The organism is Pseudomonas sp. YuFO20 (assembly GCF_035064975.1).
GTDB lineage: Bacteria > Pseudomonadota > Gammaproteobacteria > Pseudomonadales > Pseudomonadaceae > Aquipseudomonas > Aquipseudomonas putida_AE.
The window spans coordinates 57,672-115,342 of record NZ_JAXDEO010000004.1; the positions used below are offsets into that span (position 1 = coordinate 57,672).

A 57,671-nucleotide genomic window follows, 5' to 3' on the forward strand; every position below is an offset into this window, starting at 1 on the left:
CTGCGAGCCGGAACTGTTGATCGCCGATGAACCGACCACGGCGCTGGACGTGACGGTGCAGCGCAAGATCCTGCTGCTACTCAAGTCGCTGCAACAGCGACTGGGCATGTCGCTGCTGCTGATCAGCCACGACCTCAATCTGGTGCGCAGCATTGCCCAGCGTGTCTGCGTGATGAAGGCCGGCGAAATTGTCGAGCAGGCCACCTGCGAGACGATGTTCACCGCACCGAAACACCCTTACAGCTGCGTGCTGCTCAATGCCGAGCCGGAAGGCGTAGCGCTGCCCCGGGACGAACGCGAGACAGTCCTGGAGGTGCACGACCTGCGGGTGCAGTTTCCGGTCAGTGGCGGACTGTTCCGACGCAAGACCTACCTCAAGGCCGTGGACGGCATCAGCCTGAATATCCAACGGGGCAAGACCCTGGGCATCGTCGGCGAGTCGGGTTCCGGCAAGTCCACGCTCGGCCAGGCGATCCTGCGCCTGCTGGACTCCGAAGGCAGCATCCGCTTCCAGGGCCAGGCACTCGATGGCCTGACGCAGAAACAGTTGCGGCCGTGGCGCAAGAAAATGCAGGTGGTGTTCCAGGACCCGTTTGGCAGCCTCAGCCCGCGCATGTCCGTGGCGCAGATCATCAGCGAAGGCCTGGAAGTGCATAGCCAGTTGAGTACTGAGCAATGCAACGCCGAGGTGATCCGGGCGCTGCAGGAAGTCGGGCTCGACCCGCAAAGCCGGCATCGCTACCCCCACGAGTTCTCCGGTGGCCAGCGCCAGCGCATCGCCATCGCCCGGGCGCTGGTGTTGAAGCCGGCGCTGATCCTGCTGGACGAACCGACCTCGGCACTGGACCGTACCGTGCAAAAGCAGGTGGTCGCCCTGCTGCGCCAGCTTCAGGAAAAACACGGGCTGACCTACCTGTTCATCAGCCATGACCTGGCGGTGGTGCGTGCCCTGGCCCACGACATGATCGTGATCAAGGACGGCAAGGTGGTCGAAAGCGGCGCCAGCCACGACGTGTTCGATTCGCCGCAGCATCCGTACACCAAGGAGCTGTTGGCGGCGGCACATGTGGGGCAGGCATAATCCAGTCAGACCGCGTCGCGGCCTTCTGTAGGAGCGAGCTTGCTCGCGAAGAGGCCGCCACTGGCAACACATCATCAGGATCAGCCCCCATGAACACCACCGAAAGCCTCAAGGACTACCAGCGCGTACGCCTGCTGGCGATCCGCTCGCTGTTCGAGATCATCGAGCAGTCCAGTGAAGGCACGGTGATCGTCGACCGCGACGCCAACATCGTCTGGATGAACGAGCGCTATGCCAAGCGATTCGGCCTGCAATCGGCCGAAAGCGCGATTGGCAAGGCCTGCGAAAGCGTTATCCCCGGCAGCCTGTTGCGCGAAGTGGTGCGCACCGGCCGACCGATCCTGCTCGACATGCAGGACACCCCCAAGGAACCGCTGGTGGTGATGCGCCTGCCGATCCACGACGATGCCGGCGAGGTGATCGGCGCCATCGGTTTTGCCTTGTTCGACGAGTTGCGCAGCCTGTCACCGATGCTCAAGCGCTACATGAGCATGCAGCAAGAGCTGGCTTCCACGCGCTCGCTGCTGCGTGCGCGCCAGACCCGCTACAACTTCGCGCACTTCATCGGCACCAGCGCCGCCAGCCTGGAAGTCAAGCGCCGCGCCCGGCGCAGCGCGAGCACCGAGTCGCCGGTGTTGCTGCTCGGTGAAACCGGCACCGGCAAGGAACTGCTGGCACAGGCGATCCACAATGCATCGCCGCGCGCGCACAAGGCGTTTGTCAGCATCAACAGTGCCGCGATCCCCGAATCGCTGCTGGAAGCCGAATTCTTCGGCACGGCCCCTGGCGCCTTTACCGGCGCCGACCGCAAAGGCCGCGCTGGCAAGTTGCAGATCGCCCAGGGCGGGACGCTGTTTCTCGACGAGATCGGCGACATGCCGTTGCCGCTGCAAAGCAAATTGCTGCGGGTGCTGCAGGAGAAAGAATTCGAGCCGGTCGGCTCCAACGAGGTGATCCAGAGCGATGTGCGGGTCATCGCCGCGATCTCGACCGACCTGGAAGCGGCGATCAAACGCGGCGAGTTTCGCGCCGACCTGTACTACCGCCTCAACGTCCTGCCGATCCAGGTGCCACCCCTGCGTGACCGTCTCGACGACCTGCCCGCCCTCAGTGAAGCGATCCTTGAAGAGCTGCGCAGCCAGCACGAACTGAACGGCGAAGCGTTGGAGCTGCTGGGTCAACACGCCTGGCCGGGGAACATTCGCGAGCTGCGTAACGTGCTGGAGCGGGCGGCGTTGCTTAGTGATGATTTGCGGCTGACGGAGATGGATATCCGGGCTGCGATCGGCACGTTCATGCCGGTTGAGCGCGTGGCGCCGTTGAGTATCGAGCCGGTGGCGCATGAGACGTTCAGTGCGGCGCGGGAACGGTTTGATCGGCAATTGATTGAAAACGCCTTGGCGCAATGCGGGGGCAAGGTGGTTGAAGCGGCGGCACGATTGGGGTTGGGGCGGTCGACGTTGTACAAGAAGATGGTGGCGTTGGGGATTGCCGAGTCTCTATAAAGAGACATAAATCTCCATTGGTAGATATGCCCTCTTCGCGAGCAAGCCCGCTCCCACAGGGATCGTATTCTTCCTGCCATACGGTATCCCTGTGGGAGCGGGCTTGCTCGCGAAGAGGCCGGAAAGACCACCAAAAATCTCAAAACCGAGACAACTCAAACCATCGCAACCTGGCCTTCTTTACTATTTCTTTATATTTCAACAACTTAACCACTTGGCACAAATCTCGCTATAGCCCCTCCCCACAACGTACTACCTTAAAAAAATAACAATCCAGGAGACACACCATGAGTGTGATCATTGCCTTGGCAGCCCTCACGCTGCTGATGCTGGCTGCCTACCGTGGCTACAGCGTTATCCTCTTCGCCCCGATTGCCGCCCTCGGCGCCGTCCTGCTCACCGATCCTTCTGCCGTCGCCCCTGCCTTCACCGGGGTGTTCATGGAAAAAATGGTCGGCTTCATCAAGCTGTATTTCCCGGTGTTCCTGCTCGGCGCAGTGTTCGGCAAGCTCATCGAGCTGTCGGGTTTTTCGCGCTCGATCGTCGCGGCGGCCATTCGCCTGCTTGGCACCCGCCAGGCGATGCTGGTGATCGTGCTGGTCTGCGCCCTGCTGACCTACGGAGGCGTCTCGCTGTTCGTGGTGGTGTTCGCGGTCTATCCGTTCGCCGCAGAAATGTTCCGCCAGAGCAACATCCCCAAGCGCCTGATCCCGGCGACCATCGCCCTCGGCGCCTTTTCGTTCACCATGGACGCCCTGCCCGGCACCCCGCAGATCCAGAACATCATCCCCAGTACCTTCTTCAACACCACCGCCTGGGCTGCGCCATGGCTGGGCTTGATCGGCGCGATCTTCGTGGTCTGCGCCGGCATGCTGTTTCTGCAGCGCCAACGCAAAAAGGCTCAGCTGGCCGGTGAGGGTTACGGCACCGAACTGCGCAACGAGCCGGAAACCGCTGCCGACATCAAGCTGCCCAACCCCTGGATCGCCCTGTCGCCGCTGTTGGCCGTGGGCATCATGAACCTGCTGTTTACCCAATGGATCCCACAGTGGTACGGCAAGACCCACAGCCTCGCACTGCCAGGCATGGCCGCGCCGGTGACCACTGAAATCGCCAAGCTGACGGCAATCTGGGCCGTTCAAGCCGCGCTGCTGGTCGGCATCCTCATGGTGTTGGTGTTCGGCTTCCAGGCGATTCGCGGCAAACTCGCCGAGGGCAGTAGAAGTGCGGTCGGCGGTTCGTTGCTGGCGGCGATGAACACCGCGTCGGAGTATGGATTTGGCGCAGTGATCGCCTCCTTGCCGGGGTTCCTGGTCTTGGCCGACTGGCTCAAGAGCATTCCCAATCCGCTGGTCAATGAAGCGATTACCGTGACCCTGCTGGCCGGCATCACCGGTTCTGCGTCGGGCGGGATGAGCATTGCGCTGGCGGCCATGGCCAATGACTTCATCGCAGCCGCCCACGCCGCCGACATCCCGCTGGAAGTCCTGCACCGGGTGGCCGCCATGGCCAGTGGCGGCATGGACACCCTGCCGCACAACGGCGCGGTGATTACCTTGCTGGCGGTGACCGGCCTGACCCACCGCGAGGCCTACAAAGACATTTTCTGTATTACGCTGATCAAGACCCTCGCGGTTTTCGTAGTGATCGGCACTTTCTACGCCACTGGCATTGTGTGAGGTATTGATGACGACTCTTTCGGGCAAGACCGCACTGGTCACCGGCTCCACCAGCGGCATCGGCCTGGGCATTGCCCTGAGCCTGGCCAAGGCGGGCGCCAACCTGATTCTCAACGGATTTGGCGATGCATCCAAAGTGATCGCCGAGGTAGAGCAGTTCGGCGGCAAGGTCGGCCACCATCCGGCCGACGTCAGCGACGCGACGCAGATCGCCGACATGATCGCCTACGCCGAGCGTGAATTCGGCGGCGTCGACATTCTGGTCAACAACGCCGGCATCCAGTATGTGGCGCCGGTGGACGAGTTCCCGGTGGAGCGCTGGGACTCGATCATTGCCATCAACCTGTCGTCGGTGTTCCACAGCACCCGCCTGAGCCTGCCGGGCATGCGCGCCAAGGGCTGGGGCCGGGTGATCAACATTGCCTCGGTGCATGGCCTGGTGGGTTCGACCGGCAAAGCCGCCTATGTCGCCGCCAAACACGGGGTGATCGGGCTGACCAAGGTGGTCGCCCTGGAAACCGCCACCAGCAACATCACCTGCAACGCGATTTGCCCGGGCTGGGTGCTGACGCCGCTGGTGCAGAAGCAGATCGACGACCGCGCCGCCACCGGCATCGACCCGCAGCAGGCGCAGCATGATTTGCTGGCCGAGAAGCAGCCGTCGCTGGAATTCGTGACGCCACCGCAATTGGGTGAGCTGGTGTTGTTCCTGTGCAGCGAAGCCGGCACCCAGGTGCGTGGCGCGGCATGGAATGTCGATGGTGGGTGGTTGGCGCAGTAACCATCCACCCTGTGGGAGCGGGCTTGCTCGCGAATGTGGTCTATCAGCGACATTTATGGTGTCTGACTCACCGCATTCGCGAGCAAGCCCGCTCCCACAGATGAAATGTGTCTACCTCGGCTTGTGCGTGAATAATAAAGAAGAGGCAACTCATGTCCGACATCCTCTGGCAACCCAGCGCCGAACGCATCGGAAAGACCCGCATGGAGGCCTTTCGGCGCTTCATCAATCAACGCCACCACCTGCACATCGACGACTACCCCGCCCTGCACCAATGGTCGATCGATCAGCGTCCGGACTTCTGGCAGGCCATCGTCGACTTCTTCGACATCCGCTTCCATGAGCAACCCGACGCGGTGCTGCTCGAAGGCGCGCAGATGCCCAGCGCCCAGTGGTTTCCCGGCGCGACCCTGAACTTCGCCGAACACCTGCTGAGCCGTCGCGACGATGCCGTGGCCGTGGTGGCCGTGGCTGAAAACGGTCAGCGTGAACACCTGACCTGGGCCGAACTGGCCGAGCATGTCGCCGGCTTCCAGAATGGCTTGATCGCGGCCGGTGTCGGCCTCGGCGACCGGGTGGCGGCGTGCATGCCCAACACCTGGCAAACCCTGGTGGCCATGCTCGCCACCACCAGCCTCGGGGCCATCTGGTCCTGCTCGTCGCCAGACTTCGGCACCCAGGGGGTGATCGACCGCTTCGGCCAGATCGAACCGAAAGTGCTGGTGACCTGCGCCGGTTATCGCTACGCCGGCAAGGAGATCGACCAGACCGCCAAGGTCAACGAAATCCTCGAACGCCTGCCGACCTTGCAGCAGTTGGTCATCGTGCCATACGCACAGCCCGGAACTCACATCGAAGACTTCCGTACCCCGGCCAACGTCACGCTCTGGGACGACTTCTATGACCCTGGCGGCGAACCGGATTTCGTCCCGGTGCCCTTCGCCCATCCGCTGTACATCCTCTACTCCAGCGGCACCACCGGTGTGCCCAAATGCATCATCCACAGCACCGGCGGCGTGCTGCTGCAGCACGTCAAGGAACACGGCCTGCATTGCGATCTCGGCCCCGGTGACCGCTTGTTCTACTACACCACCTGCGGCTGGATGATGTGGAACTGGCTGGTCTCGGCCCTGGCGGTGGGCAGCGCCGTGGTGCTGTACGACGGCTCGCCGTTCCAGCCGGATGCCGATCGCTTGGTCGATCTGATCGACGACGAGGGCATCACGGTATTCGGCACCAGCCCCAAGTACCTCGCCACTCTGCAAAGCAGCGGCGTGAAGCCTGCGCAAAGCCATGACCTGGGCAGCCTCAAGACCCTGCTCTGCACAGGTTCGGCGCTGTCGCCGCAGAGCTACGACTACGTCTATCGCGATTTCAAGGCCGACCTGTGCCTGGCGTCGATGTCAGGCGGCACCGACATCGTCTCCTGTTTCGTCAACGGCAACCCCTGGCAGCCGGTGCGCCGTGGCGAGATCCAGGGCAAGAGCCTGGGCATGGCCGTGGAGGTATGGAACGACCAGGGTCAACCGGTGATTGGTGAAAAAGGCGAGCTGGTGTGTACCCGGCACTTTCCGGCGATGCCCATCGGCCTGTGGCACGACCCCGACGGCGAAAAGCTCAAGGCTTCCTACTTCAGCCAGTTTCCCGGGGTCTGGGCCCAGGGCGACTACGCCGAACAGCTGCCTCATGGCGCGATGATGATCCACGGCCGTTCGGACGCGGTGCTCAACCCCGGCGGCGTGCGCATCGGTACCGCGGAAATCTATCGCCAGGTGGAAAAGGTCCCGCAGGTGCTCGACAGCGTGGCCATCGGTCAGCAATGGCAGGATGACGTACGGGTGGTGCTGTTCGTGCGCCTGCGCGATGGCGTGGAACTCGACGAGGCGTTGCAGCAGCAGATTCGCCAGGTCATTCGCGCCAACACCACACCCCGGCATGTGCCGGCGAAGATTGTCGCGGTCACCGACATTCCCCGGACCATCAGCGGCAAAGTCGTCGAGTTGGCGGTGCGCAATGTGGTGCACGGGCAAAAGGTGAAAAACACCGATGCGCTGGCCAATCCCCAAGCGCTCGAGCAATTCCGCAACCGCCCTGAACTCCAGGACTGAAACACCTGCAGGGGTTCGATTTCCATGGCAAAAAATATCCGTGGAGCATTCAATGATAAAAAGAATGACCTGAAGCAGGCCATCCAGCGTCTACTGCCCTGCAGGAATAGTAGAGGCCGCCACACCGAATCATGTTCAGGACAACCAGATGAACGCATCACCCACCGGCAGCGATGCCCAGGCCCTGATTGCCAGACTCGACTGGGCGAGCAGCCCCCTGGGCGCCGCCGGCACCTGGCCGCAGAGCCTGCGTACCGCCGTGGACATCGTGATTCACTCGCCGATGCCGATGCTGCTGCTCTGGGGGCCGCAACTGACGCAGATCTACAACGATGGCTTCGCGCTGCTGGCCGGCAGCAAGCATCCGCACGCTTTCGGACAGCCAACCCACCTGATCTGGCCCGAATTGAAGGACTTTACCGACCCGATCTACAGCGCGGTCCTGCAAGGCCAGGTGCGAACCTACAGCGAACAGCGCTTCACCCTGCAGCGCGACGGCATCGATTCCGACTTCTGGCTGGACCTGACCTACAGCCCCATCCGCGACGAAAACGCCCAGGTCGCCGGCATCCTGGTCACCGCCATCGAAACCAACGAACGCCGGCGCATCGCCCTCGAACTGGAACAGCGCTCCGCCGCGAGCCTCAAGGCCCAGCAAGACACCGAGGAGCGCCTGCAACTGGCCCTCGCCGCCACCGACGCGGTCGGTACCTGGGACTGGGACATCAGTGAGGACCGCTTCATCGCCGACGCCCATTTCGCCCAGTTGCACGGCATTGAACCGGCGCTGTCCGGACAGTTGCCGATCAGCGAATACCTGCACGGCGTCCACCCGGAAGACCGCACCCTGATTGCCCGCAGCATCAAGCACTGCATTACCCACGGCACCGAATACGCCGAGGAATACCGTCTGCTGCTAGCCGATGGCCAGCTGCGCTGGGTGTTCGCCCGCGGCCGTTGCTACAAGGATCACCACGGCCGGCCGATCCGCTTCCTCGGCGCCGCCCTCGACCTGACCGATCGCAAGAACACCGAGCAGGCCTTGCGCCAGAGCCAGACCGAGCTGCAGTTGATCATCAACGCCATGCCGATCCTGATCAGCTACGTCGACCGCGAGGAACGCTTTCGCCTGAACAACGCCGCCTACCTGGACTGGTATGGCCTCACGCCCCAGGAACTCTTCGGCCGCACCGTCCGCGAAGTGCTGGGCGACGAGGCCTATGCCCTGCGCGCCGGGTACATCGCCCAGGCCCTGGCCGGCAAGGCCTGCAGCTTCAGCATCAGCACCCCGCACCGCGATGGCAGCATCCGCCAGGCGCTGATGAATTACCTGCCGCGTCACGGTGCGGATGGCGCGGTGAATGGTTTCTACATCTTCGTCATCGACGAAACCGAGCGCAAACAGACCGAAGAAGCCCTGCGCAACCTCAACGAAACCCTCGAAGAACGGGTGAGCGCCCGCACCCGCCAACTGGCCGAGGCCAACGAAAAACTGCTCAGCGAGATGTTCGAACGCGAGCGCGCCGAAGAAGCCCTGCGCCATGCGCAGAAAATGGAAGCGGTGGGCCAGCTCACCGGGGGCATTGCCCATGACTTCAACAACATGCTCACCGGCATCATCGGCAGCCTGGACCTGATGCAACGCTACATTGCCGACGGCCGCGCCGCCGAAATCGCCCGCTTCACCGAAGCCGCGGTGTCCTCGGCCAACCGCGCTGCCGCCCTCACCCATCGGCTGCTGGCGTTCTCCAGGCGCCAGTCGCTGGATCGCAAGACGCTGAACGCCAATGACCTGATCCACTCCCTGGAAGACCTGCTCAGCCGAACCAAGGGCGACCATATCGAACTCAAGCTGCAACTGACCGAAGACGTGTGGCCGGTCAGTACCGATGTCAGTCAACTGGAAAACGCCCTGCTCAACCTGGTGATCAACGCCCGGGACGCCATGCCCGATGGTGGCCGGTTGTGCATCGAAACTGCCAATGTCTATCTCGACGGCAGTGACATCACCACCCTGGAACCGGTCAAGGCCGGGGATTACCTGATGATCGCGGTCAGCGACAACGGCACCGGCATGACCCCCAAGGTATTGGCCAAGGCCTTCGACCCGTTCTTCACCACCAAACCCATCGGCCAGGGCACCGGATTAGGCCTGTCGATGATCTACGGTTTTGCCCAGCAGTCCGGTGGCCACGTGACCCTGTTCAGCATGCCCGGCCAGGGCACCAGCGTGCGCCTGTACTTGCCGCGACTGCTCGACGTTGAGCCGCAGGACGTGCTGTCGCCGGTGATCAGCGAAGCACCGTCGGCGATTGCCGGCGAAACGGTGGTGTTGGTGGAGGACGACCCGGCGGTGCGAATGCTGGTGTTCGATCTGCTCAAGGAGTTGGGTTATCACGCCTATGAAGCCGAAAATGCGAAGACGGCCCTGCCCTTGCTCGAATCCGACTTGCGAGTCGATCTGTTGGTCACCGATGTCGGGCTGCCCGGGATGAATGGCCGGCAACTGGCGGAGATTGCCCGTCAGCATCGCCCGGAACTGAAAGTGCTGTTCATGACCGGTTACGCGCAAATGGCCGCCGAACGCCAGGGCTTTCTCGAAGAAGGCATGGACATGGTGGCCAAACCGTTTTCCATCGATCTGCTGGCCAACAAGATTCGCACGATGATCGGTCAAGCGCAGTGAGTTAAGGCATAATCGCCCGCCCCGCTGTCACGACCGTTGCAAGGTACCTGCCCCATGAAAGCTCAAGCCCGCCATATCCTGGTGAAAACTTCGGAAGAAGCCGAACAACTCAAGCAACGCATCGCCAAGGGTGAAGCCTTCGATGTGCTGGCCAAGAAGTACTCCACCTGCCCGTCCGGCAAACGCGGCGGCGACCTGGGTGAAGTGCGGCCGGGGCAGATGGTCGGTGCGATCGATGCGGTGATCTTCAAAAAACCGCTGCGGGTGGTGCATGGGCCGATCAAGAGCAAGTTTGGGTATCACCTGGTGCAGGTGTTTTACCGGGACTGACTCGTTGGCTTTTGGGCCTCTTCGCGAGCAAGCCCGCTCCCACAGGTTTTCGGGTGTGGCTAAAATCTGTGGCAGCTCACAAATCCCTGTGGGAGCGGGCTTGCTCGCGAACCGATGGCGCAGCCAGCGGCCATCCAGCACTCACTTGGGGATGAGTGCTCCGGGCACCTGAATCACCCGACTCGCCAACCGATGTCCCGCCTCAGCCGCTTCAACCGGGCTCCCCCCCTTGAGCCGCGAAGCCAGGTACGCCGCGCTGAACGAATCCCCCGCCGCCGTGGTGTCCACCACCCGCTCGACCTTCTGTGCCGGCACTTCGAACGACTCGCCGTCACACCGAATCAAACACGCCTCGGCGCCGCGCTTGAGCACCACTTCAGGCGTGCCGATCTGTTCGTACGCGGCAAACACCGCCGCACAATCGGAGAAATGGAACAGCGCCTGCTCGTCATCGACAGTCAGCAGCGCCAGGTCGACATAGGGCAGGACCTTGCGATAAGCCGCCCGCGCCTCCTCCACCGAGGCCCACAAACGCGGGCGATAGTTGTTGTCGAAGACGATTCGGGCATCGCGCTGGCGGGCCTCGATCAGGGTTTCCAGCAATTTTTCCCGACCTTGTACGCCAAGCACCGCGAGGGTGATGCCGCTGAAATACAACACGTCGTAATCCGGCAGCGCCGCCAGGATCGGCGCGGCGGCCGGGGTGGTGAAGCAATCGCGCACCGCCGCTTCATTGCGCCAGTAGAGAAAACGTCGCTCGCCGGCGGCGTCGGTCTGGATGCAATACAGCCCCGGCAAGCGACCGGGCAAGCGCTGGACCATGCCCAGGCCAATGTTTTCGGCGGCCCAACTCTGGCACATGGCATCGCTGAAACTGTCATCGCCCAGGGCGGTGACGTAATCCACCGTGCCAGCGGCGCCCAGTTCCCGGGACAGGTAGACCGCGGTGTTCAGGGTATCGCCGCCGAAACTCTGTTGCAGGGTGCCGTCGGCGCGGTGCTGCAACTCGATCATGCATTCGCCGATCAGGGCGATGCGTGGGGTGTTGATGGTGTTCATTATTGTGGGGTCTCTGGTATTGCCGTGGTGTCTGACGGGGCCCCTTCGCGAGCAAGCCCGCTCCCACATTGGAATGCATTCCCCCTGTGGGAGCGGGCTTGCTCGCGAAGGCCGCACCTCGGTCTCAAGCCTTAGAAACAGGTTTCCATGTTCTCGATGACGTTCAACTGCTCATCCACCAGGCACCCCGTGCGCCACTTGTCGAACGTCAGGCAGGGGTGCGAGGTGCCGAACGAAATAATGTCGCCCACCCGCAGATCAACCCCCGGCGCCACGGCCATGAAGGCATGCTGGTCCATCACGGCGGTGACCTTGCAGGCACTCACGTCATCGCCCTTGGCCGGTACCACACCGGCCTGGTAACGCAGCAACGGCACCGGCAATCCGGCGTCGTAGGCCACGTCGCGCTTGCCCAGGGCAATCACCGCGAAGCCAGGTTCGGGCAACGACTGCACGTGCGCCCAGACTTCCAGCGCCGGGCGCAGGCCTTCCTGCAGATCGCTGCGACGGTCGAGCACGCAGCATTGCGCTTCCTTGTAGATGCCATGGTCGTGCGCCACGTAGCTGCCGGGACGCAAGACGCTGAGGAAGCGCCCGCTTGCGTTCTGTGCCTCGAACTCTTCGGCAATCAGGTCATACCAGGCCGAACCCGAAGCGGTGATGATCGGTTTGTTGATCGCGAAGGCACCGCTGTCCTGCAACTGCACCGCCAGTCGCACCAGGGAGCCTGCGAACGCGCGGATGCCGCTCACCGCGTGATCGCCGTGGATCACGCCTTCATACCCTTCGATCCCGGTCAGCGCCAAGGCCGGTTGCGCGGCTATCGCCTTGGCCAGGTCCAGCACTTCCTGTTCGCTGCGGCAACCGCAACGACCGCCAACCACGCCGTATTCGATCATCACGTTCAGGCGCACGCCACGGGAAGCGAAATAGGCGCCGAGATCGGCGACGTTGTCCGGGTGATCGACCATGCAATAGAAGTCGAACGCCGGGGCCGCCAGAAGATCGGCAATCAACGCCATGTTTGGTGTGCCGACCAGCTGGTTGGCCATCAGCACCCGGTGCACGCCGTGGGCGTAGGCCGCACGGGTTTGCGTGGCGCTGGCCAGGGTGATGCCCCAGGCGCCGGCGTCCAGTTGCCGGCGAAACAGCGCCGGGGTCATGCTGGTCTTGCCGTGGGGCGCCAGTTCAGCGCCGCTGTTGCTGACAAAGTCCTGCATCCAGCGGATGTTGTGTTCCAGCGCTTCGCGATGCAGCACCAGCGCCGGCAGGCTGACGTCGCGCACCAGGTTGGCGCCGGTGTGGGCAAAGCCCTTTTCCACGGCGGCAGTATTTTTCGCAGAAGACATGGTCGAACTCCTCACATTCGCGGCCGCGGGCAGCCGCTGTTATTCGTTGATGCGACGGGCCAGGCTGTTGGCGCTGTCGATCAGCACCCGGCGGTAGTCGTTGTAATTGTTCCTGGCATCGGCCCGGGGGGCGACGATGCACAGGGTTGCGATGGCCACGCCATTCGGGTCTTTGACCGGGGCGGCGAAACAATGGGTAAAGGTGTCGGCCACGCTATCGAAGGAGAAAAAACCGTCGATACCGGCCTGGCGGATTTCCTTGAGAAACTGCTCCAGCGGCAAGCGTTCACCGTTGGGCAGGATGAAGTCGTCGTGGTCGATCAGGTCGACGATTTCCTGGTCACTCAAATGCGCCAGCAACAGGCGCCCGGACGCGGTCCAGGGAATGGGCGCGTTTTCGCCGATGTCCGAGGAAATGCGGAAATGCCGCTCGCCCTCCTTCATCAGCGCCACGGTGTACTTGCGCCCGTTGAGCAGGCACATCTGCGCGGTTTCACGGGTCTGGCTGACGATGTCCTGCAGGGCGTGATCGGCCTCGCGGCTCAGGTCGAAATGGCGCAGGTGCGCCTGCCCGAGGAAGTACAGCTGGCGACCGAGGTAGACGTGACCGTCCTTGCCCACCGGCTCGAGGATCCGCCGTTCGAGCAACGAGGCCACCAGCTCGTAGACCGTGGATTTGGGGCTGCCGATGCCGCTGGCAATGTCGTTCGGGCGCAGGGGCTGGCCGATCTCCTTGAGGAAATCGAGGATATCGAACGCCCGGTCCAGACCGCGTGCCCGGCGCTTGATGGTGTCTTCGGTCATGTCAGTGGTTCCCCTTCAAATTCGCCGGGATTTTAACGGACTGCGGTGGCGACAGTCAGGCCGCCTTCGCGAGCAAGCCCGCTCCCACATTTGGAACGCGATCCCCTGTGGGAGCGGGCTTGCTCGCGAAGAGATCACCACAAAAATCAGGCCTTTTTCTTGTACGCGATGCAGTCGATCTCGACCTTGCAGTCAACCATCATGTTCGCCTGCACACAGGCCCGCGCCGGAGCATGTTCAGGCTTGAAGTACTCGCCGAAGACCTTGTTGAAACTGGTGAAATCCCGCGGATCCTCCAGCCACACGCCAACACGCACCACGTCTTCCAGGCCGTAACCGGCCTCCTGGAGAATCGCGACCAGGTTCTTCATGGTCTGGTGGGTCTGCTCGACAATGCCGCCAGTAATGATCTCGCCGTCCACCGCCGGCACCTGCCCGGAAACGTGCAGCCAGCCATCGGCTTCAACGGCGCGGGCGAAAGGGCGAGGCTGGCCGCCCGCGGCGGTGCTGCCGGTGCCGTAACGAGTAATGCTCATGGGTGTTTCTCCTGATTGAAAATCGAATATTAAAACCGCGTGCTTTTGAGAAATTCAGCCAGACGCGGCGACTGTGGGCGCTCGAACAGATCCTTGGGTGGCCCCTGCTCTTCGATGCGTCCCTGGTTCATGAAGACGATCTTGTCCGAGACCTCGAAGGCGAAGCGCATTTCGTGGGTCACCAGCAGCATGGTCATGCCGTCTTCGGCCAGGCCCTTGATCACGCTGAGCACTTCGCCCACCAGTTCCGGGTCCAGGGCCGAGGTTACTTCGTCGAACAGCATCAGGCTCGGGTTCATCGCAATCGCCCGGGCAATCGCCACGCGCTGCTGCTGACCGCCGGACAACTGCCCGGGAAAATGATCGCGGCGCTCCAGCAAGCCGACCCGCTCCAGCCATTTTTCCGCCAGGGCCACCGCTTCGTCCTTGTGCAACTTCTTGACCTTGAGCAAACCCAGGGTGACGTTCTGCAGCGCGGTCAGGTGCGGGAACAGGTTGAATTGCTGGAACGCCATGCCGGTCATGGCACGGTGGCGGGCGATGACCTTCTCCGGGTGGCGGATGCGCTTGCCATTGACTTCGTCATAGCCGATGGATTCGCCGTCGAGCAGGATCTGCCCGCCCTGGAATTCTTCGAGCATGTTCACGCAGCGCAACAGCGTGGTCTTGCCCGAACCGCTGGAACCGATCAGCGTCACCACGTTGCCGCGCTGCATGCTCAGGTCGACGCCCTTGAGCACTTCGAGCTGCTCGTAACGCTTGTGCAGGCCGCGGATGTCCAGCAGCGGCTGGCCGTGTTGTGCGTTGGTTTGAGTCTGAGTCATGGCAAGGCCACCCGCTTTTCAATGTGCCGGCCGAGTAACTCGATGCCGTAGTTGATGACGAAGAACAGGAATCCGGCGAACAGGTAGAACTCCAGGGTCATGAAATTCCGGGCGATGATCTGCTGGGTACTGAGCAGCAGCTCAGCCACGCCGATCACCGACAACAGCGTCGACGCCTTGACGATCTCGGTGGACGAGTTGACCCAGGTCGGCAGGATCTGCCGCATCGCCTGGGGCAACAGCACGTAGCCGAGGGCCTGGTAAAACGTCAGGCCGATGGCCTGGCTCGCTTCCATCTGCCCGCGCGGCAAGGCCTGCAACGCACCGCGCACGATCTCGGCGACGTGGGAGCCGCAAAACAGCGTCAGCCCCAACGCTCCGGCCTGGAACGCGCTGATCTGCCAGCCCAGTGCCGGCGCCATGTAGAAACAGGCCAGCACCAGCACGAACACCGGCGTACCGCGAATCACATCGACGTAAAAACGAAACGGTGCGCGCATCCAGAACTTGCCGTAGGTCAGCACCAGGCCAGCGAACACGCCGAGCAGCGTGCCCAGCAAAATTGCCAGCGCAGACACCTGCACGCTGGTCAGGAAGCCTTGCCAGAGCGGCTCGCGCGCGACCCATAACTCATGCAGCCAACTGGGGGATTCGTACATGGGGCCTCCTATCGGCGGATCGCCAGGCGCTGCTCGAGGTAACGCAGCATCATGGCAATGAGGTAACAGGCCGCCACATAAAGCGCCGTGGTCACCAGCCAGGTTTCAATCACCCGGTAGCTCTCGACATTGATCTTGCGCGCGTAATAAGTCAGCTCCGGCACGGCGATCGCGGCCGCCAGCGAGGTGTCCTTGAACAGCGAAATGAAGTTGTTCGACAGCGCCGGCAGCACATTGCGCAGCATCACCGGCACGGTGACGTAGGCCTTGACCTGCCATTCGCCCAGGCCGATGGCCAGGCCGGCTTCGCGCTGGCCCTTGGGGATGCTCAGCAGGCCGCCGCGGAACACTTCGGTCAGGTAGGCCCCGGCATACAGCGACAGGGTGATGATGAACGAAGGAATCTTGTCCAGGCGAATCCCCAGGCTCGGCAAGGCGAAGTAGATCAACAGGATCAACACCAGGATCGGCGTATTACGGATCACCGTGACATACACCGAAGCCAGCACCCGCAACGCGCGATGCCTGGACAACAAGGCAAACGCCATCAGCAGGCCGATCACGCAGCCGATGGCGATCGACACCAGCGCCAGTTCAAGGCCCAGGCCGAGCCCCGCCAGCAAGCTGTCGAAATCGCGCCACACGGCGGCAAAGTTCAACTGATAGTTCATGGTCGGCAGTACCTTGAGCGGGGCGCGAACGCCCCGCCCTCACGGGATCATTTGAATTCGGCGGGGAAACCGATGGCAGGCGTCGGCAGGTCGACACCGAACCACTGCTTGAACGACGCCGCGTAGGTCGGGAACTCAACGCCGGTCATGGCTTCATGCAGGGTGGTATTGACGAAGTTCAGCCAGTCCTGATCGCCTCGCTTGACCGCACAGGCATAGGTTTGCGGGCTCCAGGCATAAGCCGGGCTGCGATAGCGGCCAGCGTTCTGCACCATCAGGTACTTCACCGAAGACTGGTCGGTGGCCGCCGCATCGGCACGGCCGGAGTTCACCGCCTGGTACATCAGGTCGACGCTGTCGTACTGATCGACCTTGGCCTTGGGCAGTGCCTGGTGCACCAGCTCTTCGGCGTAGACGTTTTGCAGCACCGCCACGGTAACGCTGTCACCCGCGGCTTGCATGTCGTCGATTTCCTTGTACTTGCTGTTGGCCGGCAACAGCAGGCCGACGCCTTCGCGGTAGTACGGCAGGGTAAAGGCCACCTGTTGGGCACGGCTGGCGGTGACGGTGATGAACTGGCAGCTCATGTCGACCTTGTCGGTCAGCAGGTTGGGAATCCGCGCATCGGACGACTGCACCACGAACTCGACCTTGCTCGGGTCGTTGAACAGGCCTTTGGCGACCATGCGCGCAATATCGATATCAAAGCCCTGCAACTTGCCATCCGCCCCCTGGAAATGCCAAGGCGCGTTGGTACTGCCGGTGCCCACGATCAGCTTGCCGCGGGCAAGAACACTGTCGAGCTTGCCGTCCGCCGCCTGGGCCACGCCCACGGCAACGGCAGACGCTGCAAAAAGAAGAACACACGCTTTGAACAAGGAAGGTCGGCGATGCATGGCAAGCACTCCAGGGTGATGTTTATTCCGCTATACCGGAATACGGTATGTAACAACGGAATAGACAGCAGAAAGTGTGCCACAGGTTGTGGACGAGATGTAGGGGGAATGAAAAGTGTTTTGAATCAGGTGGATGCGTGAAAACCGGGAAACAACTCAGCGAAAGGGACGATTTTAGAAGCGCTACCGTTGGCTACGGGGGGCGGGTAGCAGGTTCACAACTAGTGCGCCCTTGCTTGTGAAACGAGCAGTCACGCAGCGATGACTTAGCGGGTGCCAGCGTCTTTATACACATCACCCCGCTCTCTTTTTCCGATCGCAATGACAGTCACCACCAGCACTTCATCCACGACCCGATAAACCAATCGATATCCGGCACTGCGTAGCTTGATCTTGTACGCGTTTCCTAGACCGCTCAGACGGTCCGCCGGTACGTGTGGATTGACCAGTCGCTCTTGAAGCTTCTTTTTGAACTGCTCTCGAAGATTTACCCCCAGCTTCCTCCACTCCTTCCAGGCCTTTTCGGAAAATTCCAACTCATAGGTCATCAATCGAAACCTTTATCGTCGGATCGTTTTCTCGCTCTCTACAAAGGGCAACCAACTCCAGATCTTCTAACCGGTTCATCATCGCCTCGTATTCTTTGGCCGGGACGCAATAGAACGCGGGCTCGTTGCGGTTGAGGATCGCGACGGACGACCCTCCACCGGCTGCGACTGTACCCATCGGGTTTTTCTTGAGCTCCGAGATACTCGCTACTACATGCGAAAGCACGATATGCGGCATGAAAGTGTTCCTTAGAGTGCTATTAGAAGTGCTAAAAATAGCACTCGCAAGCAAATCTGACCTCACTACTTTGCCATAAGACCCCTTAATATCGATTGTTGAGAACGTGCAAAAGTTAGCACTTTGTGCAGTTTCCGAGAGTCCTATGGGGCAAGTCCTTAAGTCAGGTGAGGGAGCGTCTGAACTTCTGTAGGAAAATTCTCCAGAACGCGGCACTCGATCCACACAAGGCCCGGCAATGAATCACCCGCCCAGGCGATCCAGAAACACCCGCGTCACCCGCCGCTCTTCAACCGACATGACGGTCAACCGCCAGCCTTCCCACTCGTGGCTGTCACCGATCATCGGCAGCCGATCCAGCAGGCTCACCACCAAACCGGCCAGGGTTTGATAGTCGTCGGTCGGTTGTGCCGCAAACCCGGTCCGCTGATGCACCCGCGCCAGGTTCAATGCGCCGCTGACCACGAAACCGCCCTTCTCCTCGACCACGTCCGGGCCTTCGATTTCGCTGGCGTCGGGCAGCTCACCGGCTATCGATTCAAGAATGTCGGTCATGGTCAACACGCCGACGAAGTCACCGAACTCATTGACCACGAACGCGATGTGGGTCGAGGCCTTGCGCATCTGTTCCAGGGCATTGAGGATCGAATAGCTGTCCAGCAGGTTGATGGTCTGGCGCGCCAGGTGTGCAAGATCGGGCTGGTTGCCGCCCAGGTATTCCTTCAGCAGCTCCTTCTTGTGTACGAAGCCCAGTGGCTCATCCACCGCGCCGTCGCGAATCAGCGGCAGCCGTGAGTAGGACGAATGCATCAGCCTTGTACGAATCGCCTCGGCGTCTTCAGCCAGGTCGATGTGATCGACGTCGGCGCGTACGGTCATCAAGCTGCGGATCGGCCGCTCGGCCAGTTGCAGGACACCACTGATCATCACCCGCTCACGACGATCGAACAGCTGTTCGCCCGGGGCCTCACCGTTATCCAGCATGTCGGCAATGTCTTCACCGACCTCCTCCACCGCCAACTTGCGCCCGCCGAGCAGGCGCATCACCGCATGGGCGGTACGCTCACGCATCGGTCGCAAGCCCTGCATCGAGCGCTTGCGGCGTGCCCGGGCGATCTGGTTGAACACTTCGATCAGGATCGAGAAACCGATGGCCGCGTACAGATAACCTTTTGGAATGTGGAAGCCCAGGCCTTCGGCGGTCAGCGCAAAGCCGATCATCATCAGGAAGCCCAGGCACAGCATGATCACTGTGGGATGCGCGTTGACGAAGCGGGTCAACGGCTTGCTGGCGACGATCATCAGGCCAATGGAAATGATCACCGCCATCATCATCACAGCGAGCTCGTCGACCATGCCCACGGCGGTAATCACCGCATCGAGGGAGAACACCGCATCGAGCACCACGATTTGCGCCACGATGGGCCAGAACAGCGCGTAAGTCGTATTGGACGTGCGCTCGCCGACATGGCCTTCGAGCCGTTCATGCAGCTCCATGGTCGCCTTGAACAACAGGAACACACCGCCGAACAGCATGATCAGGTCACGCCCCGAGAAGCTCTTGTCGAACACTTCGAACAGCGGCTGGGTCAGGGTCACCAGCCAGGAAATACTCGCCAGCAGGCCCAGGCGCATCAACAAGGCCAGGGACAGCCCGATGATTCGCGCGCGGTCGCGCTGTTCGGGTGGCAATTTATCCGCCAGGATCGCGATGAACACCAGGTTGTCGATGCCCAGCACCAGCTCCAACACAATCAACGTCAACAAGCCCAGCCACGCGGTGGGGTCAGCTAACCATTCCATTTAAACGTCTCGATCTCTTCAGTGAATTCAGAATGCCGGGCACGGCAAGGCACGGCGCAGAGGCCGGGGAAGTGCAATGACAGGGAGATCGGGACGCCAGAAGACCGGATGTTTCGCGTGCATCAAGACCGCGCGTTCGCGCGAGGGGAAAGGATAACTGGGGGGCTCCGTAGAGGTGTTCATGCAAGTCCTGAAAAGGAAAAAGGACTTGAATCGTACAGGTGATACCGAGAATTCCTACAGCTTGAAATTATTTCAAGATCTGTAGCAACCTTGGAGTTGTGTTGTTCTGGAGGCGATGCTTTTCAACCATTCTTCACTCGCTCGATGTACCGTACCACCGCCGGAGACTTTTCGAACCGCCGATGAATCAACGCCAGCCATGACGATGCCTTGCAGTCGTTGATCTGGCGATAAACCACATTCGGCAAACTGACGTGGCCGACCACCGACTCCGGCACCACCGCCACGCCCTGTTCCAGGGAAACCAAGGCAATCACCGCCACCAGCCCACCGGGCTGAGCACCGAGTTTCGGTACGAAATGACCTTGGGAAGCGACTTGCAAGGTACCCACGACCTGTTCCGGGAGAATGAAGTTTTCATTCTGTAAATGCGCCGAATTGATCACTGGCAAACGGTTCAGCCACGAGTCGACCGGCAACGCCAACACAAAGCCTTCGTCGCTCAACTGCACAGCCTCGATGCCCTCGGGCAGGGCCAGCGGGCAACGGATATAGCCCAGGTCGAAGCGCCCTTCAAGGATCATGTTCGCCAGGCTGGCCATGGGGCTTTCCCGCACATTGAGGCTGACATCCGGGTACTCGGCGGCAAATCCCTGCACCTGTTTTTGCAGCAGCCCCGAATACACCGCCGACGCGACATAACCCAGTTCGATGTGGCCGATATCGCCACGCCCGGCGCGCTGGGCGTTTTGCTGGGCGTATTCGAATTGCCGCACCGTCGCCTCGGCTTCGATCAACAGTGCGGCGCCGGCTTCGGTCAAGCTGACTTCACGGGTCTGGCGCACGAACAGGCGCGTGCCCAGTTCGTTTTCCATGTCCTGGATCTGCCGAGTCAAGGTCGGCGGTGCGATGCCGAGTTGCTCGGCGGCGCGAGTGAAGTTGCCTTGCCGGGCAACAGCGAGGAAATAGCGGAAATGACGGATATCCATCGATGCATTAGCTCAAAGGTAATGAAGTGACGGTGCGCGCCTAACAAAGGCCGCGTCAGCCAGCGATAAGCTGCACTCAACCTCACAGTAGAGAACCCTGGCCATGTCCGTCAAACCCAAGGTGAGCCCGCGCCTGACCTTGCTCACTGCCTCTGCGGTGTGCTCGCTGATCGTGCTCGACACCAACATCGTCGCCGTTACCTTGCCCAGCATCGCCCGGGACCTGGGAGCGAATTTCGCCGACATCGAATGGGTGGTCAGCGCCTACATGCTGGCCTTCGCCGCGCTGTTGCTGCCCGCTGGCAGCCTGGCCGATCGCTTTGGCCGGCAGAAAATGCTGATGTGGGGGCTGGGCATTTTCATCCTTGCGTCGATTGGCTGTGGGGCGGCGCCGAATGCACTGTTTCTCGACATTGCCCGCGCCATCAAGGGCGTCGGTGCGGCGCTGCTGTTGACCTCAGCGCTCGCCTCCATCGGCCACACCTTCCACGATGAAGTCGAACGGGCCAAGGCCTGGGCATTCTGGGGCGGTTGCATGGGCGTGGCGATGACGGCGGCGCCGACCCTGGGCGGCTTGATCACCGAATACATTGGTTGGCGCTGGATCTTCTATCTCAACCTGCCTGTGGGGCTGGTGCTGATGGTTATGGTCTGGCGCGCGGTGCCGGAATCCCGCGACGCCCAGGCTGCGCGCCTCGATCCGTGGGGCAGCCTGGCCTTCAGCGCCAGCCTGTTGTGCCTGATCTGGGGCTTGATCGAAGCCAACCGGATCGGCTGGGACAACCCCGTCACCTACACCCGCCTCGTGGGCGGCGCCCTGTTGCTGGGGTTGTTCGTGGTGATCGAGCGCCTGCAACAGCGGCCGATGATCGACCTGCAACTGTTCCGTCACCCGCGTTTCATCGGTGCGTTGCTCGGCATGTTTTCCTACGCCGCGTGTGCCCAGGTGATGATGACCATGTTGCCGTTCTACCTGCAGAACGGGCTGGGTTTTACCGCCATTTCCGCCGGGCTGGGGATGCTGCCGTTTGCCGTGACCATGCTGATCTTTCCGCGCATTGGTGCACGCCTGGCGGGACGTGTGACGCCGGCAAACATGATGGCCATCGGGCTGACGCTGGTCGGTAGCGGTAACTTGCTCAGCGCCTGGGCGGTCAATAGTGGCGGTTACCTGCCCTTCGCCCTGGCGATTGCCGTGACCGGTGCCGGCGCGGGACTGCTCAATGGCGATACGCAGAAAAACATCATGGCCTGCGTGCCTAGGGAACGCACCGGCATGGCCTCGGGCATGAGTACGACGATGCGCTTCAGCGCGGTGATGCTGGCCATCGGCGTGTATGGCGCGTTGCTTTCGGGGCATAGCGAACGGTTGCTGCACGACAGTCTGGCGGCACAGGGCGGGCAATGGCTCGAACAGACCCAAGGCGTCGCTTCGCGGGTGGTGGCCGGTGACATGGCGGCGGCGCTGAGTCTGGTGCCGGAGGCCGCGCGGTCGTTGGTCGAGCCGCTGGCGAGAGAAGCGTTTGTGGGTGGTTTCAGTCTCTTGCTTTGGGTCGCGGGGTTGGCGGGATTGTTTGGTGCGTTGGTGGTGGGCTTGCTGATGCGTAACCCGATTCCAGTGCCCCGGACTGCACTGGTGCTTGAGTGACGCGTACCTGGCGATTTCAGCTTTGAACCTGAGGCCCTCATCGCCAGCAGGCTGGCTCCCACAGGGGAATCCGGCGTTTATGATTTCTGTGTCTCACCCGCATCACTGTGGGAGCCAGCCTGCTGGCGATTGGGCCAGCACAGGCAACACAGAACTCAGCCGGGAAGCAGCTCGTCGATATGCCGATATTCAGATTGCAATTGCGCCGCCAATACCTTGCTGCGTTCGAGACGAATCGGCCCGCGTTCGATGTCGATCACCAATGCAGGACAATCGAGCGTGGGCAACGACGGCCATTCTTTCAGACGGCCATCGGTCACCAGCAACAAGCGCTGCTGCTCCGCCGGAAAACGCTTTTGCCGCACGGCCAGCCAGCGCCCCGCTTCACCCAGCGCCGCCAGCAACGGCGTACCGCCACCGGCGCCCAGGCCATCGAGCCATTGGCGCAACCCCGTCGACGCTTTCAGCCCCTGCACCTGCCACTTCGGCTGTGCACCGCTGGCCGTCAGCAAGGCCACGCGCGCGCGCTGTCGGTAGGCGTCGTCGAACAATTGCGCCAGCAAACCCTTGGCATCACTCAAGGCTTGATGACGCCGGGTGGACGCCGAGGCATCGACAATCACCAGCCACAGTTCATGAGCCGAACGCGTGCGTTGCTGGAACAACACGTCCTGGCGCTGGCGCGGTCGACCGTTGAGCAGCGTGCCTGGCCAATTGATCGAGCCACCATCGGCCGCGTGACGTTTACCCTGTTTGCCGGAATCGAGTCGTCCGGCACGGGGTCTGGCATTCGCCCCCGCGTCAGATCGAGGGCGAATGCCTAGGGCTTTTTTGGCCAGCTCGGCACTTCACGCCGCGCGCCGACCGGCAGCGCTTGAGCGGGCATTTCGCCCCACTGGCCCTGGCCTTCGCTGGGGTTGGAATTCTGCCCGGACTGGGCCTGGTTCTGTTGTGGTGCAGGTGGCGTATGCTCTCGACGACGATGGCGCAGGGCAAACTCGGCGACCGCGTCGATATCCTCTACATCAATCGATGCAGCCCCGCACCACGCCGCATGCGCACGCGCCGCGCGCAACCAGACCAGATCGGCACGCAAGCCATCGACACCGGCGGCAAAGCAGCGCTCGGTAATCTGCGCCAGCGCTTCGTCGTCGAGGGGAATGCCCGCCAATGTGCTGCGGGCTTTTTCGCAGCGCTCACGCAACGACTGCTGCTGGCTCTCCCATTCGGCGCAGAATCGTTGCGGATCACTGTCGAAATCCAGGCGTCGACGGATGATCTGCCCGCGCTCGGTCGGGGCGGTGTGACCACCGAGGACGACGTTCAAGCCAAAGCGATCGAGCAATTGCGGGCGTAACTCGCCCTCTTCCGGGTTCATGGTGCCGATCAGCACGAACTTCGCCGAATGCCGATGGGAAATACCGTCGCGCTCAACCAGATTGGTGCCGCTGGCGGCCACGTCGAGCAGCAGGTCAACCAGGTGATCGGGCAGCAGATTGACCTCGTCGACATACAACACGCCGCCGTCAGCCTTGGCCAGCACACCCGGGGAAAATTGTGCGCGACCCTCACTCAGGGCCGCGTCGAGGTCGAGGGTGCCAACCAGGCGTTCTTCGGTGGCCCCCAGGGGCAAGGTGACGAACTGGCCGCTGGCCAACAGGTCCGCCAGGCCGCGGGCCAGGGTCGACTTGGCCATGCCGCGCGGGCCTTCGATCAATACGCCGCCGATCTTCGGGTCGATGGCGGTCAGGTACAGCGCGAGCTTCAGATCGTCGGCGCCGACCACGGCGGAAAGCGGGAAATGGGGGGTGTCGGTCATTGTTCAATCTCGGTCATGGTCGGTGGTGTTTATCAGCTCTCTTCTTCTATATCCAGCAACAGGTTTTCCAGTGCCTCGCGGTAATCCCCCGGCTCTTTCCACATCCCCCGCTGCTGCGCTTCGAGCATGCGCTCGGTCATGTCGCGCAGGGCATGAGGGTTATGCTCACGCACGAAATCCCGCGTACCCGGATCGAGCAAATAGGCATCCGCCAGCAGCGCGTACTGGTGATCGTCGATCAACTGCGTGGTGGCGTCGAAGGCGAACAGGTTGTCCACCGTCGCCGCCATTTCGAAGGCGCCTTTGTAGCCATGGCGCTTGACCCCGTCGATCCACTTCGGATTGGCCGCCCGGGAGCGGATGACCCGGTTCAGCTCTTCCTTCAGTGTGCGGATCTTCGGCAAGTCCGGCTGGCTGTGATCGCCGTGATAACTGGCCGCTGCCTCGCCACGCAGGCTTTCCACGGCGGCCAGCATGCCGCCCTGGAACTGGTAGTAGTCATTGGAGTCGAGCAGGTCGTGCTCGCGGTTGTCCTGGTTTTGCAGCACGGCTTGCATCTGGCCCAGGCGCTGGGAGAACTGCTCACGGGCTGCGGTGCCTTCGTCGGAACCGCCGTAGGCGTAGCCGCCCCAGTTCAGGTAGACCTCGGCCAGGTCCTCGCGGCTTTGCCACAGTCGACCGTCGATGGCGCCCTGCACGCCCGCGCCATAGGCGCCGGGTTTGGCGCCGAAAATGCGCCATCCGGCCTGTCGCCGGGCAGCGTCTTCATCCATCCCCGATTGCAGCAGCGCCTGACGTTCGGCGCGCACCTTGGCGGCCAGGGGATTGAGGTCGTCTGGCTCGTCCAGCTCGGCCACCGCTTGCACGGCGGCATCGAACAGCCGGATCAAGTTGGCAAAGGCATCGCGGAAGAAACCCGATACACGCAGGGTAACGTCCACCCGCGGTCGATCAAGCAAGCTCAACGGCAGGATTTCAAAGTCGTCTACCCGCTGACTGCCGGTGGCCCAGACCGGGCGCACGCCCATCAACGCCATGGCCTGGGCGATGTCGTCGCCGCCGGTGCGCATGGTCGCGGTGCCCCAGACCGACAGGCCGAGTTGACGCAAATGATCGCCATGGTCTTGCAGATGGCGTTCAAGAATCAGGTTGGCCGACTGGAAACCGATGCGCCACGCGGTGGTGGTTGGCAGGTTGCGCACGTCCACCGAATAGAAGTTGCGCCCGGTCGGCAGCACGTCGAGGCGACCGCGACTGGGTGCGCCGCTTGGGCCGGCAGGGATGAAACGGCCACTGAGGGCGTCGAGCAGGCCGCGCATTTCTGCGGGGCCGCAGGCGTCCAGTCGGGGGGCGACGACTTCGCGCAGATGGTCGAGGATGGCGTTCACGTCAGACCAACTCGCCTCCTGTGGGAGCGGGCTTGCTCGCGAAAGCGGTGTGTCAGATGAAATTGATGTGGCTGACACGCTGCTTTCGCGAGCAAGCCCGCTCCCACAGGAGATCAGCTGTGTGGCGAAAAGTTCGAGACGTTCGCGGGTGTCGCCGGTGGTGCGCCAGGGTTCCTCGCTTAGCGATAATAATGCGTTCGGGCGCGGTCCGCTCCATGGGTCGGCCAGCGCACAATCCAGCGGATCGAAGCCCAATTCGAACGCCTTGGCCAACGCCCGCAGCAGGCTCGACTGCGCACCACGACCATCGCCCCGTGGAATGCGCAGCAGCGCGAGCAAGGTATCGATGCGCAGCCGTCCCACCGGGGATTCGCCAAACACGTGCAAACCATCGCGGATCTGCGACTCTTTCAAGTCGCACAGGTAGGTGTCCAGGCGTGGCAGCCAGATCGCCGCATCGGCATCGCTGTCGAGTTTTTCGTCCAGCTGCAATTCGCGATCGATGTGCGTGTCGCGCACCAGTTGCAGGATATCGCGCTGCAATTCCCGGGCACGGCGCGGGTCGAGCAATTGCGCCTCGTAATACTCGTCGGCCAACAGTTCGAGGTTGCGCAGCGGACCGTAGGTTTCGGCGCGGGTCAGCGGTGGCATCAAGTGATCGATGATCACCGCTTGCGTGCGGCGCTTGGCCTGGGCGCCCTCGCCCGGATCGTTGACGATGAACGGATAGATGTTCGGCAGCGGCCCGAGCAGTGCATCCGGCCAGCAGTGTTCCGACAGCCCGACGCCCTTGCCCGGCAACCATTCCAGGTTGCCGTGCTTGCCGACGTGGATCACGCCGTGGGCGCCGTAGGTGTTGCGCAACCAGAAATAGAACGCCAGGTAGCCGTGGGGCGGCACCAGGTCCGGGTCGTGGTACACCGCACTCGGGTCGACCTGATAACCCCGCGCGGGCTGGATGCCGACGAATGTCAGGCCAAAACGCAACCCGGCGATCATCATTCGCCCGCCACGGCACATCGGATCGCTGTCCGGCGCACCCCAGCGGTCCAGCACGGCCTGGCGGTTGGCTTCGGGCAAGGCATTGAACATGCGCCAATAGTCGTCCATCGCCAGGCTTTGCTGGCACGGACGCTGGTCGAGGGTATCGAGGTCGTTGCTGACACCGCCGAGCAATTGCTGGATCAACGCGGTGCCGCTGCCTGGCAACTGCGCCGGTAGCGGATACCCTTCCCTGTGAAGCGCACGCAAGATGTTCAGCGCTGCGGCCGGGGTATCGAGGCCAACGCCATTGCCGATACGACCATCGCGGGTCGGGTAATTGGCCAGGATCAGCGCAATGCGTTTTTGCCCGTTGGGTACCCGCGCCAACTCGATCCAGCGCCGCGCCAGTTGCGCGACAAAGTCCATGCGTTCCGGCTGCGCGCGGTAGCAGACCACGTCGGACTGACTGCGCTCGCTGCGCCAGGCCAGGTCCTTGAAGCTGATCGGCCGGCTGATGATGCGCCCGTCCAGTTCGGGCAACGCAATGTGCATCGCCAGGTCTCGCGGGCCGAGGCCCTGTTCGCTGGCGCGCCAGCCCGGCTCGTTGTCCTGGGCACAAATGGCCTGGATCACCGGGATATTGCGGCGAAACGGTCGCAAGTGCGGTGCTTCAGGGCTCGATTGGGCGAAACCGGTAGTGTTCAAGATCACTGAGGCTGAAGTTTCATCCAGCCAGTCCTCGACCACGCAAAGGCAGCCAGGCTCTTTCAAACTGGCCAGCGCAATCGGCAACGGGTTCAACCCCGCCGCCTGCAGGCGCTGGCAGAAAACATCGATGAACGCGGTGTTCGCCGCCTGCAAATGCGAGCGGTAGAACAGCACCGCCGCCACCGGTTGACCGGCCTGCCAGTCGGCTTGCCAATCGCTCGGTTGCGCGGGGCTTTTTCGCGGGTGGTAAATCGCCGTTCGCGGCAGGGTTTGCGGTTCGGCCCAGGCGTAGCCGCGATCCAGCCAGCGATTGGCCAGACAGCGGAAAAAGTCGAGGGCATTGCCCATGCCGCCCTGGCGCAGAAATTGCCAAAGCCGGTCACGATCCTCAGAACCTACGGTGCTGAGGTCGCTGAGCTCCGGGTCCGGGCGGTCATCCCCTGGTACCAGAATCAGCTGCACGCCGCGCTGCGACAGCTCCACCAGCCGCTCGACGCCATAACGCCAATAGGCAATGCCGCCGTGCAGCGAAATCAGAATGACTTTGGCGTGGCGCAACACTTGGTCGACATACAGGTCGACCGACGCATGATTCTGCACCTGCATCGGATTGGCCAGGCGCACGCTCGGGTAGTCGTCGGGCAACTGCTGAGCCGCTTCGGCGAGCAGCGCCAGGCTGGAGTCGCCGCTGCACAGGATCACCAGCTCGGCGGGGGTTTGTCCAAGGTCGGCAATGTTGTCATCCGACACGAATCCGCCGGGCTGGGTCCTGAGCAGGTGCATGGGTTACACGCTGAGCGCGGCGCGCAATTGCGCTTCGAGCAAGGTGGCGTCCAGTGCCTGGCCGATCAATACCAGGCGCGTGGTACGTGCCTCTACAGCGCCCCACTGGCGGTCGAAATGCTTGTCGAACCGGGTGCCCACGCCCTGGATCAGCAGGCGCATAGGCTTGTTCGGGATCGCCGCGAAACCCTTGACGCGCAGGATGCTGTGCTCGACCACCAGTTGGGTCAACGCATCCATCAGCAGGCTTTCGTCGGCTTGCGGCAGTTCGATGGAGATGGAATCGAAGGCGTCGTGATCGTGGTCGTCATGATCATCGCCATCGTGGTGATGATCATGGTGGCTGTGACGGCTGTCGATGTGCTCTTCGGAGCCGGCGCCAAGGCCGATCAGCACGTCCAGCGGCAAGCGACCGCTGCTGGCTTCGATAACTTTCACCGCCGGCGGCAATTCCTCGGCGACTTCCAGGCGCACGCGAGCCAGGTCTTCCGGGCTGATCAGGTCGGCCTTGTTGAGGATCACCAGGTCAGCGCTGGACAGTTGGTCGGCGAACAGTTCGTGCAGCGGCGATTCGTGGTCCAGGTTCGGGTCGAGTTTGCGCTGGGCGTCGACCTGGTCCGGGAAGGCGGCGAAGGTGCCCGCCGCCACGGCCGGGCTGTCGACCACGGTGATCACCGCATCGACGGTGCAGGCACTGCGAATTTCCGGCCACTGGAAGGCTTGCACCAGCGGTTTTGGCAGGGCCAGGCCCGAGGTTTCGATCAGGATGTGGTCGAGATCGCCGCGACGGGCCACCAGTTCGCGCATTACCGGGAAGAACTCTTCCTGCACGGTGCAGCACAGGCAGCCGTTGGCCAGCTCATAGACCCGGCCGTTGGCTTCTTCTTCAGTGCAACCGATGGAGCACTGCTTGAGGATTTCGCCGTCGATGCCCAGTTCGCCGAACTCGTTGACGATCACCGCGATGCGGCGGCCCTGGGCGTTGTCGAGCATGTGCCGCAGCAAGGTGGTCTTGCCCGAGCCGAGGAAACCGGTGACGATGGTGACGGGGAGTTTGGCCAGTGTTTTCATCGGATGCCCTTTGGCAAGGTGGCGGGCATACGGGACGAGGACCGGCCACGCACAAGCGCGCCAGAAGCGTTCGCCACCGGATCACCCCGCCCGGTTGTAGTGAGAATCTGTATCGAGGCAGGTCTCCTGGCTGACGGTGTGCTGGCCTTCAAGCCTGGCATTCGCTGCGCCTTCCCGCGGGCTCGGACTTGAGCGTGCAGTGGCGTGGCAGCGAACATCACCGTTCACAGTTGCGGGGGCAGCCGCGGCATTGACCGCGTTCCCTTCTTAGCTTCGACAAATGCCGAAGAACCTCGAATGCGCAAGGCTACGCATGGTATTGGGGCGGGTCAATGTTCACATGAGATTGGCGGCGCCCCCTTCGCGAGCAAGCCCGCTCCCACATGGGAATGCGATCGCCTGTGGGAGAGAGCTTGCTCGCGATGGGGTCGACTCGGTCCCGAGTTGAGAACCCTTGCCAATTGACGCCCGCCCCTCGCCCATGCTCTCCTACGCACCTTGTTACGGGTGCCCTTCACAGGGTGAAACGGGAAACCGGTGAATCATGTGCTTTACTCAAGCCCATGTCAGTCCGGTGCTGCCCCCGCAACGGTAAGCGAGCGAAGCGTCAGATCCACTGTGCCAACGTGGCATGGGAAGGTGACGCTTGCAGGTCAAGGCTAACGCCTGCGCCCCTCGTGAGCCCGGAGACCGGCCCGCAACACAAAGTGACCAACACGATCACTGACTCAACAAACCCGCGGTGGGCGGGCGCTGTTCGGACTTCTGCGCGCTCGGTCGTGCGCCGTCCTGCCTGCGCTCTTATTCCCCGCTGACAGAACAGAGGGAAGCGCCATGTCGATCATCAGCAGCACCGGCCACAGCACCACCGCCAGCAGCACCACTACCCTGACTCAACGCCTGACCGCCGCCGTTTGCGCGTCGATCCTTGGCGCGTGCCTGGTGTATTTCGCCGGTTTCTCGCACATCGAAGCGGTGCACAACGCCGCTCACGATACCCGCCACAGCGCTGCGTTCCCGTGCCATTGAGACCTGCCGACATGATCAAGCGTATTGCGCAAACCGCAGGTTTCAGCGGGCTGCTGGCTGCCCTGCTGCTGACCCTGCTGCAGAGTTTCTGGGTTTCTCCGCTGATCTTGCAGGCCGAAACCTACGAGAAATCGGAACCTGCCGCCGTTGAAGTCCACGAACACGCCGCGGGCGTCGCTGCCCACAGCCACGACACCGAAGCCTGGGAGCCGGAGGACGGCTGGCAGCGCGTGCTGTCGACCACCGGCGGTAACCTGGTGGTGGCAGTCGGTTTCGCCCTGATGCTCGCCGGCCTCTATACCCTGCGCGCGCCGACCAAGACCTCCCAAGGCCTGCTCTGGGGCCTGGCCGGTTACGTTACCTTCGTGTTGGCGCCGACGCTCGGCCTGCCGCCCGAGTTGCCGGGCACCGCGGCGGCGGATCTGGCGCAACGGCAGATCTGGTGGATCGGCACGGCCGCCTCCACGGCTGTCGGCATCGCGCTGATCGTATTCAGCCGAAACTGGCTGATGAAGATCCTCGGCGTGGCGATCCTCGCCGTTCCGCACGTGATTGGCGCACCGCAACCGGAAGTGCATTCGATGCTCGCCCCAGAGGCCCTGGAAGCTCAGTTCAAGATCGCTTCGCAGTTGACCAACGTGGCGTTCTGGCTGGCCCTGGGCCTGATCAGTGCGTGGTTGTTCCGCCGCAAAAGCGACGGTCAATACCAAGCATGACTGAACTTGGCACAGCGCCGACCCTGGTGGTCGGCCTGGGCTGCCAGCGTGGCTGCCCCGTCAGCACGCTGCGGGCATTGCTCGACCAGGCATTGCAGGCGCACCAGATCGAACTGCATCAGATCAAGGCCCTGGCCAGCATCGACCAGAAGCGCGGCGAACCGGCCCTGAGCGAACTGGCCGAGCAGCTTGGGCTGCAGATGATGTATTTCAGCAGTGAACAACTGGCGGGCTATCACCCCCGACTCAGTCACCATTCGGACATCGCCTTTGAACGGACCGGGTGCTATGGCGTGGCAGAAAGCGCCGCCCTGGCGCTGGCCGAACAACTGGCCAACGCCCCGGCCAAATTGCTGATCCCGCGACAAAAATATGCCCAGGCCACCCTGGCATTGGCCGGCGCCGCGTAAAATCCCCGATAATCCACGCATTCGATCATGAGCAATCTTCATCTGAAGCCTTGCCCACCCCCTTTTTTCACAGGAACCGACGATGACCGTCTACTTCATTGGCGCAGGTCCCGGCGACCCCGAACTGATCACCGTCAAGGGCCAGCGGCTGATCCGCAGTTGCCCGGTGATCATCTACGCCGGCTCGCTGGTGCCCGCCGCAGTGTTGGAAGGACACCGCGCCGAACAGGTGGTCAACAGCGCCGAATTGCACCTGGAGCAGATCATCGAACTGATCAGCGCGGCCCATGCCAAGGGTCAGGACGTGGCTCGCGTGCATTCCGGTGATCCGAGCCTGTATGGTGCCATCGGCGAGCAGATTCGCCATTTGCGTGAACGGGATATTCCTTTCGAAATCATTCCCGGTGTCACCGCAACGGCAGCCTGCGCGGCGCTTCTGGGCGCAGAACTGACCTTGCCGGACGTGTCACAGAGCGTGATCCTGACACGCTATGCCGACAAGACCGTGATGCCCGCCGGAGAAGAACTGGCCAGCTTGGCGCAGCACGGGGCGACCATGGCGATTCATCTGGGGGTCAATCACCTGGCAAAAATCGTCGAGGAGCTGCTGCCGTTTTACGGCGCCGACTGCCCGATTGCGGTGATTCACCGGGCGACCTGGCCGGATCAGGATTGGGTGGTGGGGACGCTTGAAGATATTAACGGGAAGGTTGAAGCCAAGGGGTTTCGGCGTACGGCGTTGATTCTCGTGGGTCGGGTGTTGGGCAGTGAGCATTTCAGTGAGTCGTCGCTGTATCGTGCTGGACATGCGCATTTGTATCGGCCATAGGGCCTCTTCGCTGGCAAGCCAGCTCCTACAGATCTGGTGTTGACCGCGATAGGGCCAGTGGATTTCACCCATAAAAAAACGGCGCTCACGGGGCGCCGTTTTTTTATGCCGCAGCGAACACCTTAGTAGTAGGCGTTTTCTTTCTGCGTGTGGTCGGTCACGTCACGCACACCCTTGAGCTCGGGAATACGCTCGAGCAAGGTGCGCTCGATGCCTTCCTTCAAGGTCACGTCGGCCTGGCCGCAGCCCTGGCAACCGCCACCGAATTGCAGCACGGCGATGCCGTCTTCGACCACGTCGATCAGGCTGACCTGGCCGCCGTGGCTGGCCAACCCAGGGTTGATCTCGGTTTGCAGGTAGTAGTTGATGCGCTCGTTGACCGGGCTGTCGGCGTTGACCATCGGCACTTTGGCGTTCGGCGCCTTGATGGTCAGCTGGCCGCCCATGCGGTCGGTGGCGTAGTCGACTACTGCATCGTCCAGGAAAGCTTCGCTGAAATGGTCGATGTAGGCGGTGAAGCTTTTCAGCCCCAGCGCGGTGTCTTCGGGTTTTTCTTCGCCCGGCTTGCAGTAGGCAATGCAGGTTTCGGCGTACTGGGTGCCAGGCTGGGTGATGAAGACGCGAATGCAAATGCCCGGGGTGTTCTGCTTGGAGAGCAGATCAGCCAGGTAATCGTGGGCGGCGTCGGTGATGGTAATAGCGGTCATGGAAACTCCTCGCAGGCTTGGACGCAGTTTACGCCAATCATCGCCGCGGACAAAGTCCTAGTATTTTTGTCGGGAAAAGATGCGGAGCTTACCCCTGTGGGAGCGGGCTTGCTCGCGAAGGCGTCATGTCAGACAACATCAATGGTGACCGCTCCACCGCCTTCGCGAGCAAGCCCGCTCCCACAAGGGGTTCTAGAGGTTCTCGTAGCGATTCATGTCCAGCACGCCCTCTTCCACCGGTTCGGTTTCGTGGATATAGCGACTCAAATCATGGAAATACTGCCAGAACTGCGGGTGGCTGCGACGGATCCCCCAGCGCTCGACGATTTTCTCCAAACGATTGGCATCCTTGGCATTCTCCATCTCATCGACAAATTGTGGCACTTGATCGGCGGGGATATTGAACATGAAGTTCGGGTAACTGCTCAGAACCCCGGGGAAAATGGTCAGCGTGTCGAGCCCCGGCTGGTACCGTAGCGACTCACCGATCAGGAACGCCACATTACTGTGCGCGCGGTTGCGCAGCAGGCTGTAGACCACACGCTGACCGCTCGCGGTTTCGACCCGCAGCATGGTCGCTTCCGGCAGTAGATCGATGACCCTGAGCCCGGCCGCCGGCCGTGAGACCAGGCGGCTCAAGGCCTGCTCGGCGGCCTGCAGCGCTGGATCGATGTTGGGCCGCGAGCAATAGGCGCCTTCGCAGCGGTTGATCGGATCAGGCCTGGCATCCAGCTCGCCGTAGCGTGCCAGCAACTGCATGGCAAAGTCGCGCTTGGGGTCTTGTTCATTGAGTTTCAGCGCGGTCGGCGTGTCGTCGTCGATGGATTCATAGTCCAGCCACATCTTGAATCTCCCGCTGTTCTGGTACCAGTCGTCGAGGTACCCCTCCCGCGAGTCAGCCGGCATCAGGCGCAGGAAATTCTGCTCGGCGCCATTGCGGATCAGGTCGAAATACAGGCGCGTCTGGGCCTGGTGGGACACGTTGCCGAACACGTCGAAATTCACCGCCAACTGATAATAGGTGCGCTCCAGCAGCGGGAAATCGAACAGCCACATCGTCTGTGGCACGTCGCCGATCAGGCCCTTGGTCACCGCGGCGCTGTCGAAGTGGCGGAAAATGCTCAGCAGCGCGTTATCGTTGCCGGCCCACAGGCTCGACCAGCTTGGCGGCGGCAGATCGGCATAGCTGTCCCGGCGCAGGGCTTCGTATTCGTTGCGTTTGTCGCGGTAGTCGTGCCACAGGGTGAGGACGCTGCCAACGTCGTCGTTCTGCCCTGGCATCGCCAGCAACGGCGTGGCCTGGCCGCGATAGTTCGGGTCGGTGATGTAGAGGTCGTGTTCCGGCGCCTGGAACAGCGCCCAGAAGTTGTCGCGGATCACGTCCGTGGCGATCTGCCCCCGGCAGACCGGGCCGCGAATGAAGGTGCGGACGAAATACTCGGCGTTATCGAGCATGAACTGATAACGCGCCTGGGCCGGGATCGCTTCGAAGGTGGAAAAGGGGTTGGCCCGGCGTTCCGGGCCGTAACCCGGCAAGGCATTGACCTGCCAGTTGCCGTTATAGAAGAGGCTTTTGACCCGTGCCAGCTTCGCCGCACTCAGCGGATAGGTGATGTGCGTCTTGTGCACGATCACGCCCTGCACCGGCCACAAGCGGTAATACACCTGGGTGCCGGGGTCGTCGTTCGGCCGACGGGTATTGATCAGGTCGATGGGCTGGCCGGTGGGCGTGCGCGAACGCACCCACTGGAAGAAATGCCCCGGCTCGCCATCCTTGAAATAGATGTGCGCGAGAAACCAGTGCTCGAACAACCAACGCCCTACCAGGCTCTGCCGCGCGCCCGGTGCATTGAGCAGGTTTTCCCACTGCACCACCTGCAACGCTTCTTTCGCGCTCGGCACCAGGGCCTGTTCATCGATCGGCGCACCGGAAGCCAGCCAGCGTTGCAGCGTCTGGTATTGCTGATCAGTCAGGCCGGTGACCGCCAGGGGCATGCCTTCCTTGGGGTGAGCGCTGGCATATCCGTCGAACTCGCCCGGCAAGGCGCACATGTTCTCGCGATTGAGACCCAGGACGATGTCCGCAGGCAATTTGGCATTGGGTTGCAACGCATTGCTGTGCCCCAGTTCCAGCATGCGCGCCATCAATGCGGCCTGGCTGCCCTGGGCGTCGAGCACCGAATAGAAGCCTTTCTGTTGCCAGGCGCGCTTGCCGAATGCGTCAAAGAACAGCCGGCTCGGCGCGACCGCGTGGCTGCGATCACCGTCATACACCGGGACTTTCGTCGCGCCACGGGCCGCGCCCTCCCCGCTGCCCAGGTTGAGCTGACAGGCGGCGTCGTTACAGGCGTGGCAGGCCACGCACTTTTCAGTGAAGATCGGCTGGATGTCGCGACTGTAGGAAATGCCGGCGGATAGCGCCGGGTCTTGCGCAACCGCGCCCCAGCTTAATAGCAGCAATACACTGCTGATGACGACGCGATACGACATGTCCCTGGTCCCGATCCTTTAGAAAACGCCGCGATTCTACCGGGCTGGCCGCCACACCAACATGAGCGATATTCATGGAAAACCCGGACATGCTCTAAAAGCGCACAGGTTTGCTATTATCCCGGCCCTTCGTCATGGTCTTTCCGAGTAGTCCCAATGTCCGATCGCAGCGTTCGCCTCCAAGCCCTCAAGCACGCCCTCAAAGAGCGCATCCTGATTCTCGATGGCGGCATGGGCACGATGATCCAGAGCTACAAGCTCGAAGAGCAGGATTATCGTGGCAAACGCTTCGCCGACTGGCCGAGCGATGTCAAAGGCAACAACGACCTGTTGGTGCTCACCCGCCCGGACGTGATTGGTGGCATCGAGAAAGCCTACCTGGATGCCGGTGCCGACATTCTGGAAACCAACACCTTCAACGCCACCCGGATTTCCATGGCCGATTACGGCATGGAAGAACTGGCCTACGAATTGAACGTAGAAGGCGCTCGCCTGGCGCGCAAGATCGCCGATGCGAAAACCCTAGAGAACCCGGACAAGCCGCGTTTCGTCGCCGGCGTGCTCGGTCCTACCAGCCGCACCTGCTCGCTGTCGCCGGACGTGAACAACCCCGGCTATCGCAACGTGACCTTCGATGAACTGGTGGAAAACTACACCGAAGCCACCAAGGGCCTGATCGAAGGCGGCGCCGACCTGATCCTGATCGAAACCATCTTCGACACCCTCAACGCCAAGGCCGCGATCTTCGCCGTACAGGGCGTGTTCGAAGAACTGGGCATCGAGCTGCCGATCATGATTTCCGGCACCATCACCGATGCCTCCGGCCGTACGCTGTCCGGCCAGACCACCGAAGCCTTCTGGAACTCCGTGGCCCACGCCAAGCCGATTTCGGTAGGCCTGAACTGCGCACTGGGTGCCAGCGAGTTGCGCCCGTACCTGGAAGAGCTGTCGAACAAGGCCAACACCCACGTTTCCGCGCACCCGAACGCCGGCCTGCCCAACGAGTTCGGCGAGTACGACGAACTGCCGGCGCAAACCGCCAAGGTCATCGAAGAGTTCGCCCAAAGTGGCTTCCTCAACATCGTCGGCGGCTGCTGCGGCACCACGCCGGGCCACATCGAAGCCATCGCCAAGGCCGTGGCCGGTTATGCGCCGCGGCAGATTCCGGAAATCCCCAAGGCTTGTCGCCTGTCGGGCCTGGAGCCGTTCACCATCGATCGCAACTCGCTGTTCGTCAACGTCGGCGAGCGCACCAACATCACCGGCTCCGCCAAGTTTGCCCGGCTGATCCGTGAGGACAACTACACCGAAGCCCTGGAAGTCGCCCTGCAGCAGGTCGAGGCCGGCGCCCAGATCATCGACATCAACATGGACGAGGGGATGCTCGATTCGAAGAAGGCCATGGTGACCTTCCTCAATCTGATTGCCGGTGAACCGGACATCTCCCGCGTACCGATCATGATCGACTCTTCGAAGTGGGAAGTGATCGAAGCCGGCCTCAAGTGCATCCAGGGCAAGGGCATCGTCAACTCGATCAGCATGAAGGAAGGCGTCGAGCAGTTCATCCATCACGCCAAGCTGTGCAAGCGTTACGGCGCCGCCGTGGTGGTGATGGCTTTCGACGAAGCCGGCCAGGCCGACACCGAAGCACGCAAGAAAGAGATCTGCAAACGCTCCTACGACATTCTGGTCAACGATGTCGGCTTCCCACCGGAAGACATCATCTTCGACCCGAACATCTTTGCCGTGGCCACCGGCATCGAAGAACACAACAACTACGCCGTGGACTTCATCAACGCCTGTGCCTACATCCGCGACGAGCTGCCCTATGCCCTGACGTCGGGCGGCGTGTCCAACGTGTCGTTCTCGTTCCGCGGCAACAACCCGGTGCGCGAGGCGATCCACTCGGTGTTCCTGCTGTACGCGATCCGCGCCGGCCTGACCATGGGTATCGTCAACGCCGGGCAACTGGAGATCTACGACCAGATCCCGGTGGAACTGCGCGACGCCGTCGAAGACGTGATCCTCAACCGCACCCCGGAAGGCACCGATGCCCTCCTCGCCATCGCCGACAAATACAAGGGCGACGGCAGCGTCAAGGAAGCCGAGACCGAAGAGTGGCGCAACTGGGACGTCAACAAGCGCCTGGAGCATGCCTTGGTCAAAGGCATTACCACGCACATCGTCGAAGACACCGAAGAGTCGCGCCAGTCGTTCGCCCGCCCGATCGAAGTGATCGAAGGCCCGCTGATGTCCGGCATGAACATCGTTGGCGACCTGTTCGGCGCCGGCAAGATGTTCCTGCCGCAGGTGGTGAAATCCGCCCGGGTGATGAAACAGGCCGTGGCCCACCTGATCCCGTTCATCGAGGCGGAAAAAGGCGACAAGCCGGAAGCCAAGGGCAAGATCCTCATGGCCACGGTCAAGGGCGACGTGCACGACATCGGCAAGAACATCGTCGGCGTGGTGCTCGGTTGCAACGGCTACGACATCGTCGACCTCGGCGTGATGGTGCCAGCGGAGAAGATCCTGCAGGTGGCCAAGGAACAGAAGTGCGACATCATCGGCCTGTCCGGCCTGATCACCCCTTCGCTGGACGAGATGGTCCACGTGGCTCGCGAGATGCAGCGCCAGGACTTCCACCTGCCGTTGATGATCGGTGGCGCCACCACCTCCAAGGCGCACACGGCGGTGAAGATCGAGCCCAAGTACAGCAACGACGCGGTGGTGTATGTCACTGACGCCTCCCGTGCTGTCGGCGTGGCGACCCAGTTGCTATCCAAGGAACTCAAGGCCGGTTTCGTCGAGAAAACCCGCGAGGAATACATCGAAGTCCGCGAGCGCACCGCCAACCGCAGCGCCCGCACCGAACGCCTGAGCTACGCCGCCGCCATTGCGAAAAAACCGCAGTTCGACTGGAGCACCTACGAGCCTGTCAAGCCGACGTTCACCGGCGCCAAAGTGCTCGATAATATCGACCTGAAAGTGCTCGCCGAATACATCGACTGGACGCCGTTTTTCATCTCCTGGGACCTGGCCGGGAAATTCCCGCGCATCCTCGAAGACGAAGTGGTCGGTGAAGCCGCCACCGCGCTGTACGCCGACGCCCAGGAAATGCTCGCCAAGTTGATCGACGAAAAACTCATCAGCGCCCGCGCGGTGTTCGGCTTCTGGCCGGCCAACCAGGTGCGCGACGATGACATCGAAGTCTACGGCGATGACGGCAAGCCATTGGCCAAGCTGCATCACCTGCGCCAGCAGATCATCAAGACCGACGGCAAGCCGAACTTCTCCCTCGCCGACTTCGTCGCGCCCAAGGACAGCGAAGTCACCGACTACGTGGGTGGCTTCATCACCACCGCCGGGATCGGCGCTGAAGAAGTGGCCAAGGCATACCAGGACGCTGGCGACGACTACAACTCGATCATGGTCAAGGCCCTGGCCGACCGCCTCGCCGAGGCCTGCGCCGAGTGGCTGCACCAGCAGGTGCGTAAGGAACACTGGGGCTACGCCAAGGACGAGACGCTCGACAACGAGGCGTTGATCAAGGAGCAATACAGCGGCATCCGCCCTGCTCCAGGCTATCCGGCCTGCCCGGATCACACCGAGAAAAGCACGCTGTTCGCGTTGCTCGACCCAGAGGCGAGCGAAATGAAGGCCGGCCGCAGCGGCGTGTTCCTCACCGAGCACTACGCGATGTTCCCAGCGGCTGCCGTCAGTGGTTGGTACTTCGCTCACCCACAGGCGCAGTATTTCGCCGTGGGCAAGATCGACAAGGATCAGGTGCAGAGCTACACCTCGCGCAAAGGCCAGGAGTTGAGCGTGACCGAGCGCTGGCTGGCGCCGAACCTTGGTTATGACAACTGATTGATTTGCAGCCTTGGGCTCTGGAGGCGGACCTGCGCCGACTCCAGAGTTTTTTGCGCTGACGATCAGGCCTGAGCGCCCAACTCGGCTACCTCACGTTCGCTGAGTGTGGTCAGCAGTTGCAGGCGCTCGGCTTTATTGGCCGTATCCAGCGCCTCCATCTCCTGCAGGTAGGCCGAATTGAGCTGCGGGTATTTATCCTCCAGCTCACTGGCCTTGGCCTGGAAGCCCTGCTGCACCCGGGTAAATTCCCCCGGGTATTTCTCCTCCAGGTAATCGCGCCAGTATTTGCGCGCCGTCAGTTGCTCGATGAACACCGGGGTCCGTTCCCTGGCAAGGATCGATACGTACGCCTGGTCCAGATCACCTGTCGTCACCTGCGCCAGGTTCTCATACAACATGCCTTTGGGCTGGTTGGGCAATCCAAGACGCCGGGCCAGGCCGACTCGATAGGCCAGGCGAATCTCGGCAGGATCGATATTGGGTCTGAGCTGGATACGCGTACTGGCGATCTCTTCGACCTGCGCCAGGCGGAACAGCTCCCTGGACAGTTTCAGCAGCTCGCGGCCCTTGTGTTCCGGGGCAATGGACTTCAAGGCATTGAACTCATGGACCTCGACTTCCAGCTCGTTGAACAACAGGATCCGACCATCGCCACAGGTCACGCGATTCCTCAATGCCCTCGACAGGTCCAGCAAGCGCCTGCCCAGCGCTTCATCGCCATGGGCGGCTTCCAGGACACGCCACACGCGCTGCGTGAGGTCCAGGCGATCGGCGGCGAAGTCCTGGGTGTGCTGAAGTTGCGAGAGGATGTATGAAAAGTCGTGGGTAGTGTCCTGCTCCATCAAGTCGCTCCATACCTGGTGTTTTTCCGAGTCGCCCGCCACGCCGGAAAACCATCGGGCTTTCTGTGCCTGCGGCGATTCATGGTCGGGATGATCCTCCTCGTCGGAGGCCTCGGAACCCTCGGAAGATTCAGGCCCGAAGCCCTCCAGATGGCGTTCAATCTGTTGCGAGGTAAAGCCCAGGCCTCGGCCAGTTTCCTGCAGGTACTCCTGCAATCGTATGAGTTCCACCTGTTCCAGGTAAATGTTATCGGACAAGTTGGTGCCAGCCATCAAGGCTGCGTGCCCTGGCAGAAACGCATCGGGAGGAATGATCTGTATTCGGTTGCCACTCAGGTCGAGGGTTGCCAGCGCTGGCGCTTGCAGCACACCTTGCGGCCAATCCCAAAGATGGTTACCGCTCACATCCAGCGTTTGCAGCTGCTCAAGACCGGTGACATCGAGACTGACCAGCCTGTTCACGCTCAAGTCCAGCGATTGCAAATGCCTCAGGGAACGCACTTGGCGCTGCCACTCATCACTGGCGCCAAGATCGTTATAGCTGGCGCTCAAGCGGGTGAGGTGTTCACATTGCCCCACTGCGTCGGGCAACGCGCCCAGGCGGTTGTGATTGAGCGTCAGGCTGCGCAACTTGGGAAATGCACGCAGGAACCCATCCGAGTTTTCCGTGAGCCCGACACCGCTCAGGTCCAATGCACCAACATGCTCGAACGAAACCGGCAAGGCCGGCAAATCACCGATGACCAGGCCGGCAAAGTCCAGCACGGCATCAGTCGCTGCGCCCTCGGCCGCAGGCGCCTCGCGCAAGGTCGCCCGCCAGCACTCCAGGAGCTGGTTAGCCGCCCGGCGGCGGTCCAACGCACCTACCCAGCCCTGATGGCTGCGAAAGGCCGGGACATCGATCCAGTCATTCAACTGCTTGATCAATTGCGTCCGCTGTTGCTGCCACTGGACCAGCCGGGCTTCAATTTCCAGAGCGCTCATGCCCCGGGTGAGCCAGGCATCAATCCGTTCAACGGCTTGAGCGGCGCCGAGTTGAGGATCAAGACGTTGCAGCCTGGCGGCCGCTGTCCGGGGCACGTCACCTTCGCCCGGTTCCAGGTGCAACGGCAGTATCAGGTCCGGGCGCTCCGATACTTCAACCGGATAGAACTCCGGATCGCCTCCGGTTCGTCCGGCAGACAGGTGCAATCGTTCGATACCCAGCGGGTTGCGCGACGCCGTGCGGTCAGCGTATGTCCGTACCGACGTCAACGCTTGCGGGCTCAGCCGGCAACCTTGCAGCGAAGTCGCCGCCAACAGCTGGTCATGCCCGGCCAGGGCCGCCGCGGGGATGTCCGTGATGCCGCTGTGATTCAGGGCCAGACGGCGCAGGTTGGGCAACGCCAGCACACCCTCGGGCCAGTTGCGGATATTGCTATGGCTCAGGTCCAGGCTTTGCAGGCCCGTCATCGAACCGACCTGCAAGGCGCCGACCCGGTTGTAGGCCAGGTTCAGGGTTTCCAAGGCGGTCATACGGTTCAACCGCGCTTGCGCCGACGCCGTGATCGTCAGCTGATTGTATGAGAGGTTCAACTCGCGCAGTTGCCCGAGCCCGTCAAGTGCCTGGGGCAGCCCGGTCAGCCGGTTGGCGCTGAGGTCGAGTGCGCGCAGCTGGGGAAATCCACTCAGAAAATCACTGACGTGCTCGGTCGATAGCGCGCTGTTACTGAGCTTCAGGCTGCGCACATGAGCAAAGACCGTATCGCCAAGCTCGGGTAAATCGCCCAACGGTCCAAATCCCGTCAGGTCCAACCCTTCAAACAGCGCGTCACCTTGCCCCCACGACGGGCCTGCCACAGGCTGGGCGGGTGCATACCGGGCACGCAGCCCCTTGAGAAAGCATTCGCGGATCTTTTCAGCGATCAGCGCGCGGTGGTGTAACTCCATCTGCCTGCCGTCAACCCGAACAACCCTGTCCTTCCAGGCGTCCAACGACTGACTCAATGCCAGCTGCTGCTGATGCAGTGCCTCGACCTGATCCAGTAATGCCCGTCCGGACAGCCCGTCTTTACTGAATTGCGCCATTGCGTCCGATGCAAAGGTGTCATCATTGGGTGCCAGTTCTGACAATCGCCCCCTGCAGTACCTGGCAACCATTTGCGGCTCGTTGAGTAAATGGGCCGGGTTGTCGTGCACATAACCATAGGCTTTCTTGAAGGCCTGCGGTTCCAGCGCAGCCCAATTGAGCTGCATGCGTCGCCATAGCGACTCATTGCCACTGAACAGCTCGTCAGGCAGCGACCTGATCGGCATCCGTCGTAAATCGAGGGTTTCCAGCCTGCTCAAGCCGAACACCCCGTTCGGCCATTCGGTCAGATCCCCCGCCAACCTCAGGGACCGCAGATTGGTCAGCGTGCTGAAGTCCATGGCGCCCATATTGCCCGTGAGCGCCAACTGCTCAAGCTGAGTCATCCCTTCCAGCGCCCGCACCAATGGCGGCGCAAAGGTCGGCAACGGGCTTTCAAGCGCCAGCTCGGTAATAGCGGTCAATCCCGGCAGTTTCTCGGCCAAGGCAGCCATATCCTGCCCTCGCACGGAAATCTCCAGTTTTTTGATCTTCGCAAACCTGCGCAGCAGCGCCGTGCCCGAATCACCGATGAGCTGATCACTGGTCAGTCGTACGCTACGCACATGAGTGAAGTCGGCATCCCACTCGGGCAACGCGTCAGCCCCGCTTAAATTCAGCTCAAAAGCAGGCTCCAATCCTCGATCAAGACCGTTGCGCCAGCACTGGATCAACCGATCGGCGATGACCCGGCGCGACGGCCCACCCGCTGGGGCCTGCACGCCAGCGTCGACCCAGTTGTTCAACGCGCGGTCCAATGCCTCGAACTCCCGTTGACGGTTGTTCAACAGATTGAACACTTGCCGATCGGTGTCTCCCGCGCTCAGGCGGCCTCTGACGAACTGACTGGCTTGCGCATCGGAAAGGTTCGGGTAGAGGTCTCGCACCCTGGAGACCAACGCGCCATCCGGGAAACCGACCCCACGGCCACTGGCCAGGTATCCGAGGCGGCCATCGGGCAATCGCAGCGACGGCCCGGCGCCATTCAACGGGCGCTGCTTGAGGATCAGCGACATCTCGTGGCGATGAGCACCGGCATAATTCGCCAGTTTGTTTTGCAAAGCCTGGACTTGATTGCCATCCAGGTTCGCCCGTGCCGCTTCGGGCAAGTACTCCAGCAGCGATTCGAAGAGATTGCGGCCATGGACGGGCAAATTGTTGAGAGCCCTGCCCTGCGCGTCATAGGCGCGAAAGTAACCGTCGCCCTTGACCAGGTAATAGCGAATCGTCGCACTGTCGCTGCCGACGCTGTCCAGCAGTGGGCCCTTGATCGAACCGGTACGCATTTCCACGCGTATATCAGCCGCCCAGCCGGGCAACTGCTCCAGACAGTGCAGCGCAAGACGGTCGCTGGCCAATGACGCCATGTCTTGCAGATGCAAACCGCAGAGCGCCCGATTCAGGCTGGCTTGCTGTAGATGGGCGCAAATCTCGCTGGCCTGGCGCAAGGGTATTTTCGCGGTGTCGCGCAATTGGGCCAGCTCGGCAGCACTGGCATTGTCCAGCACCTGTCGCGCGCCCTCCGGCGACAGCGTCGGGAAACTGCGTTGCAGTCGCTCGATATCAGCCTCGTGAGCACTCCCCTGTCGATCGCCTCTGAACCACCTGATGGTCTCGGCCAACAGCGGCGGCGGTGGCTGGTGATCGATGTGCATCTGGCGCAACGCGTCATCACTGACGCCGCTGACCTCGGCAATCTGCTGCAATTGCGCATCGGAAAAACCGTCCATCTGCGGCCCGATCCGCCGCAACAGTGTCGAGCGATCCCACTCCAGTGGCCGTTCCAGCGTGTGGCGCCAGGCGCCGTGCTGGTTGTGCCGCAAGACAGGTTGATAGGCCCGGGGGTCGCTGGGGTGTTTGATCCGCCATTGTTGCAGCGCCGGGTCGAAGGTCTTTTCGTAGACATTGCCCTCTTGTCGAATGTAGGTCCTGCCCCCGATCTTGTACTGCCCCAAAGCGTTCGGCTCGATTCCATCCAGGGAAACACTGCTCTTGTAGGGGGCCAGATCCGGACTCCACAAACGCGGCTCGCCAAAAGGCGTGGCGATCCGGGTCATGCCATTGACAAACCGTGAGGTCGTGATCGGCGGTGCCTTGTGTGCCACCGCACCCAACACGGCCATGAACGCCACGTTCTGCAAGACCGAACTGAGGTGGCTCCAGGCCTCCTCGGCGTCTGCCTCTTTCCATGCTTCCCCTGGTAAACCTCGTAGGTCAATTGCACGGCGGTGACGGCCAGCATGACCTCGCCCAACCCTGGCACGAAAAAGGCTGCCACGTTCAAGACGCTCAGCCCACATTCGGCATAGTGTTCGAGCCGGGCAATCCAGGCTTCGTGATCAACCTCGGCGGTGGGTATTGCCAGCAACCTGGCGTTGGACTTCACCCGGGCCAGATGAAACTCATAACAGGCGCCAAACACCTCGCCATCCATGAAGGTTTCATCCATGCCCAGGTCGACCTCCTCGTTCCACACTTCTACATACATGCCCTCGCGGAACGCGTCCCGGTTATAGGGCGGGCCCGGATAAACCGGGGCCGGGTCCCACTTCTGGACCTTGAGCTGGGCCTTGAGCCGGCGAAAGAAACGGCTCGATTCATCCTGTGCGACAAAGCTGGTGAAGAACCGCTGGTAACTGTACGTACGCAGCTTGATCGCAAGGTCCCGGGCAAACTCGCGGCCCGAGCCATACGCCTTGAGAGGACTGACGGGATCGCCCGGGATGTAGACGATGATCCGGGTATCCTCAACCAGAGTGGGTAGCAAGGATGAAAACGGCAGAAGACCGAGCCAGGGATTCTGCAGGGCCGCCCTGGCTCGGCGCGACGCAGCGCCAATGATCAGTACGTCGTTCAGTTCCGAGCCAAAAACGTGCAGCCGACTGTAGGCGACCAAGGCCCCATCGAGCCGCACGGGCGAGGCTCCGTCGAGTAGCGCCAACACCGTGGCATGGTCCGCAGGGTCAATATTCGACTGTAGCAACGCGACATGCGCCTGCACGCGCATCCTGTCCTTGTTCGCCGCAATCGTCTGCTGGCGGACAGTCGCCGCCTTGTCGGGCGCATCGAACACGGCACTCAGGTGGTCCTGATACTGCTTGCCCACGTCCAGCTCCCGGCACAGGCTGGCGAATGCCGCGGGCTCGATCGACAACTTGTCACGGATGCTGTAGCGCACCTTCGCAAACGGGTAGTGCTCGCTTTGATCGTAGCGGTGACTTTCCAGTGCCCCTGCAGGCGCCAGCCCGCTGGTCTCCTGCAAGGCCACTTCGTCAAAGGGCTCGTCCTCTTCGAAGTTGCGCAGCGCCGCCTGCAACAATGACTGCTCTTCGGCCCGATTGGGCGAGCGCAGATGAAACAGCGCCGTGTCGGTCACATCCGGCGCCTGGCCGAATGTTTTCTGTAGCGCATCGGTCAGCAATGGCTTGGCAAATTCGGTAATGCCCTGCAAATCCTTCAGCGTCGTGGCCAGCACCTGAGTGGAAACATTGCTCTGGGCCTGGCTGTCGAGCAAAGCCTGGCGCAACGCCGGTGACGCCTTGGCATACAGTTCAGGGTAAGCCTCGATGAAGCGCTGGGCAGGATTACGCGCCTGTGTCATGGCCTGCAGATGGGGGGTGGCCAGGTGATGCGTCCAGTCGGGAACACGGCTCTTGATAAACGGGACATGAAACCCGGATTCAGCGGGTGTGGAAAGTTCCGGCATGATGTGATTCCTGTTGCTCGATTGAGAGCGGGTCAGGACATCACGGCCAGCCGCCGGCGTGGCGGTACATAGTTATGGGGTTTGGCTATGCTTAGCTCTCACACCTTGGTGAAGAGGGGTTTATGGACGATCCAGTCGACAACAAGCCGCCGACCTTCTGGCAGATGCTGCACAGCGTCATGGCGGCGGCGTTCGGGGTGCAGAGCGGGAAAAACCGGGCGCGGGACTTCACCCACGGCAAGCCCAGTCATTTTGTGATCCTGGGGATTGTGTTCACGGCGGTGTTCGCCTTGACGCTGTATGGCATCGTGCAACTGGTGCTGCATCTGGCCGGCATTTAACGCATCAGGGTTTGCAGGCTGAACGGATAGCGATACGACGTCGGCCGGCCTTTGGCTGACAGTCGACGGAAGTTCACACCGTAGGCCGGTGATTCGCCCATGGCCAGCAATCGCCGGGCCTGTGCCTTGTCGATCAGTTGCAGCAACGGGATCCGCCGGTCCCGGCCGCCGTAATGGTCGAGATCCACACCCTGATCCAGGTCATGCAACTCCACCAACGCCCAGCCACCCAGGGTGAAGTGCCCGCCCACCAGCACGCTGAGGCGTCCGTCGAGCAACGCCTGTAACGCCGTCGGCGAGCTGTTGACCGCACTGAACAAGGCATCCTTGCCCGAAACCCCGCCCGTCTCCGAATACGCCTGCATGGCGCCAAACGCCATTTCGTCATTGGCTGACCACACCAGCGAGACCTTCGGGTAACGCCGGAACAGCAGCCCGGCCTGTTCATACGCCCGCTCCCGGGTCCAGCCGCTGTAAACCAGCTGGCGCAAGCGCACGTGCGGGTGCTCGGCCAGGGCCCGCAGCATGCCCTGTTCGCGCAGCTGCGCCGAAGGGGTGATTTTCAGGCCGGAAAACGCCAGCAGCTCGATGACCTCCCCGGGCGCCACGGGGGGATGCTGGCGAATCAGTTCCTTGAGCATCAGGTAGCCGCCCTCCTCGTCGTTGGGCACCAGGCTGCCCAGGCGCTCAGGGCGCTCGCCCAGCAGGCTCATCTGGTTGGCCGTCAAGGACGCGTTGACCATGAACAGCTTCACCCCGCTGCCCTCGGCCAGGCGAATGATCTGCGGGGCGACGTATTGTTCGTTGACGAACACCAGATAGTCCGGACGCCCGGGGCCTTGCAGCGCCACACGCGCTTGCGCCAGGGTAAGTTCCGGCATGCGTTGGGAGTAGAGAATCCGCAGGTCGATGCCCAGGTCCGTGGCTGCCGCCTGCATGAACTGCGAATAGCTGACCCAGAAGGCTTCTTCGGTCGTTCCGGGGTTCAGGAACAGCACCGATTCCGCTCGGGCAGCAGTGCTGTGAACCGCGCCGAACAGCAGCAGGAAGGAGTAGAAGAACTTCAGCATTGATCGTCCGAGCCCCGGAAATTCGCCGCGCATTATAGCCAGCGAAACCCCGGAAAACGGCGTTTATTCGGGTTTTTGTCCGACAATCGTCGGAATGGGACCCGGACGGGTTGGTTTATTGGTGACTGACCCAGAATACCGCAGTGCCAACGACCAGGATGATCAGGAACAGGATCGCCCAGGCATCGACCGAACTATCGCTTTTCGTTGCTTTGGTAGGGTTGCTCATTGCATCGCCTCTTGTCGGTTTTATCGGTGATTGCATAAAGACTCGATCACATTAAAGACGACGATTGCCCGCACCACAAACAGGGTCTTTGCAACAACGATTCTCATTAGTCCTTTTGGTTCTTTACATATACTCAAACATCACTTTTGCGCATAACCGCAAACTGGTATCTTGCCCCGGCTCCGTAGGGAGTGCGCGGCCGTGCGCGCAGAATTGCAGAGGTTTTATCGGACTCCGGCAAGCACAAAAACGCAGCGGTATCCGAGCGACCCAAGCCTGAGAACAGGACTTATATGTACGTATACGACGAATACGATCAGCGGATCATCGAGGACCGCGTCAAGCAGTTCCGTGATCAGACCCGACGCTATCTGGCAGGCGAGCTGAGCGAAGAAGAATTCCGCCCCCTGCGCCTGCAAAATGGCCTTTATATCCAGCGTTTCGCGCCGATGTTGCGAGTCGCCGTGCCTTACGGCCAGCTGACTTCGCGGCAAATGCGAATGATGGCCAGGATTGCCCGCGACTACGACAAGGGCTACGCGCACATCAGCACCCGGCAGAACGTGCAGTTCAACTGGCCGGCCGTGGAAGACATCCCGGACATCCTGGCTGAACTGGCGACTGTGCAGATGCACGCGATCCAGACCAGCGGCAACTGCCTGCGCAACGTCACCACCGACCAGTTCGCCGGTGTCGCTGCCGACGAATTGATCGATCCGCGCCCATGGTGCGAGATCGTCCGCCAGTGGACCACTTTCCACCCGGAATTCGCCTACCTGCCGCGCAAGTTCAAGATCGCCGTCAACGGTTCGACCTCCGACCGTGCCGCCATCGAAGTCCATGACATCGGCCTTGAGCCGGTGCACAACGCCGCTGGCGAACTGGGTTTCCGCGTGCTGGTCGGCGGTGGCCTGGGCCGTACGCCGGTCGTCGGTGCGTTCATCAACGAATTCCTGCCGTGGCAGGACCTGTTGAGCTACCTCGACGCCATCCTGCGGGTCTACAACCGCTATGGTCGTCGCGACAACAAGTACAAGGCGCGGATCAAGATCCTCGTCAAGGCGCTGACCCCTGAAGTCTTCGCCCAGAAAGTCGATGCGGAAATGGAGCACCTGCGCGGTGGCCAGACCACGCTGACCGAAGCCGAAGTCCATCGCGTCGCCAAACACTTCGTCGACCCGGACTACAAGGCGCTGGACGACCAGGCCGCCGCCCTGGCCGAACTCGACCAACAGCACCCGGGCTTTGCCCGCTGGCGCGCACGCAATACCCTGGCCCACAAGAAGCCCGGTTATGTCGCCGTGACCCTGTCCCTGAAGCCGACCGGCGTTGCCCCGGGCGACATCACCGACAAGCAGCTCGACGCCGTGGCCGACCTGGCCGAGCGCTACAGCTACGGTCAACTGCGCACATCCCACGAGCAGAACATCATCCTGGCTGACGTCGAGCAGGAAAAGCTGTTCACCCTGTGGGGCGAGTTGCGCGAGCAAGGTTTCGCCACGCCGAACATCGGCCTGCTGACCGACATCATCTGCTGCCCGGGTGGCGATTTCTGCTCCCTGGCCAACGCCAAGTCGATCCCGATCGCCGAATCGATCCAGCGCCGTTTCGACGACCTGGACTACCTGTTCGACATCGGTGAACTAGACCTGAACATCTCCGGTTGCATGAACGCCTGTGGTCACCACCACGTCGGCCACATCGGCATCCTCGGGGTGGACAAGAAAGGCGAAGAGTTCTACCAGGTGTCCCTCGGCGGCAGCGCCAGCCGTGACGCCAGCCTGGGCAAGATCCTCGGCCCGTCCTTCGCCCAGGAAGCCATGCCTGACGTGATCGAGAAGCTGATCGACGTGTACATCGAACAACGTACCGAAGACGAGCGTTTCATCGACACCTACCAGCGTATTGGCATCGACCTCTTCAAGGAACGCGTCTATGCAGCGAATCATTAAGAACAACGAAGTCGTCGACGAAACCTGGCACCTGCTGCCCAAGGATTTCAGCATCGACGAAATCACCAACTGCGACGACTACATCGTCCCGCTGCAGCTGTGGCGTGAACACAGCCGCATGCTCCTGGCCCGCGACGGCGGCCTGGGCATCTGGCTGGACGCCGATGAAGAAGCGGAAGAAATCGGTGAAGACGTGGCGAGTTTCCAGGTCATCGCCCTGAACTTCCCGGCCTTCACCGATGGCCGTAACTACTCCAACGCCCGGCTGCTGCGTGACCGTTACGGTTTCAAAGGCGAACTGCGGGCGATTGGCGACGTGCTGCGCGACCAGTTGTTCTACCTGCACCGCTGCGGTTTCGATGCGTTCGCGATTCGCCCCGATAAAGACCCGTACGAAGCCCTGGAAGGTCTCAAGGACTTCTCGGTGACCTATCAGGCCGCCACCGACGAACCGCTGCCGCTGTTCCGTCGCCGCTGATTGTCCAGCCTTGAACCCCGTTCGGGGTTCAAGGCTCCCTCCTTGCAGGCACCACGGATAAAATCCGTTCAAAGGCCTGCGATTTGTTCCAGCATCCTGAAAGCCACCCATGGGTTTTCCAGCCGCCCACGCACCGCGATCAATCGACTCCATACGGTCTCTGAAGCATCCGCCTCCTCCAGGAGTCGCCAGACGCGTGCCTGCAGTGTCGGATAAGCGACCCGGAAGTCGGGGGTCAGGCTTAGCCTGTCTATTGCGCTCAAGAACCGCGTACCTGAGGGTTTGCCTGCCAACCGCTGCCAAAGTGCTTGTCGGAACTGTTGCAACGTGGCGTCGCAGTCTCGTAGCCATGCCATCGGTTGTCCGTAGTCAGCGCCTGGCGCGCCCAGCCATAAATTGATCCCGGTTTGCTCACGATGAGTAATCAGTCGGCGCAGCGTGTCCTCGTCCGTCAACGGATTGCCCCACAGCAGCACACGATCCACCGAGACAGCCTGATTCATCACCGCGGGCGGAATCCGCGCAATCTGGTTGTCACGCAAATCCAGTGAGATCATGTACGGCTCATCCCTGATGCCGTAAGGGCACCGGGTAATTTGGGTGTTGTTCAAGTTCAGCCGCCGCAAGTCATTCATCCGCAGCAGCACAGGGGGTACTTCCAATGGATTGTCACTCAGGTCCAGGGTGTGAAGCCTGACCAGCCCGCTCAACTGCCCTGATGTCTCTACGGTGAACTTCAGGCCGGTGGACTTGAGACTCAGCGACTTGAGACGCGTCAGGCTCAAGATGGCTGTCGGCAGTACAGTCTGCCCATTGCCCTGGGCGTCGAATTCAATCAGTTCGGCACTTTCGAGATCCAAGGTCTGCAGATTCGGAAAACACTCCAGGAACCCGTTCAAGGTTCCACGTTCGGCCACATGGAAGCGTGGCATCGATAACTCGACGACATGGTTGAACCGGATGTTCAGGACCGGCAATCGGTGATAGTTCTCGAAGCCCATGTGCAGCCTGAATCCAACAAGTTCTGCGCCTTCATAGACGCGCAGGTCGTCTTTCGCACGCCTTTGCCAGATGTCTTTAAGCTCGTCAGCCAGCTCGATCCTGGTTTCCCGTTCGTAGTTGATCGCGTTCTGGACCAGCTCTTCGTTATGCTCTTCGATCTCCTCATCCGCCAGTCCCTCTGCCCCGTCATCGTCTGCGTCGAGGAAGTCAATGTCCATGTCCTCGATGTCGTCCATCACCTGATCGATCCAGGCATTCAAGTCCGTGTTGAGCTGCTGGAACTGTTGTTTCAGCCAATCGATGTGTGCCTGCGCACCGCCACCGGTACGCTGTAGCAGCTCATCGGCTTCAGTATCGGTGAAATCCGGGTAGATCTCCTTGAGCTGCAGCCTCATCATTTCGTGGGTCAGCGCTGCGCCCTGCGGCGTACCGGGGAAACCGCCGCCACGCAGCCCTTGCGTCTCGAAGGGCAGGCCGCTGTCCATCCTGTGCAGTCCGAGCACCAGCTCCGGGCGTGGCAGAACCCGCTCACTGACTTGCAGCCGCAACGCCAATGCCGGGTCAACCGCAGACAGTTGCAATGCCGAACGCTCGTCCTCGGACAAGACTTCGACAAGCGCTGCATAAAAGTCCATCTGCCCGGCTCGCCCCTGGTAATGGCCATCCACCTTGATCAGTCGACGGACGCTCGAGGCGTCAAGCGCGCCGCTACGGTCCAGCATTGGGCCGATGACGGAGTGCTCGCGCACTTCAATTCGCAGGCTCCTTGGCCATCCGGGCAGGTTTTTCAGCGAATGCAGGGCCAGGGTGTCCGATTCCGCAGTGACCTGCGAGCGAATGTACAAGCCTTCATAGGCACGATTGAGCCGCACATGCTCCTGATATTGCAGGGCCTTTTGGTTCAGCTGCTTGAATGCTTGCCGCACGCGTGCAGCGTCCACCGGGCTCTGGAGGTCCACGCCATAGCGCTCGAGCATTTGTTCGATGGCGCTCCTGGGCAGGCCAGGGTATTGCCGCTGGAACAACCGCACCCACTGATGTTCCGAGTGCTGAAGCGCCTGGTACCGGGTGGAAAACAGCTCGGCGCGCGCGCTTTGAGACATTGCCGCCTGCCCGAGTTCCTGATCGATCCTGAATCGGCTGATGGTATCGGCCAGCAAGGGCGTCGGCGGGCGCCCACTGTTCATCAGGCGCAGCATGTCATCATCGATGGCACTGACCTTGCCGATCTGCGCCAGCACTTCATCGCTCAAGGATGCCACTGAGGGTCCGATTCCGCGCAGAAGCTGCACACGGTTCAACGCTGCGGGGGCCGTTGGCGCAGAGGGGTCCGCGGCCTGATCCGGCAATGGCCTGGCATCGCCCGCATTCTGGCCCGGTTCGCGGGAACGCTCGACAATGGCGCCTGCCTCAGCATCGCCCTTCAGCACCGCGCCTACGCCCGCCAGCGGCAGCGCGTTGAGCAAGCCAAACACTGTTCGGGTGACGCCCGCCCCTCGATCATCCGCGGTTTCACCGTTGACCGCCTGATCAAGACCATAACCGGCGTCGATGATGCCGGCCAGCGCCAGCAATCCTTCGCCACCGGGGACGAACAGCGCCAGGGGGCCAAAACGGTTGATCCACTGCACCACAGGTTCGACGACGGCACTCAGGTTATCCCGATTGACCTGGGCATCGTCACGAATGGTTTTGACACTGGCCAGGGAGGCCTCCTTCATGGCCAGCACCAGCTGGGCAAACGGGTCGGCGCCTGCTGGCGAGTCATCGAAACCGATGTAGCGGGCAGGTTCCCAGAAACCGTCGTCATTGAAGAAACCCGCTTCTTTGGTCAACCGGTGTTGCCGCGGATAGACCGCCATGCCGTCCAATGCCGTCACCACACCCGCATGGAACGTACCGTCCTTGCGGTCCTCCTCGGCAAAGTGCGCAGCCAGGGCCAGTTTCGTCGCGTCACTTTTGCCCTGCTCCACCACCCATTGATGCAGTTGCCCGGCATCGCCGAAGATGTGCAGCGGAGAAGAGTTACCTGGGATGTACAAAACAATCCGGCCATTCGGATCACGCCAGCCCCAGATATCCTTCGAGCTGTAGCGATAGAGCTTCAGGCGACCCGACTTCAGATTCGCCAGCCTGCGACCCGGTGCCTGCAGTTGTTCGAGTTTCAGGGTTGCCCATGCCTGGTCAGGCGGCAGTCCTGCCGCCTGCAGGGCCAGTTCCAGACCTTTCTGGCTCAGGCTTTTCTCACGAAACTGCAGAAAAGCAGCCATGACGAGGGCGGCTTTGGCCGAGGTTTTCAGGGCGTTCGGTTTGACTGCGACGATCTCGGCGTCCGCTGGCCAGGCTTGCCCGAGATAGGCCTGGTACAGGCCCTGGAGATCCAGTTGCCAGACCCACTGCTTGAAATCGGCGGGCCTAACGGCGATCTGAGTGGCGGGTCCGTAGCCTTGCGGCACAGTCTGGCGGTAGATGCCTTCGTAGCTGTCGTGGTTGCCGCTGCCAATATCGGCAAACTCGTCAACGTGGGCCACGATCCTTATCGACGGCCCGACATCCGGTGGCGTGTACAACCCAAAGGCGGATTCACCGAAGCGCCCGTCGCCCACGGTCTGGTAGTTGGACAGCAACGCCTGCACCAGGGACATGGAACTTGCCACCCGTCCCTGGTGGATGCCGTTCTGCGCAGGATGCCCCTTGTAATCGTAATCCAGGGTCACCAGCTGGGCTGTCGCCGGATCGATGTACTGGCCCCACTGTTTTTTGATCAACTGCTCGCCAAACTGACCGGGGGTTTGCGGCAGGGAGATGGCCAAAGCGGTTTCCAGTTCATCGCGCATTCGCAGGGCCGACGCGGGATCAGGGCTTGCAGCATTGGCGGGAGGTATTTCATTCATGGTGCATTCCTTTGCGCTCATTTCAGGAATACCACCATACCCGGCCCCGATCCCCCTAAAAGCGGGAGCAATCGTCAGGGGGCTTAGGAAACTTCCCTTCTTCGCAAGGAATTTGGATCGCCCTGAAAGAAAAAAACCGTGGAATTACCCACGGTTTTTTTTCAACGACCCAGGAAATTACCAGAAGCGTTGCTGGGTCAAGCGACTCCACCAGCTCAGCAACACACGATCGACCGAACCACTTGCCGCCATGCCGATACGCTCCTGCAGGCTTTTGCGTTCGGCGTAATGCAGGTGATAAAGCTCGGATTGCTTGGCGCGCTCGGCCAGGTACTCGTCACTGGTCTTCAGTTCGTCCACCAGTTGCTTGTCCAACGCTGCAATGCCCAGCCAGATTTCACCGGTGGCCACATCGTCGATGGCCAGTTGCGGGCGATAGCGGGCAACGAAGTTCTTGAACAGCTGATGGGTAATGTCCAGGTCTTCCTGGAATTTCTCCCGGCCCTTCTCGGTGTTTTCGCCAAATACCGTCAGGGTGCGTTTGTATTCGCCGGCGGTCAGCACCTCGAAGTCGATGTCGTGCTTTTTCAACAGGCGATTGACGTTGGGCAGCTGCGCGACCACACCGATCGAGCCGAGGATTGCAAACGGCGCGCTGATGATCTTCTCGCCAATGCACGCCATCATGTAGCCGCCGCTGGCAGCGACCTTGTCGATGCACACGGTCAGCGGTACGCCGGCCTCACGGATACGGGCCAACTGCGAGGACGCCAGGCCGTAGCTGTGGACCATGCCGCCACCGCTTTCCAGGCGCAGTACCACTTCGTCCTTGGGCGTGGCGAGGGTCAGCAGCGCGGTGATTTCGTGGCGCAGGCTTTCAGTGGCTGAGGCCTTGATGTCGCCGTCGAAGTCCAGCACGAACACCCGCGGTTTGGCCTCGGGCTGCTTCTTCTGTTTTTTCTCGCTCTTGACCTGGGACTTGCGCAAGGCCTTGAGCTGGTCCTTGTCGAGCAAGGTTTGCTCCAGGCGTTCGCGCAGCCCCTTGTAGAAATCATTCAGTTTGCTGACCTGCAACTGGCCGGCGGATTTGCGTCGACCTTTGCTGCGCAAGGCCGCAAAGCTGGCCAGCACCACCAGGATGGCGATCACCAGGGTCACGGTCTTGGCCAGGAAAACGGCGTACTCGGACAAAAACTCCACAGGGACTCCTTAAACGTTGCGCGGCATGCAAGTGCGCGGGATACCACCAGCATACCCATGCGCCGCCTTTGCGACCAGCCGTGAAACCTCTGGCAACAGGCCTGCAACAAGCATTTCAAACAAGCGTATGTTTTTTCATTGACAGCTCAGCGCCATCCCCATAACCTCGCAAAACCTTCAACGTACCGGGATGACGCGGACGTGGGCAGCATCTATTTGATTCGACATGGCCAGGCCTCCTTTGGTGCGGACGACTATGACGTCCTGTCGCCCACCGGTATTCGCCAGGCGGAAATTCTCGGCCAGCACCTCGCCGAACTCGGTATCAGCTTCGATCGGTGCCTGTCGGGCGACTTGCGTCGCCAGCAACATACGGCCAATAGCGCACTGGAACAATACGCCGCCGTGGGCCTGCCGGTGCCGATCCTGGAGACCGATTCGGCGTTCAATGAATTCGATGCTGACGCGGTGATCCGCGCGCTGTTGCCAGCCATGCTGCCGGACGAGCCCGACGCGCTGAACATCCTGCGCAACGCCGCACAGAACCGAGGCGAGTTCCAACGCATCTTCGCCCTGATCATCGAACGCTGGCTCGCCGGCACCTATGACACGCCGGGGCTGGAAAGCTGGCTGGGTTTTGTCGAGCGGGTACAAGCCGGCTTGCAGCGCATCCTCGAACAAGCCGACAACACCCAGAAAATCGCTGTGTTCACCTCCGGCGGCACCATTACCGCCCTGCTCCACCTCATTACCCAAATGCCTGCCAAACAGGCGTTTGAACTGAACTGGCAAATCGTCAATACCTCGCTCAACCACCTGAAGTTTCGTGGTCGCGAGGTGGCCCTGGCTTCCTTCAACAGTCATGCGCACCTGCAACTGTTGAAGACCCCCGAACTCATCACGTTTCGCTGAGTCCGGACTATTGTGACCCTGGCTGTAATCACCCAGCTCTAATCACCAAAAAAAGGATCAAACCATGACCTCCGTAGCTGATGCCGTACAAGCAATGAAAGCCAAGTTCAACCCAGCCGCTGCTGCCGGTCTGGACCTGGTCTTCGGTTTCCGCATCGACGACACCAAGAACTTCTCGCTGGTCGTCAAGGACAGCACCTGCGAGCTGCAGGAAGGCGAAAACCCGGACGCCCAGGTGACCCTGGTGATGGACGGCGAAACCCTGCAAGGCATCGTTAGCGGCGAAACCGACGGCATGCAAGCGTTCATGGGCGGCAAACTGCGCGCAGAAGGCGACATGATGCTGGCGATGAAACTGTCCGAGCTGTTCCCGGCCTAAACGCACCGCTTGCGACTTTCGCAAGCGCGCCTGGCTGCAAACGAATCCCGCCCCTTGTGGCGGGATTCGTCGTTTTCGGCGTTTGAAAACCACTCACTGCGAATTTGCCGACTATATTCCTTCTGGCCGCATGCGGCTGGCTTCAGCTGTTTGCCCTCAACTCACGTTGCGCAGAGCACTGATATGAGCCCACCCGAGGAACACAACGGCGTCAACCGCCGTCACGTACTGCAAGGTCTTGGCGCAGGCGCCGTCGGTGCCTGGATCAGCCCGCTGTTCGCAGGGAGTAAAACCATGCCAGACACCCCCGCCGACCTCATTCTCTACAACGGACGCCTGCACACCGTCGATCGCAAGAAACCCCAGGCCAGTGCCGTCGCCATCAAGGACGGGCGCTTCGTGGTGGTCGGCAGCGACGCCCAGGCCATGGCGTTGCAAGGCCCCGGCACGCAAGTCATCGACCTGCACGGGCGCACGGTGATCCCCGGCCTCAATGACTCACACTTGCACCTGATCCGTGGCGGCCTCAACTACAACCTCGAACTGCGCTGGGAAGGCGTACCCTCGCTGGTCGATGCCTTGCGCCTGCTCAAGGACCAGGCCGACCGCACGCCAACTCCACAGTGGGTGCGGGTGGTGGGTGGCTGGAACGAGTTCCAGTTCGCCGAAAAACGCCTGCCCACCCTCGACGAACTCAACAAGGCCGCCCCCGACACGCCGGTGTTCGTCCTGCACCTGTACGATCGTGCTTTACTCAATCGCGCCGCGCTGAAAGTGGTGGGATATACCCGCGATACGCCGAACCCGCCAGGCGGCGAAATCCAGCGCGATGGCAATGGCGATCCCACTGGCATGTTGATCGCCCGGCCCAATGCAATGATTCTCTATTCGACGCTGGCCAAAGGACCGAAACTGCCGCTGGAGTACCAGGTCAACTCGACCCGGCAATTCATGCGCGAACTCAATCGCCTGGGGGTCACCAGCGCGATCGACGCCGGCGGTGGTTATCAGAATTACCCGGACGACTACCAGGTCATCCAGCAGTTGGCCAAGGACCAGCAACTGACCGTGCGCATCGCCTACAACCTGTTTACCCAGAAGCCCAAGGAAGAACTGACCGACTTCAAGAACTGGACCAGTACCTCGCGCTACGGCCAGGGCGACGATTTCCTGCGGCACAACGGTGCCGGGGAAATGCTGGTGTTCTCGGCGGCGGATTTCGAAGACTTCCTTGAACCGCGCCCGGACCTGCCGGCTTCCATGGAACAGGACCTGGAACCGGTGGTACGGCACCTGGTGGAGCAACGCTGGCCGTTTCGCCTGCATGCCACCTACAACGAATCCATCAGCCGCATGCTCGACGTGTTCGAGAAGGTCA

The 57,671-nt window shown here is 61.6% G+C and carries 42 protein-coding genes and 2 riboswitches (2 of these 44 cut by a window edge); of the genes, 19 read left to right on the forward strand and 23 right to left on the reverse strand.

Annotation, left to right across the window (positions count from 1 at the left end):
• The 7 genes from SOP85_RS03485 to SOP85_RS03515 form a co-directional block, all read left to right on the forward strand.
• Positions 1 to 1,081: the 3' portion of an ABC transporter ATP-binding protein gene (locus SOP85_RS03485; RefSeq protein WP_323626072.1), read on the forward strand. Its footprint begins 497 nt before the window's first position; 1,081 of the gene's 1,578 nt are visible here — the last part of the coding sequence; the start codon falls outside the window, past its left edge; the stop codon is at positions 1,079 to 1,081.
• 89 nt (positions 1,082 to 1,170) lie between these two features.
• Positions 1,171 to 2,586 carry a sigma-54 interaction domain-containing protein gene (locus tag SOP85_RS03490; protein ID WP_323626073.1) on the forward strand — a complete coding sequence of 472 codons (1,416 nt, stop codon included), beginning with the start codon at positions 1,171 to 1,173 and terminating at the stop codon, positions 2,584 to 2,586.
• Between the two features lie 287 nt (positions 2,587 to 2,873).
• On the forward strand, positions 2,874 to 4,265 hold the full coding sequence (locus tag SOP85_RS03495) for a GntP family permease (protein WP_323626074.1): 1,392 nt from the start codon (positions 2,874 to 2,876) through the stop codon (positions 4,263 to 4,265).
• A 7-nt stretch (positions 4,266 to 4,272) separates the two neighbouring features.
• A complete protein-coding gene (locus tag SOP85_RS03500; RefSeq protein WP_323626075.1) occupies positions 4,273 to 5,046 on the forward strand; it encodes a 3-hydroxybutyrate dehydrogenase in 774 nt (257 codons plus the stop codon).
• 152 nt (positions 5,047 to 5,198) lie between these two features.
• On the forward strand, positions 5,199 to 7,154 hold the full coding sequence (locus SOP85_RS03505) for an acetoacetate--CoA ligase (protein WP_323626076.1): 1,956 nt from the start codon (positions 5,199 to 5,201) through the stop codon (positions 7,152 to 7,154).
• Between the two features lie 148 nt (positions 7,155 to 7,302).
• Entirely contained in the window at positions 7,303 to 9,840 is a 2,538-nt protein-coding gene (locus SOP85_RS03510; RefSeq protein ID WP_323626077.1) for a PAS domain-containing hybrid sensor histidine kinase/response regulator, read from the forward strand.
• A gap of 54 nt (positions 9,841 to 9,894) precedes the next feature.
• Positions 9,895 to 10,170, forward strand: coding sequence for a peptidylprolyl isomerase (locus SOP85_RS03515; RefSeq protein WP_007933743.1), 276 nt, complete (start codon positions 9,895 to 9,897; stop codon positions 10,168 to 10,170).
• A gap of 141 nt (positions 10,171 to 10,311) precedes the next feature.
• Here SOP85_RS03515 and SOP85_RS03520 read toward each other — a convergent pair whose 3' ends face one another.
• The 12 genes from SOP85_RS03520 to SOP85_RS03575 form a co-directional block, all read right to left on the reverse strand.
• Complete coding sequence (locus SOP85_RS03520; protein ID WP_323626078.1) at positions 10,312 to 11,229, reverse strand: sugar kinase; 918 nt, start codon at positions 11,227 to 11,229, stop codon at positions 10,312 to 10,314.
• Positions 11,230 to 11,360: 131 nt separating this feature from the next.
• Positions 11,361 to 12,578 carry an amino acid deaminase gene (locus SOP85_RS03525; RefSeq protein WP_323626080.1) on the reverse strand — a complete coding sequence of 406 codons (1,218 nt, stop codon included), beginning with the start codon at positions 12,576 to 12,578 and terminating at the stop codon, positions 11,361 to 11,363.
• Between the two features lie 39 nt (positions 12,579 to 12,617).
• On the reverse strand, positions 12,618 to 13,382 hold the full coding sequence (locus tag SOP85_RS03530; RefSeq protein ID WP_323606352.1) for an IclR family transcriptional regulator: 765 nt from the start codon (positions 13,380 to 13,382) through the stop codon (positions 12,618 to 12,620).
• A gap of 146 nt (positions 13,383 to 13,528) precedes the next feature.
• Positions 13,529 to 13,918 carry a RidA family protein gene (locus tag SOP85_RS03535; RefSeq protein ID WP_274075954.1) on the reverse strand — a complete coding sequence of 130 codons (390 nt, stop codon included), beginning with the start codon at positions 13,916 to 13,918 and terminating at the stop codon, positions 13,529 to 13,531.
• Between the two features lie 29 nt (positions 13,919 to 13,947).
• A complete protein-coding gene (locus SOP85_RS03540) occupies positions 13,948 to 14,742 on the reverse strand; it encodes an amino acid ABC transporter ATP-binding protein (RefSeq protein WP_323626081.1) in 795 nt (264 codons plus the stop codon).
• Positions 14,739 to 15,401 (reverse strand): amino acid ABC transporter permease, encoded by a 663-nt coding sequence (locus SOP85_RS03545; protein WP_274075952.1) that lies wholly within the window; start codon positions 15,399 to 15,401, stop codon positions 14,739 to 14,741. The genes SOP85_RS03540 and SOP85_RS03545 overlap by 4 nt, the downstream gene beginning before the upstream one ends.
• Positions 15,402 to 15,409: 8 nt before the next feature.
• On the reverse strand, positions 15,410 to 16,072 hold the full coding sequence (locus tag SOP85_RS03550; protein ID WP_323626082.1) for an amino acid ABC transporter permease: 663 nt from the start codon (positions 16,070 to 16,072) through the stop codon (positions 15,410 to 15,412).
• Between the two features lie 47 nt (positions 16,073 to 16,119).
• On the reverse strand, positions 16,120 to 16,968 hold the full coding sequence (locus tag SOP85_RS03555) for a transporter substrate-binding domain-containing protein (protein WP_323626083.1): 849 nt from the start codon (positions 16,966 to 16,968) through the stop codon (positions 16,120 to 16,122).
• Between the two features lie 266 nt (positions 16,969 to 17,234).
• Complete coding sequence (locus tag SOP85_RS03560; RefSeq protein WP_274075949.1) at positions 17,235 to 17,516, reverse strand: type II toxin-antitoxin system RelE family toxin; 282 nt, start codon at positions 17,514 to 17,516, stop codon at positions 17,235 to 17,237.
• Entirely contained in the window at positions 17,506 to 17,754 is a 249-nt protein-coding gene (locus SOP85_RS03565; RefSeq protein ID WP_274075948.1) for a type II toxin-antitoxin system Phd/YefM family antitoxin, read from the reverse strand. The genes SOP85_RS03560 and SOP85_RS03565 overlap by 11 nt, the downstream gene beginning before the upstream one ends.
• Before the next feature lie 243 nt (positions 17,755 to 17,997).
• Complete coding sequence (locus tag SOP85_RS03570; RefSeq protein ID WP_323626084.1) at positions 17,998 to 19,557, reverse strand: TerC family protein; 1,560 nt, start codon at positions 19,555 to 19,557, stop codon at positions 17,998 to 18,000.
• Positions 19,558 to 19,862: 305 nt separating this feature from the next.
• The gene (locus SOP85_RS03575; protein WP_274075946.1) at positions 19,863 to 20,729 is read right to left on the reverse strand and encodes a LysR family transcriptional regulator; all 867 of its coding nucleotides are present in this window, start codon (positions 20,727 to 20,729) and stop codon (positions 19,863 to 19,865) included.
• A 103-nt stretch (positions 20,730 to 20,832) separates the two neighbouring features.
• Between SOP85_RS03575 and SOP85_RS03580 the strand changes: the two genes are divergently transcribed.
• The gene (locus SOP85_RS03580) at positions 20,833 to 22,377 is read left to right on the forward strand and encodes an MFS transporter (RefSeq protein ID WP_323626085.1); all 1,545 of its coding nucleotides are present in this window, start codon (positions 20,833 to 20,835) and stop codon (positions 22,375 to 22,377) included.
• Positions 22,378 to 22,532: 155 nt separating this feature from the next.
• Here the strand turns inward: SOP85_RS03580 and SOP85_RS03585 are convergent, their stop codons facing one another.
• The 4 genes from SOP85_RS03585 to cobW all read right to left on the reverse strand — a co-directional run bounded on the left by SOP85_RS03585 (position 22,533) and on the right by cobW (position 29,130).
• Complete coding sequence (locus SOP85_RS03585; protein ID WP_323626145.1) at positions 22,533 to 23,078, reverse strand: vWA domain-containing protein; 546 nt, start codon at positions 23,076 to 23,078, stop codon at positions 22,533 to 22,535.
• Positions 23,079 to 23,197: 119 nt separating this feature from the next.
• Positions 23,198 to 24,196: an ATP-binding protein gene (locus SOP85_RS03590; RefSeq protein ID WP_323626086.1), complete on the reverse strand. Its 999-nt coding sequence runs from the start codon at positions 24,194 to 24,196 to the stop codon at positions 23,198 to 23,200.
• Positions 24,197 to 24,228: 32 nt separating this feature from the next.
• A complete protein-coding gene (gene cobN / locus SOP85_RS03595) occupies positions 24,229 to 28,059 on the reverse strand; it encodes a cobaltochelatase subunit CobN (protein ID WP_323626087.1) in 3,831 nt (1,276 codons plus the stop codon).
• Positions 28,060 to 28,062: 3 nt separating this feature from the next.
• Complete coding sequence (gene cobW / locus SOP85_RS03600; RefSeq protein WP_323626088.1) at positions 28,063 to 29,130, reverse strand: cobalamin biosynthesis protein CobW; 1,068 nt, start codon at positions 29,128 to 29,130, stop codon at positions 28,063 to 28,065.
• Positions 29,131 to 29,229: 99 nt separating this feature from the next.
• A riboswitch (cobalamin riboswitch) is annotated at positions 29,230 to 29,441 on the reverse strand.
• A 177-nt stretch (positions 29,442 to 29,618) separates the two neighbouring features.
• A riboswitch (cobalamin riboswitch) is annotated at positions 29,619 to 29,843 on the forward strand.
• Between the two features lie 121 nt (positions 29,844 to 29,964).
• Here cobW and SOP85_RS03605 point away from each other — a divergent pair.
• From SOP85_RS03605 to cobM, 4 genes are all read left to right on the forward strand, one after another.
• Positions 29,965 to 30,159 (forward strand): CbtB domain-containing protein, encoded by a 195-nt coding sequence (locus SOP85_RS03605; RefSeq protein WP_323626089.1) that lies wholly within the window; start codon positions 29,965 to 29,967, stop codon positions 30,157 to 30,159.
• A gap of 11 nt (positions 30,160 to 30,170) precedes the next feature.
• Positions 30,171 to 30,875: a CbtA family protein gene (locus SOP85_RS03610; RefSeq protein ID WP_323626090.1), complete on the forward strand. Its 705-nt coding sequence runs from the start codon at positions 30,171 to 30,173 to the stop codon at positions 30,873 to 30,875.
• Complete coding sequence (locus SOP85_RS03615; RefSeq protein ID WP_274075939.1) at positions 30,872 to 31,285, forward strand: cobalamin biosynthesis protein; 414 nt, start codon at positions 30,872 to 30,874, stop codon at positions 31,283 to 31,285. The genes SOP85_RS03610 and SOP85_RS03615 overlap by 4 nt, the downstream gene beginning before the upstream one ends.
• A gap of 82 nt (positions 31,286 to 31,367) precedes the next feature.
• Positions 31,368 to 32,114, forward strand: coding sequence for a precorrin-4 C(11)-methyltransferase (gene cobM, locus SOP85_RS03620; protein ID WP_274075938.1), 747 nt, complete (start codon positions 31,368 to 31,370; stop codon positions 32,112 to 32,114).
• A 122-nt stretch (positions 32,115 to 32,236) separates the two neighbouring features.
• On the opposite strand, the gene nfuA is transcribed toward cobM, so the two are convergent.
• Both nfuA and SOP85_RS03630 read right to left on the reverse strand, forming a co-directional pair.
• Positions 32,237 to 32,821 (reverse strand): Fe-S biogenesis protein NfuA, encoded by a 585-nt coding sequence (nfuA, locus tag SOP85_RS03625; protein ID WP_323626091.1) that lies wholly within the window; start codon positions 32,819 to 32,821, stop codon positions 32,237 to 32,239.
• A 192-nt stretch (positions 32,822 to 33,013) separates the two neighbouring features.
• Positions 33,014 to 35,311: a fatty acid cis/trans isomerase gene (locus SOP85_RS03630; protein WP_323626092.1), complete on the reverse strand. Its 2,298-nt coding sequence runs from the start codon at positions 35,309 to 35,311 to the stop codon at positions 33,014 to 33,016.
• Positions 35,312 to 35,467: 156 nt separating this feature from the next.
• On the opposite strand from SOP85_RS03630, the gene metH reads away from it, so the two are divergent.
• Positions 35,468 to 39,178 (forward strand): methionine synthase, encoded by a 3,711-nt coding sequence (metH, locus tag SOP85_RS03635; protein ID WP_323626094.1) that lies wholly within the window; start codon positions 35,468 to 35,470, stop codon positions 39,176 to 39,178.
• Positions 39,179 to 39,243: 65 nt separating this feature from the next.
• Here the strand turns inward: metH and SOP85_RS03640 are convergent, their stop codons facing one another.
• A complete protein-coding gene (locus tag SOP85_RS03640; RefSeq protein WP_323626095.1) occupies positions 39,244 to 44,253 on the reverse strand; it encodes an NEL-type E3 ubiquitin ligase domain-containing protein in 5,010 nt (1,669 codons plus the stop codon).
• Positions 44,184 to 45,836, reverse strand: coding sequence for a dermonecrotic toxin domain-containing protein (locus SOP85_RS03645; protein ID WP_323626096.1), 1,653 nt, complete (start codon positions 45,834 to 45,836; stop codon positions 44,184 to 44,186). Before SOP85_RS03645 ends, SOP85_RS03640 begins: the two co-directional genes overlap by 70 nt.
• A 122-nt stretch (positions 45,837 to 45,958) precedes the next feature.
• Between SOP85_RS03645 and SOP85_RS03650 the strand changes: the two genes are divergently transcribed.
• Positions 45,959 to 46,177 (forward strand): DUF2970 domain-containing protein, encoded by a 219-nt coding sequence (locus tag SOP85_RS03650; RefSeq protein WP_323626097.1) that lies wholly within the window; start codon positions 45,959 to 45,961, stop codon positions 46,175 to 46,177.
• Here SOP85_RS03650 and SOP85_RS03655 read toward each other — a convergent pair.
• Entirely contained in the window at positions 46,174 to 47,247 is a 1,074-nt protein-coding gene (locus tag SOP85_RS03655; protein ID WP_323626098.1) for an ABC transporter substrate-binding protein, read from the reverse strand. The genes SOP85_RS03650 and SOP85_RS03655 overlap by 4 nt on opposite strands.
• Positions 47,248 to 47,769: 522 nt before the next feature.
• On the opposite strand from SOP85_RS03655, the gene SOP85_RS03660 reads away from it, so the two are divergent.
• A complete protein-coding gene (locus SOP85_RS03660) occupies positions 47,770 to 49,428 on the forward strand; it encodes a nitrite/sulfite reductase (RefSeq protein WP_274075932.1) in 1,659 nt (552 codons plus the stop codon).
• Positions 49,412 to 49,906 (forward strand): DUF934 domain-containing protein, encoded by a 495-nt coding sequence (locus tag SOP85_RS03665; protein ID WP_274075931.1) that lies wholly within the window; start codon positions 49,412 to 49,414, stop codon positions 49,904 to 49,906. Before SOP85_RS03660 ends, SOP85_RS03665 begins: the two co-directional genes overlap by 17 nt.
• 68 nt (positions 49,907 to 49,974) lie before the next feature.
• Here SOP85_RS03665 and SOP85_RS03670 read toward each other — a convergent pair whose 3' ends face one another.
• On the reverse strand, positions 49,975 to 53,802 hold the full coding sequence (locus SOP85_RS03670) for a dermonecrotic toxin domain-containing protein (RefSeq protein ID WP_323626099.1): 3,828 nt from the start codon (positions 53,800 to 53,802) through the stop codon (positions 49,975 to 49,977).
• 177 nt (positions 53,803 to 53,979) lie between these two features.
• Positions 53,980 to 55,002, reverse strand: coding sequence for a protease SohB (gene sohB / locus SOP85_RS03675; RefSeq protein WP_274075929.1), 1,023 nt, complete (start codon positions 55,000 to 55,002; stop codon positions 53,980 to 53,982).
• Between the two features lie 201 nt (positions 55,003 to 55,203).
• On the opposite strand from sohB, the gene SOP85_RS03680 reads away from it, so the two are divergent.
• From SOP85_RS03680 to SOP85_RS03690, 3 genes are all read left to right on the forward strand, one after another.
• On the forward strand, positions 55,204 to 55,914 hold the full coding sequence (locus SOP85_RS03680) for a histidine phosphatase family protein (protein ID WP_323606382.1): 711 nt from the start codon (positions 55,204 to 55,206) through the stop codon (positions 55,912 to 55,914).
• Between the two features lie 64 nt (positions 55,915 to 55,978).
• Positions 55,979 to 56,293 carry an SCP2 sterol-binding domain-containing protein gene (locus SOP85_RS03685; protein WP_323606383.1) on the forward strand — a complete coding sequence of 105 codons (315 nt, stop codon included), beginning with the start codon at positions 55,979 to 55,981 and terminating at the stop codon, positions 56,291 to 56,293.
• Positions 56,294 to 56,587: 294 nt separating this feature from the next.
• Positions 56,588 to 57,671, forward strand: partial view of an amidohydrolase gene (locus tag SOP85_RS03690; protein WP_323626146.1) — the 5' portion only. The gene runs 764 nt beyond the window's last position; the window shows 1,084 of its 1,848 coding nt (coding positions 1–1,084); its start codon is at positions 56,588 to 56,590; its stop codon lies off the right edge, out of view.

What these genes read in the sequence shown, in the direction of transcription:
- SOP85_RS03515 (WP_007933743.1), top strand. Translation starts at nt 9,895, where the DNA reads ATGAAAGCTCAAGCCCGCCATATCCTGGTGAAAACTTCGGAAGAAGCC.
- SOP85_RS03615 (WP_274075939.1), top strand. Translation starts at nt 30,872, where the DNA reads ATGACTGAACTTGGCACAGCGCCGACCCTGGTGGTCGGCCTGGGCTGC.
- SOP85_RS03565 (WP_274075948.1), bottom strand. Translation starts at nt 17,754, where the DNA reads ATGCCGCATATCGTGCTTTCGCATGTAGTAGCGAGTATCTCGGAGCTC.
- SOP85_RS03535 (WP_274075954.1), bottom strand. Translation starts at nt 13,918, where the DNA reads ATGAGCATTACTCGTTACGGCACCGGCAGCACCGCCGCGGGCGGCCAG.
- SOP85_RS03570 (WP_323626084.1), bottom strand. Translation starts at nt 19,557, where the DNA reads ATGGAATGGTTAGCTGACCCCACCGCGTGGCTGGGCTTGTTGACGTTG.
- SOP85_RS03655 (WP_323626098.1), bottom strand. Translation starts at nt 47,247, where the DNA reads ATGCTGAAGTTCTTCTACTCCTTCCTGCTGCTGTTCGGCGCGGTTCAC.
- SOP85_RS03510 (WP_323626077.1), top strand. Translation starts at nt 7,303, where the DNA reads ATGAACGCATCACCCACCGGCAGCGATGCCCAGGCCCTGATTGCCAGA.
- SOP85_RS03580 (WP_323626085.1), top strand. Translation starts at nt 20,833, where the DNA reads ATGTCCGTCAAACCCAAGGTGAGCCCGCGCCTGACCTTGCTCACTGCC.
- SOP85_RS03525 (WP_323626080.1), bottom strand. Translation starts at nt 12,578, where the DNA reads ATGTCTTCTGCGAAAAATACTGCCGCCGTGGAAAAGGGCTTTGCCCAC.
- SOP85_RS03555 (WP_323626083.1), bottom strand. Translation starts at nt 16,968, where the DNA reads ATGCATCGCCGACCTTCCTTGTTCAAAGCGTGTGTTCTTCTTTTTGCA.
- SOP85_RS03630 (WP_323626092.1), bottom strand. Translation starts at nt 35,311, where the DNA reads ATGTCGTATCGCGTCGTCATCAGCAGTGTATTGCTGCTATTAAGCTGG.
- SOP85_RS03660 (WP_274075932.1), top strand. Translation starts at nt 47,770, where the DNA reads ATGTACGTATACGACGAATACGATCAGCGGATCATCGAGGACCGCGTC.
- SOP85_RS03495 (WP_323626074.1), top strand. Translation starts at nt 2,874, where the DNA reads ATGAGTGTGATCATTGCCTTGGCAGCCCTCACGCTGCTGATGCTGGCT.
- cobN (WP_323626087.1), bottom strand. Translation starts at nt 28,059, where the DNA reads ATGCACCTGCTCAGGACCCAGCCCGGCGGATTCGTGTCGGATGACAAC.
- SOP85_RS03530 (WP_323606352.1), bottom strand. Translation starts at nt 13,382, where the DNA reads ATGACCGAAGACACCATCAAGCGCCGGGCACGCGGTCTGGACCGGGCG.
- SOP85_RS03645 (WP_323626096.1), bottom strand. Translation starts at nt 45,836, where the DNA reads ATGCCGGAACTTTCCACACCCGCTGAATCCGGGTTTCATGTCCCGTTT.
- SOP85_RS03520 (WP_323626078.1), bottom strand. Translation starts at nt 11,229, where the DNA reads ATGAACACCATCAACACCCCACGCATCGCCCTGATCGGCGAATGCATG.
- SOP85_RS03670 (WP_323626099.1), bottom strand. Translation starts at nt 53,802, where the DNA reads ATGAATGAAATACCTCCCGCCAATGCTGCAAGCCCTGATCCCGCGTCG.
- SOP85_RS03665 (WP_274075931.1), top strand. Translation starts at nt 49,412, where the DNA reads ATGCAGCGAATCATTAAGAACAACGAAGTCGTCGACGAAACCTGGCAC.
- SOP85_RS03500 (WP_323626075.1), top strand. Translation starts at nt 4,273, where the DNA reads ATGACGACTCTTTCGGGCAAGACCGCACTGGTCACCGGCTCCACCAGC.
- SOP85_RS03610 (WP_323626090.1), top strand. Translation starts at nt 30,171, where the DNA reads ATGATCAAGCGTATTGCGCAAACCGCAGGTTTCAGCGGGCTGCTGGCT.
- SOP85_RS03685 (WP_323606383.1), top strand. Translation starts at nt 55,979, where the DNA reads ATGACCTCCGTAGCTGATGCCGTACAAGCAATGAAAGCCAAGTTCAAC.
- SOP85_RS03550 (WP_323626082.1), bottom strand. Translation starts at nt 16,072, where the DNA reads ATGAACTATCAGTTGAACTTTGCCGCCGTGTGGCGCGATTTCGACAGC.
- cobM (WP_274075938.1), top strand. Translation starts at nt 31,368, where the DNA reads ATGACCGTCTACTTCATTGGCGCAGGTCCCGGCGACCCCGAACTGATC.
- cobW (WP_323626088.1), bottom strand. Translation starts at nt 29,130, where the DNA reads ATGAAAACACTGGCCAAACTCCCCGTCACCATCGTCACCGGTTTCCTC.
- SOP85_RS03540 (WP_323626081.1), bottom strand. Translation starts at nt 14,742, where the DNA reads ATGACTCAGACTCAAACCAACGCACAACACGGCCAGCCGCTGCTGGAC.
- SOP85_RS03505 (WP_323626076.1), top strand. Translation starts at nt 5,199, where the DNA reads ATGTCCGACATCCTCTGGCAACCCAGCGCCGAACGCATCGGAAAGACC.
- metH (WP_323626094.1), top strand. Translation starts at nt 35,468, where the DNA reads ATGTCCGATCGCAGCGTTCGCCTCCAAGCCCTCAAGCACGCCCTCAAA.
- SOP85_RS03650 (WP_323626097.1), top strand. Translation starts at nt 45,959, where the DNA reads ATGGACGATCCAGTCGACAACAAGCCGCCGACCTTCTGGCAGATGCTG.
- SOP85_RS03560 (WP_274075949.1), bottom strand. Translation starts at nt 17,516, where the DNA reads ATGACCTATGAGTTGGAATTTTCCGAAAAGGCCTGGAAGGAGTGGAGG.
- nfuA (WP_323626091.1), bottom strand. Translation starts at nt 32,821, where the DNA reads ATGACCGCTATTACCATCACCGACGCCGCCCACGATTACCTGGCTGAT.
- SOP85_RS03575 (WP_274075946.1), bottom strand. Translation starts at nt 20,729, where the DNA reads ATGGATATCCGTCATTTCCGCTATTTCCTCGCTGTTGCCCGGCAAGGC.
- SOP85_RS03605 (WP_323626089.1), top strand. Translation starts at nt 29,965, where the DNA reads ATGTCGATCATCAGCAGCACCGGCCACAGCACCACCGCCAGCAGCACC.
- SOP85_RS03545 (WP_274075952.1), bottom strand. Translation starts at nt 15,401, where the DNA reads ATGTACGAATCCCCCAGTTGGCTGCATGAGTTATGGGTCGCGCGCGAG.
- SOP85_RS03590 (WP_323626086.1), bottom strand. Translation starts at nt 24,196, where the DNA reads ATGACCGACACCCCCCATTTCCCGCTTTCCGCCGTGGTCGGCGCCGAC.
- SOP85_RS03640 (WP_323626095.1), bottom strand. Translation starts at nt 44,253, where the DNA reads ATGGCCGTGTTGGGTGCGGTGGCACACAAGGCACCGCCGATCACGACC.
- SOP85_RS03490 (WP_323626073.1), top strand. Translation starts at nt 1,171, where the DNA reads ATGAACACCACCGAAAGCCTCAAGGACTACCAGCGCGTACGCCTGCTG.